25 protein-coding genes and 9 pseudogenes (1 of these 34 running past the window's edge) are annotated in these 57,671 nt (G+C 41.9%); 29 read left to right on the top strand and 5 right to left on the bottom strand.

The window, feature by feature from the left end; genetic code table 11:
- From DXA05_RS13800 to DXA05_RS13725, 15 genes and pseudogenes are all read left to right on the top strand, one after another.
- Window positions 1-1,396, top strand: a pseudogene (locus DXA05_RS13800) (carboxypeptidase-like regulatory domain-containing protein) (it extends 636 nt beyond the left edge of the window).
- A 24-nt stretch (window positions 1,397-1,420) separates the two neighbouring features.
- The gene (locus tag DXA05_RS13795; RefSeq protein ID WP_004305853.1) at window positions 1,421-3,787 is read left to right on the top strand and encodes a hypothetical protein; all 2,367 of its coding nucleotides are present in this window, start codon (window positions 1,421-1,423) and stop codon (window positions 3,785-3,787) included.
- Between the two features lie 219 nt (window positions 3,788-4,006).
- Window positions 4,007-5,376, top strand: a pseudogene (locus DXA05_RS13790) (DUF5690 family protein).
- Window positions 5,377-5,389: 13 nt separating this feature from the next.
- Window positions 5,390-6,535, top strand: coding sequence for a porin (locus DXA05_RS13785; protein WP_004305856.1), 1,146 nt, complete (start codon window positions 5,390-5,392; stop codon window positions 6,533-6,535).
- 336 nt (window positions 6,536-6,871) lie between these two features.
- Window positions 6,872-8,284 (top strand): annotated as a pseudogene (locus DXA05_RS13780) (glycosyl hydrolase family 28 protein).
- Window positions 8,285-8,732: 448 nt separating this feature from the next.
- Window positions 8,733-10,646 (top strand): alginate lyase family protein, encoded by a 1,914-nt coding sequence (locus DXA05_RS13770; RefSeq protein WP_004302341.1) that lies wholly within the window; start codon window positions 8,733-8,735, stop codon window positions 10,644-10,646.
- Between the two features lie 59 nt (window positions 10,647-10,705).
- Window positions 10,706-14,782, top strand: coding sequence for a hybrid sensor histidine kinase/response regulator transcription factor (locus DXA05_RS13765; RefSeq protein WP_115484140.1), 4,077 nt, complete (start codon window positions 10,706-10,708; stop codon window positions 14,780-14,782).
- Between the two features lie 114 nt (window positions 14,783-14,896).
- Window positions 14,897-15,271, top strand: a complete 375-nt coding sequence (locus tag DXA05_RS13760) for a hypothetical protein (RefSeq protein WP_004305864.1) — start codon at window positions 14,897-14,899, stop codon at window positions 15,269-15,271.
- Between the two features lie 237 nt (window positions 15,272-15,508).
- The gene (locus DXA05_RS13755) at window positions 15,509-16,039 is read left to right on the top strand and encodes a sigma-70 family RNA polymerase sigma factor (RefSeq protein WP_115484102.1); all 531 of its coding nucleotides are present in this window, start codon (window positions 15,509-15,511) and stop codon (window positions 16,037-16,039) included.
- A 49-nt stretch (window positions 16,040-16,088) separates the two neighbouring features.
- On the top strand, window positions 16,089-19,337 hold the full coding sequence (locus tag DXA05_RS13750) for a TonB-dependent receptor (protein ID WP_128859275.1): 3,249 nt from the start codon (window positions 16,089-16,091) through the stop codon (window positions 19,335-19,337).
- A 33-nt stretch (window positions 19,338-19,370) separates the two neighbouring features.
- A complete protein-coding gene (locus tag DXA05_RS13745) occupies window positions 19,371-21,167 on the top strand; it encodes a RagB/SusD family nutrient uptake outer membrane protein (protein WP_128859274.1) in 1,797 nt (598 codons plus the stop codon).
- Window positions 21,168-21,203: 36 nt separating this feature from the next.
- On the top strand, window positions 21,204-22,397 hold the full coding sequence (locus DXA05_RS13740; protein WP_128859273.1) for a DUF5013 domain-containing protein: 1,194 nt from the start codon (window positions 21,204-21,206) through the stop codon (window positions 22,395-22,397).
- A 49-nt stretch (window positions 22,398-22,446) separates the two neighbouring features.
- On the top strand, window positions 22,447-24,486 hold the full coding sequence (locus DXA05_RS13735; protein ID WP_128859272.1) for an IPT/TIG domain-containing protein: 2,040 nt from the start codon (window positions 22,447-22,449) through the stop codon (window positions 24,484-24,486).
- Between the two features lie 58 nt (window positions 24,487-24,544).
- A pseudogene (locus DXA05_RS13730) lies at window positions 24,545-25,842 on the top strand (alginate lyase family protein).
- 115 nt (window positions 25,843-25,957) lie between these two features.
- The gene (locus DXA05_RS13725; protein WP_128859271.1) at window positions 25,958-27,364 is read left to right on the top strand and encodes a glycosyl hydrolase family 28 protein; all 1,407 of its coding nucleotides are present in this window, start codon (window positions 25,958-25,960) and stop codon (window positions 27,362-27,364) included.
- A gap of 84 nt (window positions 27,365-27,448) precedes the next feature.
- On the opposite strand, the gene DXA05_RS13720 is transcribed toward DXA05_RS13725, so the two are convergent.
- From DXA05_RS13720 to DXA05_RS13710, 3 genes are all read right to left on the bottom strand, one after another.
- Window positions 27,449-28,294: a hypothetical protein gene (locus DXA05_RS13720; RefSeq protein ID WP_008997763.1), complete on the bottom strand. Its 846-nt coding sequence runs from the start codon at window positions 28,292-28,294 to the stop codon at window positions 27,449-27,451.
- Between the two features lie 77 nt (window positions 28,295-28,371).
- Complete coding sequence (uxuA, locus tag DXA05_RS13715) at window positions 28,372-29,559, bottom strand: mannonate dehydratase (protein ID WP_004316041.1); 1,188 nt, start codon at window positions 29,557-29,559, stop codon at window positions 28,372-28,374.
- Window positions 29,560-29,588: 29 nt separating this feature from the next.
- Window positions 29,589-30,404: an SDR family oxidoreductase gene (locus tag DXA05_RS13710; protein ID WP_128859270.1), complete on the bottom strand. Its 816-nt coding sequence runs from the start codon at window positions 30,402-30,404 to the stop codon at window positions 29,589-29,591.
- A gap of 120 nt (window positions 30,405-30,524) precedes the next feature.
- Here DXA05_RS13710 and DXA05_RS13705 point away from each other — a divergent pair, with 120 nt between their 5' ends.
- Window positions 30,525-31,406 (top strand): AraC family transcriptional regulator, encoded by an 882-nt coding sequence (locus DXA05_RS13705; RefSeq protein ID WP_115484093.1) that lies wholly within the window; start codon window positions 30,525-30,527, stop codon window positions 31,404-31,406.
- Between the two features lie 68 nt (window positions 31,407-31,474).
- A pseudogene (locus tag DXA05_RS13700) lies at window positions 31,475-33,423 on the top strand (glycoside hydrolase family 97 catalytic domain-containing protein).
- A gap of 217 nt (window positions 33,424-33,640) precedes the next feature.
- Here DXA05_RS13700 and DXA05_RS13695 read toward each other — a convergent pair.
- Both DXA05_RS13695 and DXA05_RS13690 read right to left on the bottom strand, forming a co-directional pair.
- Entirely contained in the window at window positions 33,641-34,024 is a 384-nt protein-coding gene (locus DXA05_RS13695; RefSeq protein WP_004316036.1) for a DUF3037 domain-containing protein, read from the bottom strand.
- Window positions 34,002-34,784, bottom strand: a complete 783-nt coding sequence (locus DXA05_RS13690; RefSeq protein WP_120067416.1) for a HipA family kinase — start codon at window positions 34,782-34,784, stop codon at window positions 34,002-34,004. Before DXA05_RS13690 ends, DXA05_RS13695 begins: the two co-directional genes overlap by 23 nt.
- Before the next feature lie 152 nt (window positions 34,785-34,936).
- On the opposite strand from DXA05_RS13690, the gene DXA05_RS13685 reads away from it, so the two are divergent.
- The 12 genes and pseudogenes from DXA05_RS13685 to DXA05_RS13635 all read left to right on the top strand — a co-directional run bounded on the left by DXA05_RS13685 (window position 34,937) and on the right by DXA05_RS13635 (window position 57,582).
- Complete coding sequence (locus DXA05_RS13685) at window positions 34,937-36,562, top strand: hypothetical protein (RefSeq protein WP_120067450.1); 1,626 nt, start codon at window positions 34,937-34,939, stop codon at window positions 36,560-36,562.
- 97 nt (window positions 36,563-36,659) lie between these two features.
- On the top strand, window positions 36,660-38,582 hold the full coding sequence (locus DXA05_RS13680; RefSeq protein ID WP_165861519.1) for a glycoside hydrolase family 127 protein: 1,923 nt from the start codon (window positions 36,660-36,662) through the stop codon (window positions 38,580-38,582).
- Between the two features lie 112 nt (window positions 38,583-38,694).
- A pseudogene (locus DXA05_RS13675) lies at window positions 38,695-40,616 on the top strand (alpha/beta fold hydrolase).
- 44 nt (window positions 40,617-40,660) lie between these two features.
- Window positions 40,661-42,938, top strand: a pseudogene (locus DXA05_RS13670) (heparinase II/III family protein).
- 101 nt (window positions 42,939-43,039) lie between these two features.
- Window positions 43,040-45,811 carry a two-component regulator propeller domain-containing protein gene (locus DXA05_RS13665; protein WP_128859268.1) on the top strand — a complete coding sequence of 924 codons (2,772 nt, stop codon included), beginning with the start codon at window positions 43,040-43,042 and terminating at the stop codon, window positions 45,809-45,811.
- 186 nt (window positions 45,812-45,997) lie between these two features.
- A pseudogene (locus tag DXA05_RS13660) lies at window positions 45,998-46,512 on the top strand (sigma-70 family RNA polymerase sigma factor).
- Window positions 46,513-46,556: 44 nt separating this feature from the next.
- Window positions 46,557-49,766, top strand: a complete 3,210-nt coding sequence (locus tag DXA05_RS13655) for a TonB-dependent receptor (protein WP_165861518.1) — start codon at window positions 46,557-46,559, stop codon at window positions 49,764-49,766.
- 27 nt (window positions 49,767-49,793) lie between these two features.
- A pseudogene (locus DXA05_RS13650) lies at window positions 49,794-51,514 on the top strand (RagB/SusD family nutrient uptake outer membrane protein).
- A 34-nt stretch (window positions 51,515-51,548) separates the two neighbouring features.
- Window positions 51,549-52,100 carry an Ig-like domain-containing protein gene (locus tag DXA05_RS27605; RefSeq protein WP_284515552.1) on the top strand — a complete coding sequence of 184 codons (552 nt, stop codon included), beginning with the start codon at window positions 51,549-51,551 and terminating at the stop codon, window positions 52,098-52,100.
- Between the two features lie 71 nt (window positions 52,101-52,171).
- Entirely contained in the window at window positions 52,172-53,014 is an 843-nt protein-coding gene (locus DXA05_RS27600) for a DUF4979 domain-containing protein (RefSeq protein ID WP_284515551.1), read from the top strand.
- A gap of 50 nt (window positions 53,015-53,064) precedes the next feature.
- Window positions 53,065-54,204, top strand: a complete 1,140-nt coding sequence (locus DXA05_RS13640) for an alginate lyase family protein (protein WP_284515550.1) — start codon at window positions 53,065-53,067, stop codon at window positions 54,202-54,204.
- A 222-nt stretch (window positions 54,205-54,426) separates the two neighbouring features.
- Complete coding sequence (locus DXA05_RS13635; protein WP_004316024.1) at window positions 54,427-57,582, top strand: glycoside hydrolase family 2 TIM barrel-domain containing protein; 3,156 nt, start codon at window positions 54,427-54,429, stop codon at window positions 57,580-57,582.
- Window positions 57,583-57,671 lie beyond the last annotated feature (89 nt).

Here is a 57,671-nt window from a genome sequence, read left to right as displayed (position 1 = left end):
GATATTATTGCTTACCATGATTCTATCTATATAGAATATCTGCAACATGACTACCGTGCAGATGTGCATCTGGCGATGGAAAATTACCGGAATATCATTTATCGTGACTCTTTCTCCATTGCACGCGGAACGGTCAACCCGCTTCGCTTCTTGGAGTATAAATTCTCCGCTTTCAGCCTGACGGACGAGAAATACCTTCCGAAACCCGTGATGCAGTTGCGGGATACGAAAGGTGAGGTAAACTTAACCTTCCTGGTAGGTAAAGCCGACCTGGATGATAAGAATCCACAAAATCAGGTGGAACTGAACCGGTTGAATCAGGAATTGCGTGGTATTGAGACGAACCCGGATGCCTCTTTGAAGAGTTTTCATATTACGGGGGTGGCTTCGCCGGACGGTTCTTACGCGACGAATCTTCGTCTGGCAAAATTGCGTACGGATAAGGCCCTGGAACGTATACTGGCACAACTGGACCCGGAAACACGTAAACTGTTGGAGGTGAAATCGGATGCATCGGTTGCCTCCTGGAAGGAGGTAGCTGAATTGCTGAAAAAAAACTCCAAGCCGGAACTGGCTAAAGAAGTAGAGGACTTAATCAAACAATATACAGCTACTCCTTACCGGTTGAATGGGGTCTTGAAATCGAAACCTTTCTACAAGGAACTTGCGGCTACTTATTTGCCTAAATTGAGAAAGGTGCAATATACCTATGGTTATTCAATCTTCCGTTCTTTGACGGACGACGAGATTAGAGAACTTTACAGAAAGAATCCGAAGGAACTGACCCGTTTCGAATATTACCGTATGATTACGACAGCAAAAACTCCCGACGAAAGGGAAAAGTATTGTAGGGAAGCTCTTGAACTTTATGATAACTTTACGTATGCAGCCAATGAACTGGCAGTGGCAACGATACAGAAAGATACTCCGGATTCACGTATTCTCGAACCGTTTGTCAGTAAATCGGCACCGGCGGAGTTATTGTCTAATCAGGCTATTGCCTTGCTACACGAAGGGAAATATACAAAAGCGGATTCAGTCTTGACATTGGTTCCCGAAGAAGCGGTTTCTGAAGATTTGCAGGCCATCGTTCAGGCATTGGCCGGTTATTATAATGATGCTTTCGAAAAGGTGGCGGCTACCAGCCTTTCAATGAGGTGGTGATGCTGCTGGCAATGAAGAAGAATCAGGAAGCATGGGATAAGATTTCTACCATAGATGTAGAGACCGCCCGCGAATATTATATAAAAGCGATTGCCGCCAACCGCCTGGAGAAAATAGGTGATGCGATTATGAGCATTGAGAAGGCCCTTGAACTTGATCCTCCTTATTGGAAGTAGCGAAGGTGGACGGTGATATTATTGACTTGCTGCCGGAAGAGCAGAAAATTAAATAATGATATATACAACAAGAGTAAACGATGAATATCTTCAGAATCAACAATAAATATGTAGCAGTGGCAATCTTCCTGATGCTTGCTGTTACCTTACAGGCACAGGATTATGGTGCATTGCAATATATGTTACAGAAACGGCCTGCAAATGAAAAGTTCGAGAGCAATAAATTCAATGAACATCTCTTTTTCTCTGCCGGAATAGGGCCATACAGCTTGTTAACAAGTGGAGATAGTCAGGATGGAATGGGAATGACCGCCCATCTCTTTATGGGAAAGTGGATTACTCCGGTTCATGGACTTCGGATAGGGGTGAATTTAGGTTATCTGCCGTCGAGTATCTACGATTCTAAAATAAAAATGGGTGGCGGCAGCCTGGACTATCTGTTGAATATGTCCTCCCTGGCATACGGATACAATGCAAACCGTTGTTTTGAGTTAGTAGGGATTGCAGGTATAGAAGCCGGTTATTCTAAGGTGGGCGACAATAGCGATCGTTCCGAAAAGTATCCGGATTTGAAAGGCGGCGGTCAGCTTTATTACGGCGCTCATCTCGGTTTACAGGGAAATGTACGTCTTTCTTCTACATTGGATTTGTTTGTAGAACCGCGGATCGGATGGTATAATGACGGTTTTGCGTATACGGAAAGTTGGAGAAACTATAAAATGGCTGGTTCGGTTCTGGTAGGTCTGACCTATATGCCTGCTGCTCCGATGGGAACTAAGATTCATTTCGATGATTTCGATAAAAGTTCCTTCCTGAATCATATGTTTATCTCTTTATCCGGTGGTATCAGTACACTGAAAGTTCCGGGAATCAAGAATACGATTAAAGGATTAGGTCCCCAGTTCTCTGCCGGAATCGGTAAATGGTTCAGTCCTTCTTCCGGTCTGCGTTTGTCCGGGACGGTTGGACTTTCAGACACCCCTTCGGGCAGTGCAAGCGGCTACTTTAAACATGTCGATCTGCATGCGGACTATCTGTTGAATATCAATAATGTTCTTTGGGGATATGATGAAGACAGAATATTTAGTCTGATCGGTATTGCCGGAGTTAACCTGGCAGGTACGAAAGGAGTGGATAAAACCGCCAAGTATGCTCCGGGAATAGGAGTCGGTGTGCAAGGAAGTTTCCGTATCAACCGTTCTGTGGATTTATTTATAGAACCTCGCCTCAATGTGTATAATAAGAGATATGCAGGAGGTCGCGGAGTAGGTGGCAATACGGATCAGCTCGGAGAGTTGAATTTTGGTTTGACTTATCATACGATTGACCGTGCGGCACGTCCGAAGAACGGATTCTCAAGCAATCACATCGCAGACAATCTGTTTATGACTTCGGGAATCGGTGTGCAAATGTTCCTGAATAAGACGAATCTTGAAAACCTTGGTTCTTTAGGTCCGCAGGCTTCTGTCTCTATCGGTAAGTGGTTGAGCCCTTATTCCGGTTTGCGCCTGGTGGGTACGGGTGGATTCTTTACGAACTATGTAGTTCCGGGAAGTGTTAAAGCGGGCAAACTTAGACATGCCAGCGTCAGTGGTGGTCTTGATTACTTGTGGAACATAACGTCTACCATGAGTGGATATAATTCCGATCGTATCTTTGATTTAATAGGTTCGGTAGGTGTCAACCTTGCTTATACTTCCAAATCAGACCATAAGTTCCAACTGGGTATTAATGCAGGCATACAGGGATTATGGCATGTGAATGATTTTCTCGGTTTGTACATTGAACCGCAGATTCGCTTGTATGGAGATAAATTCATTGAAGGTAATCTGGGCTTTATGCAGAAAGACGTAATGGTAGGAGTCAATGCAGGTTTCCACTATCGCTTTGTTCCTTATTCAAAAGCAGCCAATCGCAGCGTGTTTGGTCAGGATGACAAGCGTTACTTCATCTCCGGTGCACTTGGATTGGGTAGCTTGCTCGTAGCCAACAAAGATTTGGTGAAGAATGCAGGTGTAGAAGCAAAAGGAAGCATAGGTAAATGGTACACTCCGTTATCTGCATGGCGGGTAAATGGAACAATTATGTACAAGGCCAAAACGTCGTCGAAGATGAATCTTCATTATGCCGGTTTGGGTATGGATTATATGATGAGTCTGGCCACATTGGCAAAAGGATACAGCCCCGACCATGTGATAGATGTTGTTCCTTTTGTGGGAGTTACGGCCGGACTGGTACGCCGTTACGGTAAGTTCCGAGCAGTGCCGGGACTGGATGCCGGTGTGCAGGTAAAGCTGAAAGTGGCTTCTTCTTTGTATCTGTATGCCGAACCTAAAGTCGGTATCCGTACCGATACATACGATGGCTCCGAACAGGGAAGACCTGACCGCGTAGCTTCCATGGTAGGTGGATTATTGTACAGATTCAAGATGCCTACTTTCCAATAAGAAGAAAAATAAGAAATCGAATAAAAAGGGTTGCGCAATACCGGATTAGTGATTGTGCAACCCTTTTTGTATTCCATTTCCAAGAAATTACGGTTACATAAACGTTACATTAATATTACTTCCATTTCTACCTGATAATGAATAAAATGAATCTTTAGAATTCATTTTCTCCCTTGCTATTCTCCTCTACTTTTGCTCCAGAAATTAAAACGAAAACGTATGAAAACGATTACTGAAGCAATATCGAAACAAAGTTCAAACAGAAGATTAGCCGATTTCCTCTTTATTCTATGGGCAGGTGGAGCAGCCCTTCTTTCTTACTCACTGGTTTATGCATTGCGTAAACCTTTCACAGCTGCTACTTTTGACGGGATAGAAGCATTCGGTTTTGATTATAAAGTACTGGTTACTATCATTCAGATAGCAGGTTATCTGATAGCCAAGTTTATAGGTATCAAGTTGATTTCCGAATTGAAGAGAGAGAATCGCCTGAAGTTTATACTCGTTTCCATTGCCGTAGCGGAATTGTCATTGGTTGCGTTCGGAGCACTTCCCACTCCTTATAATATGTTTGCCATGTTCTTCAATGGATTGTCATTGGGCTGTATGTGGGGAGTTATTTTCAGTTTTATCGAGGTCGCCGCACTACGGATATTTTGGCCAGTCTTTTAGGAATCAGTATTGTTATCAGTTCGGGAACGGCAAAATCCATCGGATTGTTCGTTATGAATACATTGAACGTCAGCGAATTTTGGATGCCGGCACTTATCGGTGCTTTTGCACTTCCTTTATTGGCTCTTTTGGGATATAGCTTAACCCGTTTGCCACAACCTACGGCACAAGATATAGAACAAAAAAGTAGTCGTGTAACTCTGAATGGCAAGCAACGGAAAGAACTGTTCATCGACTTTATGCCATTTCTTGTATTATTGTTTGTAGCTAACCTAATGTTGGTAGTGCTTAGAGATATTAAGGAAGATTTCCTGGTGAAGATTATTGATATGAACGGACAGTCCTCATGGATGTTTGCGCAGGTAGATACAGTCGTTACATTAATAATTCTGGCGTTATTCGGAGCGATGGCCTTTGTGAAAAGTAACATAAAAGTTTTGGTTGCCCTGCTGGGATTGGTCGTACTTGGGACAGCCACCATGAGTTTTATATCTTTCAATTATGATTCTCTGCAATTGGATGCAATCACCTGGCTGTTTGTCCAAAGTCTCTGTCTGTATATTGCCTACCTCTGTTTTCAAAGCATTTTTTTCGACCGCTTCATCGCTTGTTTCAAGATAAAAGGAAATGTCGGTTTCTTCATTGTGACCATTGATTTTATCGGATATACGGGAACTGTACTTGTCTTGATGTTCAAAGAATTTGCCCATGCAGACATAAACTGGTTGGAATTTTATAATATATTATCCGGTTACGTAGGACTGATCTGTACGGTTGCTTTCACCTGCTCCATGATTTACCTGATACAGCGCTATAAAAAAGAGAAACAACTGAAGAAAGCGAAAGAAGCCGAAATGAGCAACGGGATAAAATTTACGGGAGAAGGTATGGAGCCAACTACTTTTTCACAAATTTGATAAAAGGTGGACGATGAAAATAATAGGACTATATTTGAAATTCTCCTTCCTTCTATCTCTAATACTAACGACTTCCCGGATAACGGCACAGAATCTGCCCGATGGCATACAATATAAAATCACCGGGCGTCTATTAATGGATGGAGGAGTGTATCTGAAGAATCCGAATAACTTTGGCAACGGCACGGAATTTAATGACCTTCGCATCGGTGTAAAAGCTACCTATCAGAACTGGGGAATGAAACTGGAAATGGGATATGCCGGAAACAAAGTAGCCATCAAAGATGCTTTTGCCACCTATTCCTATAAGAATAGTTCCATTCAGATAGGACAATTCTATGAGCCATTCAGTCTCGATATGATTTGTAGTACATTTGATCTTCGCTTCAACCAATCTCCGGGAGCTGTGCTGGCATTGACAAATAGCCGACGTATGGGAGTAGCCTATTCCTATCGTACCCAATATTACTATCTGTGTGGCGGATTCTTTACCGATAATGATTTGAGCAACCTGAAAAACGCATCGCAAGGATATGCCATTGACGGACGTTTGGTTTACCGTCCACTTTATGAGCAAGCGAAACTGGTACATATAGGATTAGCAGCTATCCATCGTACACCGGACGGCACGCTTCCCGAAGATGAGAACAGGAATACGTTTACTTATAAATCTCCGGGCGTGAGCACGATTGATAATCGTACATTAATACAAGCAGATGTAGATCATGCAGCATCCCAATTTAAAATAGGAACCGAACTGCTAATTTACTATCATAAATTCTTTCTTCAGGGTGAATACATCCGCGCCCATGTAAAACGGGAAAAGGGTTTTGAGAACTATACGGCACAAGGAGCTTATCTGCAATGTTCCTGGCTATTGTTGGGACAGAATTATCTGTATGACGAAGAAGTAGCCTGTCCCGGAAGACCGGAAGGAAAAGCACTCGAACTATGTGCCCGTTTCAATTATCTCTCTCTGAATGATGCCGGAATAAAAGGCGGAACACAGAAAGACCTCTCCTTCGGATTGAATTACTATATCAATAAACACATTGCTGTCAAATTGAATTATAGCTACTTCATCCCCGGCTCGCATATCAAAGAGATCGAAAGCACAAACTTTAGTGTAGTACAGGGACGTTTTCAATTCATATTCTAGTACTTGGCAGTTCCGTTCGAATAAAGCTATAATAAAGAATAGGAAGGTGTATTGTATACTAGTTTTACTAAATGTTTCAAAGACATATCGAGAGCACTGCCGACTCAATATGCAGAACCGTATGTAAAAAGTAAAAAATAAGAAGACAGAAAAAACTGGAATGTTCTAGGTAAATCTCCTTTATTGTTCGTAATAGACAATAAAGGAGATTTTTTGCATTGGTTATTTTTTCTATAGTTTCTGTTACCAGTTTGCCAACCTGGGTGGAATAGAAAGTATAGTTTTAGAAAGAACTTCAATAAACAGAATAATTAAAATATAACATAGTTTAGTGATATGAATATAGTAGGAGTTTTATCAGGTAAAAGAAAATGTTTGTTAGCAATAGCTATTGCATTTTCGACATTCGGGAATGCCCAATTAGTAACCTATCCGGAAGGATTGAACACTGGTATGCCACATAATGATGATTATACAGTCAAAGTACGTGAAGCAGGTGGTGAATGGAAAGATGTATTCGAATATGAAGTCCAAGTAGATATGGATCGGGTACAATCTGCTTCAATGGTACAGTTTGATATAGGCAGTCCCGTAGAAGTGATGGTGAAAAAGAACAATGGCACCATTCAGGATGTGAAAATCCGTCCGTTAGCAATAGGTATACAACATACGGTAAACCACAATGCTATCTTTTTTACACTCACTAGACCTCAATGCCTGTCGATTGAGTTTAACGGTGATCGTTTGCATAATCTTCATTTGTTTGCTAATCCTTTGGAAACAGAAACTTATACTGAAAGCAGTGACAAAGTAATGTATTTCGGACCGGGTGTCCATCGTCCGAAAGATTTGCCGAACACACAGATACAGATTCCTTCCAATACTACTGTTTATTTAGCTCCCGGAGCTGTTGTAAAAGCTAAATTATTGATTGACAAAGCTGAAAATGTACGCATTGTCGGGCGTGGTATTCTCGACCATCCGATCCGTGGAATAGAAGTTACCCATTCTAAAAATATATGGATTGACGGTATTACAGTTATAAATCCAGATCACTATACAGTATTTGGTGGTGAGTCTACAGGGTTGACCATCAATAATTTAAAGTCTTTTAGTTGTAAAGGATGGAGTGATGGCATAGATCTGATGTGTTGCAGTGACGTATTAATAGACAATGTTTTTATGCGGAACAGTGATGATTGTATTGCCATCTATGCCCATCGCTGGAACTATTACGGAGGAAGTCGTAACGTGACTTTACAGAATTCAATCCTTTGGGCGGATATTGCTCATCCGATCAACATTGGAGGACACGGTAACCCGGACGATAAGGTTGGAGAGATTCTTGAGAATATAACTGTCCGTAATGTCGATATTCTGGAACATGATGAAGATGATCTTCTTTATCAGGGCTGTATGGCAGTGGATTGCGGTGATAAAAACTTGGTACGCAAAGTATTATTTGAGGATATCCGTGTAGAGAATATCTAGGAGGGAAGATTGTTTCATATTAATGTTCGTTTCAATTCAAAGTATGATAAGCAACCCGGCCGGGGAATTGAAGATATTATTTTTCGGAATATCATTTATAATGGAGTAGGGGAGAATCCATCTCTATTGAAAGGGTTTGATAAAGAACGTTCCGTCAAGAATATCATCTTCGATAATGTGATTATCAACGGCATGAAGATGAAAAATATAGATGATTTTATCACGAATGAATACATAAAGAATATCACAGTCAAATAGCATAATCTGGTATATGAAGTATGAATGGAAAAATCTCTTTGTATTAGGTGCAAACTTCTTTTCTTCTAATATCAAACTTTCTTTAGGTTAAACATAAACTATAAATGCAAGTTTCATTTATATAATTAGAACTTGCAATTATATAAATGAAACTTTCGTTTTTTATAATCAAAGCTTGCAATTATAGATTTCTATTAGATAAGAGTAACTTTAGTATTAGAAGGAAAGAACTTTGCAATAGGAAGATAATAACTTATCTATTAATAGATGAGAGCAAAGCTGCACTGGAATCAGAATTAAGGAGTCTGGAAGAGAACCATGAGTATAAATACAAGAGTTTTATTCCCGGGTTTATGCTAATCAAAGTAAATGTTTCATTCACTTTGAACTCCTTTTTATTACTAAATACTATCTTTGCTTATCACTTGTATAAAAAACGAATCGCACTATGATTAACAAAATTATATGGATTATTGGGATTGTATGGATTGGGAATATTCAAAATGGAGTGCAAGCGCAACGACGTAACTTTATCCATCCCGGAATCACCTATACCCAAGGTGATTTAGACCGGATGAAAGCTATGGTCAAGGCGAAACATGAGCCTTATTATTCTACTTTTCTGAAATTAAAGGAATCTCCCTATTCTTCACTCAATACGCAAGTTATCAATCGGGGAAAACAAATCAGAGAAGGACGTTTTAATGCTACTATCGGAGTAGATGGCAGGCGGGCACATGACTTAGCATTGCTTTGGCATCTGACGGGCGATGAGGCTTATGCCCGTAAAGCGGTCGAATATCTGAATGCTAATTCTTATTATACCAATACAAGTAGTCGTGGAACAGGACCATTAGATAACGGAAAGATTTACCTTTTAATTGATGCCGCCGAATTAATGCGTGATTATTCCGGTTGGAAAGTAGAAGACCAGCAACGTTTTAAAAATATGTTGGTCTATCCTGGATATAGCAATACGGAAGATTTCTCTTCCAAATATGCAAATTACTGGGATGATTCAAAGAACGGAGTTACATTCTATTGGAATATTTTTAATTTCGATGCCGCAAGGTTTGGTAATCAAGGACTTTTCGCTGCTCGTGGAATGATGGCAATGGGGATTTACTTAGATAACGAAGTAATGTATGACCGTGCTTACCGTTATTTATTGGGAATGAAGCATCGACCGGATGATTTACCTTATCCTTCAGGACCGACGGTCACTAGCAAAGAACCGATTAAGAAATCACCAACCATGCTTGATTATAAATTGGAAGGAAGAGAAAACAAGATTTCAGATTATGGATACGATGAACAGCTACAGTATTATATCTATCCAAACGGTCAATGTCAGGAGTCGAGTCGCGACCAGGGACATGTATTGGCAGGTATCCACAATTATGTAGCTATCGCAGAAATGGCATGGAATCAGGGAGATTCTTTGTATAATTGTCTCAATAACCGTTTGCTTCTTGGTTTGGAATGGAACTATCGTTATAACCTCTCTAAAGTCCAGACCTATGAAGAGCAAAAAGAGCCTTGGGAACCGACAAGTTATAGTAAGAATTCAAATGAAGTTACCTTTGAGAACGGAAAATTTCTCCAGATAAAAAGCCGTAGTGGACGTTGGGAATCCGTAGCCGTATCTCCTCACGGACGTGGAGACGTAGCAGGTAGTGGCGGAACTCGTGAAATGGCATTGGCGCATTATGCAGTACGTGCTGGATTGCCGGAGAACAACTATACCTGGTTGAAACGTTACCGTGATTATATGATAGAACATCACGGTTGCGAAAACTGGGGGATAGCACCCAACTGGTTTTATGAATGGACTGGCTGGGGAACATTGACCAAGCGATTGACTCCCTGGATGGCAGGCGATCCCGTTTCTTTCTCTACGGGAAAGCGTGTATCAGGAATTCATTTGCTACCTTGTGAAATATCGGCTGCCGATTACGATTATTATTGTCTTGCGGAAGATCCCGAAGGGCATACCTATCACAATGTAGGAAAGAAACGTGGCAACGAATACAGACCTGACGGAGCAGTAGAGCTACGAAAAGAAGAAGATAATTACGTCGTTACCCAAATAGAAGATGGAGAATGGATGAATTATACTGTAAGTATTCCTACCGATGGAGATTATACCGTTTATCTTGTTTATCAATCAAAAGGAAATTCTTTATTGTCCGTAGCTTCTGATTCAGAAGTAAAGACAGAACCCATGCAATTACCCAGTTCTATACAATGGACGGAAAGAGAAATAGGAAAACTCACTCTTCCCGCAGGAGCTTGTGTACTTCGTTTACAGATAGAGCAAGCCGGAGATAAACTCGAAATTCAGAAAATAATAGTAAAGTAGGATAAGGGGATTTGATTCTTCGTTCGTACTTAATAATAGTACTACAAAAAAAGATGGCCATGAAAATTCGAATATGTTTGTTAATCATACTAATGGGATTATTGTATCCGGGTTATATTAGCTCGCAAGAATCCCCTTATGTATTCCGCCAGATTGGAGTTGTCGAAGGATTACCGGATAACTATGTAAAAAGCGTTTTCCCCATTCCCGACGGACGTATCGGTGTGCGAAGTACTGTGTTATTAAGCCTGTATGATGGTGCGAACTATTCAAATTTCCCTTTCAATATTCATGGCGAATATTCGATAGCATATAACCATATTATTCCCGAACAATATATTGATGCCGACAAACGTTTGTGGATGAAAGAACGCAAGAGCCTACGCGTCTTCGATTTGACTACCGAACAGTACATCTATAACGTAGATTCTTTATTTCAACAATTCGGCTTAAAGGATAAAGTGGCGGACCTGATTATTGATTCAGAGAAACATTGTTGGTTTCTGACGCCGGGTTCCTCTGTCTATATGTACGATGCAGAGACAAAGTCAATCGAACAGGTTTGCAGGAATGATGAGTTTATGGAATACTATGGAGGATTACTCGGAGTAGAAAGTCATGGAAAATACAGTTGGATGGTTCATCAGAAAGGGGCTATCCGTTGCTACGATTTGGAAAAGAAACGTTTCGTGCATCAACTTGATTTCCTGAAAGACCAACTGAAACCGGATGACCGTGTGGTTTTGAAGATACTCGATAATGGTGACTTTTGGTTGATGTGGGATCGTGGAGTAGGCTATTATGATGTCTATAATAAAAAATGGAACCAAATTTCAGGTATCCAACTCGGACACTATTCATGGTTTACTTCTATGGATGTGGATAAAGGTGGAAATGCATGGGTAGGAACCGTTATTGATGGATTCTATATCATTGATATGCACAATTTCTCTGTAACCCGGACACTGGATATTCCTTTATTATCAGGTAATACAGTACGAAACGGTATTCAAAGCATCTATTGCGACCGGGAAAATAATTCCGTTTGGATAGGACTTTATAATCAGGGAATGTGTTATTATCATCCCAGCATGAATAAAATAGTGCTGTACAATAAGAAGATGATAAATGGCGACTGGAAAGGAGAGGAAATCCGTTGTATGCTCGAAACATCTAAAGGAGAAATTCTGATGGGTACTACGCAGGGTGTCTATCGCTATGAACCGGAGACTAAAAGCATGAACAGATTCTATCATGAATTCAGTCAGAAGAATTGCCGTGTACTTTATGAGGATAGCAAGAAGCGTGTTTGGGTCGGAACATACCACGATGGGCTCTACTGCATAGATCATGGAAAGGTACAATCTTACGATTATCCCGATACGGATTATCAGAATGAATTGGATTTCAGTAATATCCGTGTCATGGTCGAAGATTCTTCCGGTCGATTGTGGGTAAGTATATATGGGGGTGTAGGATTATTTAATCCTGAAAACGGGCAAATAAACTTATTGTCCGAACAGTTTCCCGAACTCAAAAAATACAAAGTAGCGAATGCATTGGCCATAGATAATCAATCCCGGTTGGTCGTAGGCAGTGATAACGGACTCTACATTTACGATCCTGCAACGAATAAAATATGGATACCGGAGGAAGATGGCCAGGCTAATTCTATATTCAATCAGGGAAGTATCAAGTATAATCAGATACTCAAAGACCATGAGGGAACTTTATGGTTTGCTACACAATATGGCTTGAGCGTTTTGACTTACAATGGGCAAAGCTACACATTAGGGAAAGAAGAAGGTCTGTCTAAAGCTATCCTGAACGTAGTGGAAGATAAGAACCATGATATATGGATTTCGACAGTCACTTCTATTTATAAGATAAAAGTAGACAGAAGAGCAGATAAATACAGCTTTCATGTAATCAGCTGTCTGTCGGAAGATGAAATCCGTCAGGATGATTTATATAGTTTCCCTTCGTTAATGACCAGGGACAATCAGCTTTTCCTGGGGCTGATGAACGGCTTTATCGCTTTCTCACCAGAAAACATGATAGATAATCAGTGCCTCAATCGTCCTCTGTTTACCTCATTCCGCTTGTTTAATGTTCCGGTTGTTTCGGGCGAAACATATAACGGACGTGTCTTATTTGATAAAGCATTAAGTTATTCGGGCGAAGTACAATTAAAATATGATGAGAACTATATTACACTTGAGTTCTCCGGTCTGAACTTCCCTAATCCTTCTCAAACCTCTTTCCGTTACCAACTGGAAGGATTTGACAAAGAATGGACGGAAACCCTTTTTGAGAATGGACAAGGACGTGTGGTCTATAATAATCTCCCTTCGGGCGAATACATTTTCCGTGTGTCCGCTGCCGGAAACGACCGGATATGGGGACCGGAGTCTGCATTCAAAATTGTAATTCATCCCCCGTTCTGGGATACACTGGCCGCTCGTTTTTTCTATGCAATTTTAGTTATTCTCTTAATCTTCGGGTTGATCTACGTAATAAACCGCCGCAACCGGCAGAAGATGATTCGTATGCAAGAAGAGGAAGCGTTGAAGCAGAAAGAAGAACTGGATCAGATGAAATTCCGCTTCTTCACAAATATAAGCCATGAACTCCGCACTCCGCTGACATTGATTATCACGCCATTAGACATGGTGATACGTCGATTGACAGACGATGCGATGAAAAAACAACTGAATACCATCTATAAGAATGCTCAAAACCTATTGTCATTGGTGAATCAGCTACTCGATTTCCGCAAACTGGAAATGAAAGGAGAGAGGTTGCATCTGATGAACGGCGATATGGAGGAATTTATTGTTTCTGCCTATAACAACTTCATGCCAATGGCAGTAGAGAAGCACCTTAACTTTGTGAACCAATCGGAACATAGAGCGCTTTATATGTTCTTCGACCGGGATAAGGTACATAAGATTGTGAATAATCTTTTGTCCAATGCCTTCAAATATACGCCGGAAGGCGGGACGGTCGACTTACTGCTTGCAACAGAAGAAATAGAAGGAAGAAACTACGTGAGAATATCCGTATCCGACACTGGAATCGGAATATCCGAATCAGACCTTCCTTATATCTTCGACCGTTTCTATCAGGTAGGAAATGAAGGAGACGAAAAAATAGGTAGTGGCATCGGACTTCATTTGGTAAGGGAATATGTAAATATACATGGTGGCCGTATTAAAGTGGACAGCCGGATAGATCGTGGATCAGTATTCACCGTTTGGTTGCCGATGGACCTGAAACCGGAACCGGACGAACTGCCGGAAGAAATCATCGGAACGGAAGCATCAGATGTTAAAGAGAAAGAAACCACTACATCTACAGTCGATGATAACCTGAAGAAACTGTTGTTAGTGGAGGACAATCAGGAATTCCGTACTTTCCTGAAAGAACAGCTGGAAGATTTCTATCAGATTATTGAAGCGGCAGACGGCGAGGAAGGAGAGCGGAAAGCGATAGAGGAAAACCCGAACTTGATTATCAGTGACATCATGATGCCAAAAGTAGACGGTATCGAGCTTTGCCGTCGGATCAAGACGAACGTGCAGACATCCCATATACCTGTGATATTATTGACAGCCCGTACTGCCGATGACATCAAGATTAACAGCTATGAAGTAGGAGCAGACTCTTATATGTCGAAACCTTTCAACTTTGATATGCTGATGGTACGCATTGAAAAGCTGATAGAGCAGCAGGAAAAGAGAAAACAAGAATTCCGTAAGAACATAGAAGTAAATCCGAGTGCTATCACCATTACTTCAGTAGACGAGCAGCTCATACAGAAGTGTCTGGAATACATAGAAAAGAACATGGATAATCCGGAATATGGCGTAGAAGAATTGAGTGGCGATCTGGGGATGGTGCGTATGAGCCTTTACCGTAAGTTACAATCCATCACCGGACACACACCGACAGACTTTATTCGCAGCATCCGTTTGAAACGGGCGGCACAATTATTACAAGGAAGTCAGTTGCCGATTGTTGAAATAGCGAACCGGGTAGGATTCAGTTCACCCAGCTATTTCTCGAAGTGTTTTAGAGAAATGTTCGGTATGCTTCCCAAGCAATATGCCGAGGAATCGGGAAGAAAAGAATGACATTGTGCCTGTGTTTGTAGTTTAATTATTACATTTGCGCTGAATAAGTGAGATAATTGTAAGTTCTTGTTCACATTGGGGCAGAAGAAGTTTTATTTTATAATATATGTTGATATGAAAGTATTAGTTTTAATTTCATTGGTAGGAGGTTTGATGTTATCCTCTTGCGGAGGTAGCAGTTCAAAAAATAATGCAAATGTTAAGGAGGTAAATCCTGCAGATACCATCTATTTGGGAGACTTACGTGAAAAATTTGCAAATGATAGTGTTTTCTTTAAAATAGTGGCACCGGATTTGATGTTGATGGATTATCAGTATCTTTGGGCCGTAACAGAATCGGAAGCAGTAGAGAAAGGACTGACAAAAGAATACTATAAACGTGTGAAGAAAGAAATCACCGATACGAATGAAGCGATCAAAAGAGGTGTGATGAAAGGTGCGAACGTAAAACGTATACCGGATTTCCAGGCATCACAGGAAAATAAATAATGAATCCTTCCGGATGAAAGCTTTCATCCATGCAAATATAAGAACAGGGGAGTCGTCAAATGTAACGACCTCCCCTTTTTTATTGGTGTGACGGTTAGATTTATCCCGATGAAATGGGAAGTTTTTGCAAAAATACACGCTTGTTACGATAGTTTTGTTATCTGTTACTTTTGTGATATTTGAATTTGAAACTTGTTCCTACTTTTGTATCATCGTTAAACGGATAAATTTAATGCCATGAATAAACAGCAGACTACATTTGACGACTTCTTCTCCGAATGCTACCTTAAATATAGGGAGTATATCAAAAATTATATCGCTATCCGCATTTGCCATCCGCACGAAGCGGAAGATCTGGCACAGGATGTCTTTGTCCGCTTATGGGAACACAGGGCATTCGTGAATAAAGACACTGTCTGGTCTTTGCTCTTCACCATCGCCCGCAATATCGTAACGGACAAGATACGTCGTTATTATAAGCAGGAAGATTTCGTCGCCTACGTATATAATAGGATGGAAGACACCAGTCGGAATACCACAGAAGATACCATTCATTTTCGTGAACTAAAGAAGATGCACGACCAGGTAATGGAAACTCTTCCTGTCAAACGCCGTCAGATTTATGAACTTAGTTTCAATCATGAACTCTCTTGTCCTGCCATTGCAGGAAAGCTGTCCTTATCTCCCCGTACAGTAGAATGTCAATTATTACTGGCTCGTAAAACGGTTCGTACTTATTTGAAAAATGAATTCTCCAAAGTCGGTTAGATACCAGATTCGGAAAAACACATATTAACTTTAACAATTTAATAGTATTATGGAAATTAAATCCAAATTCTTATGTTCAAAAGGAGTCGCATTGGCTTTCGCCATGCTGCTGGGTGGTTCGCCCGGTGTATTGCTCTATGCAAATGATTCTGTAGAAGAGAGTTTGATGGTAGCCCAGGCAGGGCGTACCATCAAAGGACTTGTTACGGACGCGAATGGTGAACCGCTGATTGGTTGTAATGTGGTGGTCGTAGGAAGCAATGCAGGGGTAATTACCGATATTGACGGTCGGTTCGCGCTGAATGTTCCTGCGGATGCAAAACAAATTAGAATTACTTATATCGGGTATGCAGATCAGATTGTCAATTTGAATGGGCGGTCAGATTTCAAGGTTGTGTTGAAAGAAGATAATAATGCATTGGACGAAGTGGTGGTAGTAGGTTATGGTACGCAGAAAAAAGCGACGTTGACAGGGGCGGTAGAACAAATTGGTAGCCAGGTATTGGAAAGTCGTGCCATTACCAATGTCGGTGCTGCTTTGCAAGGAGCTACTCCGGGATTGGTGGTCACTCGTTCTTCTTCACGTCCGGGTAATGAAGGATTAAATTTTCAGATTCGTGGTTTGACATCTGTCAATGGCGGTAGTCCGTTGATTATTGTGGATGGAGTACCCGTATTGAATTCAGAGTCATTTCAAAATCTAAATTCGGATGATATTGAGAATATTAGTGTATTGAAAGACGGTTCAGCTTCCATTTACGGTGCAAAAGCAGCTAATGGTGTTATATTGGTAACTACCAAAAAAGGTAAAGGCAAGACAACGGTAGATTATGGCTTCAATATGCGTTTCACTACCAATGGTATTATGGCTTTTTCTCCCAGTATGCAGGAATATGCCACCATGTGGTTGGAAGCCAATAAAGAAATGCCGGAACATGACTGGTGGGGCTGGGGAGAAGAAAACCTGAAAAAGATGGCTCAAGGCATTGAAGGAATTTACGAGTCGACTGTAGCCGATTGGGGTACAATGTTTGTGGGCAATGCCAATCGCTTGGATGAATTGTTTGCCCGTCGTTATTCTTATCAGCATAATTTGAGTGTAGCAGGTTCTACGGATAAATCTGATTACCGTATTTCTTTGGCTTATGCTGATAATCAAGCCAATTTGGCCACTGCCTATGACGGGCAGAAACAGTTGAACTTGCGTTTGAATTATGGAATCAAATTGACTGATTGGTTCAAATTGGAAACTTCGGCAAGTATGATTAAAACAAATACTGAAACACCGACACATGGTATCGACCGTACACTTTACGGAAATGATGCTCCGTTTTTTCCGGCTAAGAATCCCTATGGACAATGGTATGCCAACTTTGGTAATGTGGGCGACCGCAATGCGGCGGCAGCTACAACAGATGGAGGACGTGACGAGAGGGAAAAACTGACTACCCGTGTCGATTTCAAAGCATTGGTGGATATTTGGAAAGGAATCACTTTCGAGGGTACTGCTTCCTTTCAAAATGAGGAATACCGTAGAGAACGCTATTCGCTTCCGGTACAGTGTTACAATTGGTTCGGCGAGCAGACGGCGAAGTTAGTATATGAAACAACACAAACCCTTAGTACTCCGCAAGATGTGATGAACTTTAAAGATTCTCATCAGCCGGGATATTTGGTACAGGCAAATAATGCCCGGTATCAGTACTATTCAGGGTTATTGAAATATAAGCGTACATTTGCCGAAGTACATAATATAGATGCTATGTTCGGTATCAGTGCCGAGAAGTGGGTAAATAAAAAAGTCGTTACCGCCCGTGAGAAGTTTGAGGATGCCGGAATTTACGATTTGAATTTGGCTACGGGTACACAGGGTAACGGTGGAGGAAAGACTCATAATGGTACCTATTCATATATTGCCCGTTTGAATTATAACTATGCGGAAAAATATATGGTTGAATTGATGGGGCGTCGTGACGGAAATTCCAAGTTTGCTCCCGGTTATCGTTTTAAGAGCTTCGGTTCCGTTTCTTTGGGCTGGGCGTTCTCGGAAGAACAATTTGTAGAATTTTTAAAACCTGTTCTTTCTTTTGGTAAGTTGCGTTTAAGTTACGGTAGTTCGGGTAATGATGTCGGGCTGGGTGATTACGATTATGTGTCTACTGTCTCTCTTGGAACAGCCGGTTTTGGAACTATACCTGCTAATCAAGTATCTTCAGGTTTTGGCGGTTTAATTTCTTATGACCGTACTTGGGAGAAAGTTTCACAGAAAAACTTTGGTATCGATCTTAACTTTTTCGATAATCGTTTGAAAGCTACATTCGATTATTTTATAAAAGATAATACCGGTATGTTGGTAAATGTCACATATCCGGGTGTTTTAGGAGGTAAAGCTCCTAAAACGAATAGTGGTCATTTGAATGTAAAAGGTTGGGAGTTCACTATTGGATGGCGCGATCAGATTAAAGACTTTTCTTACTATGCCAACTTTAATATTGGTGATACAAAGAGTCTGTTGAAAGAGATGGAAGGAGCAGATTCTTATGGGGCTGGTTGGAATGCAGCCGTGAATGGGTATCCTTTGAATTCGTACTTCCTTTATCGTACAGATGGTTACTTTAAAGATCAGGCAGAAGTAGACCGCTATTATGCACTCTATGGAGAGGGTAAAGAAGATCTGACTGGTGTAGGAGCAGGAAGTGCAAGCCGGTTGCGTCCGGGTGATACCAAACGTTTGGATTTGAATGGTGATTATAAGATTTCCGGTGCAGGGAATGAAAATAGCGATTTGCAATATCTCGGTGACTCCAATCCACATTTTGTTTTCGGTTTCACACTGGGAGGATCATGGAAAGGTATTGATGTGAACGCAATGTTCCAAGGTGTCGGCAAGCAGTATGTTATCCGTAATGACTGGATGGCTTATCCTTTTCAAACACGTACTGCCAATCAGAACCCGACATATTTGGGAAAGACATGGACAGAGAGCAATCCGAATGCTGAATTCCCTCGCTTGACTACCAATGCGAATCTCGCACGCTGGAATTATCAGAATAACGACTTTATGATGCAGAATAACCGCTATATCCGTTTGAAAACATTAATAGTCGGCTACACATTGCCGCAGATATGGACGCGCAAGGTGAAACTGGAAAAAGTGCGTGTTTACTTCTCTGGTAATGATTTATGGGAAGCTACCAGTATTCGAGACGGTTTCGACCCGGAAATGGGAGCAGCCTCCAACAACAGTGGATACCCGTTTGCACGTACTTGGTCGTTCGGTCTGAACATCACTTTATAGTAGCTATGGAAAATTAAATACAGAATAGAAGATATGAAAAAGATAACGAACTATATATTAATTTGCACCTGCGCATTGGGATTTTCTTCATGCGTGAATACGTTCCTTGACTTGGAACCACTGGATGCCAAGACAGATGTGATTTATTTCAAAACTCCGGAGCATTTCCGTGAATATGCTAACGGGCTTTACGGGCAATTATTGGGATGGCAGTCTTCCTATGGAAGTATATTCGATCACATGGATGCGGCATCCGATCTTTCTACTTGTTTCAGATATTCGTATGGTGTGGGGACCGGTGTGATGGGAGTTCCTAATGACGATAGCCGTTGGGGTAATTGCTATGGTAATATTCGTGCCACTAATCACATGTTTGAAAGAGCAGTTTCTTCCTATACAGGTAATTTAGCGGATATTAAAAAAGAATTAGCCGAAGGTCATTTTTTCCGTGCCTATAACTATTTTTACTTATTGAAGTTTTTTGGTGGAGTGCCTGTCGTTACGAAAGTTCTCGACGTGACTTCACCGGAGTTATATGGAAAACGTAACAGCCGTTATGAGGTTGTCAACTTGATTCTTTCCGATTTGGATGAGGCTATTGCAGGGTTGCCGTTGGAACAGAATATAACCTCTGCCGACAAAGGTAAAATCAGCAAACAGGCTGCACAGGCATTTAAGGCTCGCGTGTTACTTTATGAAGCTACCTGGCGTAAGTACAATGGCACTTCTACTGATTTTGAAGGTTCTGCCGGTCCGGCTTCCGATCAGGTAAATGCTTTTCTGGAAGAATCCGTTCAATTATCCGAAACAGTGATGGGAGATGCTGCTTATTCCCTTTGGAATTATAACAATGTTGCAGCTATGAGAAATATGAGCAATCGTTACCTGTTTAATATTGAAGAAGAAGCCAGTAATCCTGCCGGTGCCGGAAGAGCGACGAACAAGGAATTTATCATCGCTTCTGTATATAGTCAGGAAACGCGTAAAGGACAGGTAGATTTGAATCAGGTGATTTATACGGATATGCGTCCCAGCCGGAAATTGATTGATATGTTTTTATGCACTGACGGGCTTCCGATCAGCATGTCTGATAAGTTCCAGGGATATAAAAATCCGGGGGACGAATTTCAGAATCGGGATTTCCGTTTGACTTCTTATATAGGTTCATATGCTACGAGCCTGACAGTTGAGAACTGTGGGTATGGTGTTTCCAAGTTTGCTATTACCGATATTCAACGCCAAAGTAAAGATGAATCGGCCAATTATCCGGTACTTCGGTTGGCAGAAGTATACTTGAACTATGCCGAAGCTGTGATGGAACGCTATGGTGAAATATCAGATGACCAGTTGAATAAGTCGATAAATAAAATCCGTGCCCGTGCGGGAATTGCTAACCTAACAAATGCATTGGCAAAGCGAATTCAGGAAGGAGTGCCGGCAAATGCGAGTAAGACAGTCAATCAGGTAATGTTGGATGAGATCCGCCGTGAACGTGCTTTGGAACTCTATATGGAAGGTTTCCGTTGTGACGATCTGAAACGTTGGGGTATTGCGGAGAAGAATTTGAATGAGTCTCGTTGCGGTGCGGTAGTAGGTAATGCCAGCTATCCGACGGCATTTATAGACGAAAACGGGAATGCTACCAGTGCTTTCAATCCGGCTATCTTTACGAAGGGGACGGAAGAAGTGGAAACAGGTAAAGGCAAATTACCTTGTGTAGTACTCCTCAAATCATCCGACTGCGCATTTACTAAGGGAGATTATTTGTGGGCGATTCCAAGAAATCAAATCAACCTGAATTCAAATCTGGTACAAAATCCAGGATATTAATCATTCAATCGTTTAACGTATAATACCATAGGTTATATGAAGTTTTTATTCAAATATACATTTCACTTGGCAATACTTGCTTGTGTTTCCGCACTTTTCTCCGGTTGTGAGCAAGACCCCAAGTATAGAGTTTATGATTATCCTGTACCAGTAGTGGAGAGCATTTATCCTACGGACGGATATGTCACTACACAGGTAGTTATTATGGGAACCAATTTTGGTGACCGTGCTGAAGCAGTGAAAGTTTTCTTCGGTGAAGCCCAATCCAATAAAGTACTCGATTGCAAAAATAACCGTTTGGTAGTGGAAGTGCCGGAAACTGCAGTAACAGGCAATCTGTCTTTACAGATTTATAATAAAAAGGTGGAGAATATCGGTCATTATACAGTACTGCCTACGCCACGTGTCATTACAGTGACTTCTGATAGTGAAGACGGTGAAGGGGTAGCCGATACGGGAGACAAGGTCACTATAACAGGTGAAAACTTTGGTACGGATCCATCCGATATTTCTGTTAGTTTCAATGGAACGCCGGCCGAATTTGAGCTGGTGGATGAGTCTACTATTGTTGCGACAACTCCTGCTGATTATCAGACAGGTAGTGTGACTGTGACTATTCACGGATATACAATGACAGGTGGTGCAATGTTCAATCCTAACTCGAAGGGTGATGTGACAGTGCTTTATCTTCAAAACTATAAGCAGCCGTTTGCCAAGGCAAATGATGAAAGTTGGAAGAACGGTGAATGGTGGACTCCGGCAGTGTGGAATCAAAATGCAGCATCGTTCAATGCAAAAGGCAATACGACTGTTTCCGGAATGCAATATAAATCAGAAGAAGGCTTAACGTTAGCATTCCAGAATGGATGGGATAAAGAAGCTTATACGAATGGGAAAATGTGGCAGGTTGCTACGCTCCGTCCTGGTAAATACAGACTGGAAGTCACTTATGCATATACATTGGTAGTTACTGATGCGGGGAACTTTATTTCCGTATTGATAGCCAAAGGAGATAGTGAAAGTGATATACCGAATGTCGCTGATCTTGAGCAATTAAATGGAGTTTATGTGGCCTATGATAAAATGGGAACAGCGAATGATTCGGGTACGTTGGTTACACCTTCATTTGAAGTAACGGAGACAACGGACGTTGTTATTGGATTCCTGACTTCACTGGCAAAGGGTAATTCATACTTTAAGGTGACAGAATTGAAATTGATTCTTGAATAATGTGGAAAAAGAAAAAAGAGTAATTCATCGTGATAATATAATTAAGATTATGAAGAAAATATATAGCTATCTGTTTCCCGTTTTTCTCTCGTTTTTCGCATTAGCTGCTTGTGACGAGGACAATGAAGAAATTGTTCCAATGAGTTACACTGATCCTGTGGCGACCGTAACAAAGATAGAACCCGTCGAAGGATATGTTGGGAATGAATTTACCATTAATGGTGATGATTTTGGAATCAGAACTGAAGATGTAAAAGTGTTTATCGGTTCCCAGGAGGCAGTAGTAGTCTCCTGTGCCGATGATGCTATCCTTGCGAAAGTGCCGGAATCGGCAACAAACGGAAAGATAACCGTTGAGGTTTTCGGGCAACGTGTGGAGACTGATCTAGTTTATCGTGTACTTGGTAAGCCGGGTGTCAGCGTAGTGAAACCTTCTTATGGTTTTCCGGGTGCCAGTATTGTTTTCGAAGGACAAGAATTTGTTTCTTCTAAAACACTGTATACTTTGACTTTCGGGACTTCTACAGACAAGGCAGAGATTGTGGGTACACCTACTGATACCGAATTTACGGCCAAAATTCCCGAGACAGCTGTCAGTGGAGTTATGACACTTATTATGGCAGAACAAACGATTGATTTGACTTCTTATCCTTTCACTGTGTTGAAGCATGCAACGCTTGATATTCCTAAGGAAGACGAACCGGTTCCATCAGGTTTTGCTGGCAGTAAATTTGCAATAACAGGAACCAATCTTGTGCAAGAATTGCTGGATAAGTCTGTTGAAGGGTTGGAGCCTTTGAAAGTAATTTTCTCTAAAGCTGGCGGAGAACCTGTAGAAGCTGTAATAGATACAGATAATTTGATGGATAAGAGTATTCCACTCACTGTACCTGCTTCGTTGGAAGCCGGAGATTATACAATTACTGTCATTACTCCGTTTGAAACTATCGGGACACAGTTGAAATATACGGTATTACCGATGCCGACAGTAACAAGCATTTCAACGAAAGCCGGATATATTAATGCGGAAGTAACGATCATTGGTCAGAACTTTGGTACGAAAGCTGAAAATATTCAGGTCTTTTTCGGAGAAACAGTTTGTGATAAAGTGACACTGAATGATAAAGGTAATATCGTAGTGAATGTTCCCAAAGGAGTTTCATCTGAAGCTCCGGTGAAGATTAAACTGATAATTCAGGGTAAGGAAATAGAGATGGGCGAATCGGGCACATTTGAGGTTTGGGAAACTCCAGAAATCACTTCTGTTGAAACACCGTATATTTATCCTTATGGTACATTAGTAAAAGCCGGACAGGAAATAACATTTACAGGAAAGGGTTTTGGAACGGATAAGAATTCTGTTACAGTTACTTTTGAGGGAATATCCGTACCCGTTACGGTTAAAGAGATTACTACGACTTCTATTACTGTAACGGTTCCGCAGGGTTTCAATGGTGGAAAAGTAACAATGGTGTTTGAAGGTATTGCACAACCCGTAGAGAGTGATATGTTACAACCTCTGCCGGTGGATGGAGATATTTCTCAATATGTACTCATGAACTATAAACAGCCTTTTGAATATGTAAAAGAAGGTGGGGATAAAGGATTCCATAAAAAAGGAGAGTGGGCAAAAGCTGCTTATTGGATAGTTCAGAACTCTAACTTGACTGCTGGTGAAGGAGGTGCTGCTGTTGATTTGGCATTTAAAACGAAATATGGTGATGGAAGTGATGCAGGTTTGGCTTTACAAACAGATTGGGGATTTGACAATCCTAAAAATGATGGTAAGGTATATCAGACTTCTCATCTTCAAAAAGGAAAATATAAGTTGACGGCACACGTTTATGAATATGACGGCAGAGGTTTTACCGGTTATGTTGCGGTTTGTAAAGGTAACGAGATGGCAAATACGAGTGATATACCAAGTAAGAGTCTGGCAAACGCTTCTATTTCACGTACGGGTGATGTAGTAGTTGATATTTCTGTTGAAGAGCCTACCGATGTTGTCATTGGTTTTGTATGTACGATTACAGTAAAACAAGGACGGGCTAAGATAGATAATTTCAAATTAGAGTTAGTAGAGCAATAAACTATAATTGGGTGCACCGTAATCAATGGTAGATACGGTGTACCATTAAACCAAAAATATGATGAAAAAGATATATTATATAACCGCAGTATTTGCTACCCTGTTTTTAGTAGGATGTGGGGACGGCATTGACCTTCCGGGTGTCAATGTGGAAACTGATTTGAATAAAATTCCTCTTCCTGATAATAACGTAAATTTGGAACAGGTTGAACTTAAGCCGTCAACGGAACCCATGCTGCATGAAGGGTTGCATACAGAGGAAGACTTTCAGCGTATCCGGGATAAAAAAGCTGCCGGAGAAGAGCCTTGGGTTAGCGCTTATCAATTATTAGTAGAAAGTCAGTTTTCGCAGAAGACGGCAGATACTTATCCTACGGAATGGATTAAACGTGGAGTTTCCGGTGATGAAAATTATATGAATGCAGCCAGAGGGGCCACTATTGCATATCAGCAGGCGCTTCGTTGGAAGATTGAACAAGATGATGAATATGCAGCAAAAGCGGTGGAGAATCTGAATAAGTGGGTACAGACTTGTGTAGGTGTAACAGGTAATACGAATTTATCGCTTGCTGCAGGACTTTATGGTTATGAATTTGCTATTGCCGGTGAATTATTAAGGGATTATGAAGGATGGGATCGTGCGGACTTCGCAGCATTCCAGAATTGGTTGCTTAAAGTGTTCTATCCTGCTAATGATGATTTTTTGAAACGTCATCACGATACCAATCCGTTACACTATTGGGCTAACTGGTGTCTTTGTAATATTGCAGCTAAAATGGCTATCGGCATTGTAACCGATCGTCGTGATATTTATAATGAAGGTATCGGCCATTTGCAGACAGGTGATACAAACGGACGTTTACGTCGTGCTATCTATCACGATTATGCACCGGACTATAACTTTGCTCAATGGCAGGAAAGTGGACGTGACCAAGGACACACGTTGATGTGTGTCGGATTGATGGGAATTATTTGTCAGTTGGCATGGAGTCAGGGAGACGATTTCTTTGCTTATGATGACAATCTGTTCATGCGGGCTTGTGAATATGCTGCTTGTTGTAATTACACTAATGAGACTGTACCATATACTACTTATATATGGCAAAAACAGAGTCAATGGGGATATCCGATTCCGGAAGAGCAAACAACACTTGGTGGCGGTAAATGGATCAAACGTGCAATATGGCGTTGCCTTACTATCATTACAAAGGGGTAAAAGACATCTCGGATGATAATCTCAAATATACTAAGATAGCTACGGAATATGTAGGAATAGAAGGAGGAGGTGGGTATTATGACGCTAACTCCGGTGGCTATGACGTACTTGGGCTCGGTACGCTGATGTATGCAAGATAAAATGAATAAAATGTGTTAGACTTCGCCACAGATTCGGATATGCCAGTGTGGATGGATTATTTGTTTCAATCTGTGGTGAATTCCAGGACATTAACGGTATTAGTAAAAACTTGAAATGAATAAACTAATAAGAATAGCGCTCACATTTTTACTTGTAATGACCACAGGAGTCATACAAGCAGAAATAGTCATCTATCCGGTACCTCAAGGCATCTATTATGCCCGTCACAATGATGACTATACGGTAAAAGTACGGCAAGTGGGAGAAAAAGACTGGGTAGACCTTTATGAGTATAACGTAAAGGTGGATATGGATACGAAGTCCGATGCCACGATGGTTCAGTTCGACTTTTCAGGGAAAGTGGAAGTATTGGTACAAAAGAACAATGGGGAGATCCGTTCGGCAGTGGTGCGTCCTTTATCCAAAGGTATCCAACCGGAGATTGATGGTAACTTTTTATTGTTTACGATAGATAAACCACAAAAGTTGTCGGTCGAGTTTAATGGAGATCGCCTGAATAATTTGCATGTATTTGCCAATCCTATCATCAAAAATGTGCCGGATAAGAATGATCCGAACGTGATTTATTTTGAAGCTGGAATACATGAACCGACTGATACGGCTGGAAAATGCTTCCGTATTCCCAGTAATACGACGGTTTATTTAGAAGGTGGTGCCGTTTTGAAAGGTTGTCTCACTTGCGACAGTGTAGAGAATGTGAAAATATTGGGACATGGCATGTTGCTTGAACCGCAACAGGGAATTTCGGTTACCTACTCCCGGAATGTACTGATTGATGGAGTTACGGTGGTAAATCCACGGCATTATACTGTCTCTGGGGGACAATCTACCGGAATTACTATCAAAAATCTGAAATCATTCAGCTATCAGGGTTGGAGTGATGGGCTGGATTTTATGTCCTGCTCGGATGTGATGATTGATGATGTGTTTCTTCGTAATTCGGATGATTGTATAGCTCTTTATACGCATCGTTGGAATTATTATGGCGACTGTCGCAATATTCATGTACTTAATTCTACTCTATGGGCAGATATTGCGCATCCTATCAATATCGGTACACATGGAAATACGGAAACGGGAGATGAAGTTTTGGAAGATATAGTATTCAGGAATATTGATATATTGGAGCATGATGAGGATGATCGTGATTACCAAGGCTGTATGACTATCAATGTAGGGGATCACAACCTAGCACAAAACATTACTTTTGAGGACATTCGTGTGGAACATATTCAGGAAGGACAGTTATTTCATCTTCGGGTGATGTATAACCAAAAATACAATACAGCTCCCGGCAGAGGTGTCAAGAACATAACATTCCGTAATATTTCATGTACCGGGAAATATATCAATTCTTCTTTAATAGAAGGTTATGATAAAAATAGGAAGATTGAGAATATTTTGTTCGAAAACATTGTGTTGAACGGTAGGCGGATCACTTCTTTGGAAGAATTGAATATAGATAAAAAAGATTTTGTAGAGAAGATACGGATAAAGTAGCTAATAACTAAAAGATGAAAGATGCGACAAAAAACAGTTTTTCGTGCTTTTTGCCGCATCTATTTTATAGAAAGAGGAATAAACTTATCGTAAAGGAGTGAATGAACCTATATAAATGCGTTCTATTTTCAGGGAGGTGGCATTTATTCCGAATAGGTCGGTCACATCTGATTTATAATCTTCAGTCACATCTTCCACTAACCAATAAGGAATCGGGCCAAGGTCTCGTGTGGTGATACTCTTTGAAGTATCGGGACGTTCGGGAAGTTTAAATTTGCAGTCATACTCTTTACCATTGATTGTAATTTGGAATGTAGTGCCTGACTCTGATGTGGAGCGGGAGAAGCTTCCTTCTATTTTCGGAGCATTATCTTTACTAGTAACAATTGTCACTTTACCACTACTTTTTTGGTCATAAGAGAAAGCTATTCCTCCTGTAGCTTGTATACCCGCTTCATCCTTTATCTTTTTTATGACCGCTTCTAGTTTTTCTTTTTGTTGTTCATCCAACAGACTTTCATCTATTCCTGTGATTCTTGCTTCCACAGAATTCACTGAAAAAGATTGTTTGCCGTTGACGACCTTTAGCCCTATTTTTATGATTCTCCCATCAGCGTCTTTTACCATCAATGACGTGCTGCCCAGTTTTATAGAGCTGATTTGAATATCATTGTTTTCGTCTATATAAGCTGTTGCTATTTGCCCATCGGCTATTTCAGCAGTATAGGGAGCTATGCCACCCTTAATTCCCAACTTTGTACCTCCTGTAATTGGTAAACTGGTTTCACTAATGGGAGGTTCCGGGTCGAGCATCACTTCCCAATATTCATATAGGTAAAAAACGTCAGCTTCGTCGCTGCATGAATAAAATACGGGAAGGGAGCATAATAGAATAAATAGTAGACAGAGCTTCGTCATTTTTGCTTTCATAATATTCTTCTTTTTTATTTCTTCACAAAAGTAAAGCTCCTTTCCTGTATTTCAAAGTATATTGATGAAAAATAAGATTAAAACTCTATCTTATGTTGTTTCTCATCATCCACCACAGTCATCATTCCTTCTACTTGTGCTAAAGCCAGCATACGTCCGTGGAAAGAATAACCGGCATTGTAGCCTTTATCCTCATCTCCGAGCATCATTCGTCCATGATCTACGCGCATGGGAAGTCCCGGATTCTCATTTTCAAAAATACGAATGAGATCAATCAGATGTCCTCTTCCTGATAGATGAGAACTTTCGATGAAGTTTCCACCCGGCATGGCCTCTGTACTGCGTAGATGAACGAAATGGGTTCTTCCTGCAAACTTCTTTGCCAATTCACGAGTATCATTATGTGCGCCTGCGCTAAGAGAACCTGCACAGAAAGTCAGCCCATTATGCGGATTGTCTACGGCATTCAGAAACCAGGCTATATCTTCTTCATTGGTGACAATACGGGGTAGGCCGAGAACCTGGAATGGAGGATCATCCGGGTGTACGCACATATTGATACCATATTCATCGCATACAGGCATAATTGCTGAAAGGAAGTAACACATATTCTCTCGTAAAGCATCCCGGTCTATGTCTTTATATAAACCTAACAGACGTTTGAATATAGCAACCGGGTTTTTATCTCCTTCTTTGATATTACCGTTCACAAATCCTTGTGTCTTGACGATAATAGTATCAATCAAATTGTCCTTTTCGGTATCTGTAATCACTTTGTCCAGTTCGGCAACTTTATGCAGTTCTTCTTCTGTATAGTCTTTTTCAGCTCCTTCACGTTCCAGTATTTTGATGTCGAAGTAAGCGAAACGAATACGGTCGTAGTAAAGCGAACTGGTACCGTCCGGCCAAGGGTACTGTAAATCCGTACGTATCCAGTCGATTACCGGCATGAAGTTGTAACAGACTGTTTTCACTCCGCATTTACCCAGGTTGGCAAGACTTACTTTATAATTTTCGATCAACTGTTCACGTTCCGTACCCGCATACTTGATTGCCTCACAAACCGGAAGGCTTTCCACGACCGACCAGCGCAACCCATACGATTCAATATACGATTTTAAATCGTTGATGGCTTCTACTGTCCAAATCTCTCCGTTTGGTACCTCGTGTAATGCAGTGACGATTCCTTCAACACCTATCTGACGGAGCATTGGCAAGGTGATTTTATCTTTCTTGCCGAACCATCTCCATGTTTTTTCCATCATAACGTTTGAATAAATTAAAAGATTAAATATTAAACGCCGCTGAATGCACTGAAACCACCATCGATAGGCAACATAGCTCCCGTTACGAAACTAGCGGCTTCACTGCACAGGAATTGTACAGCACCGTTCAATTCTTTGATATCGCCGAAACGATTCATCGGAGTTTTGGCTAATACCTTTTTACTTCTGTCGGTCAATGAACCATCCGGGTTGATAAGTACACGACGGTTTTGGTCACCGATAAAGAATCCCGGAGCGATAGCATTTACACGGATACCATCACCGTATTTCAGTGCCATTTCGCTTGCCAGCCATTGGGTGAAGTTGGCTACTGCCGTTTTAGCGGCCGAGTAACCCGGTACACGGGTGATAGCACTATAAGCAGCCATAGAAGATACATTGATGATGCATCCTTTCTTCTGTTTTGCCATTACCTTACCGAATATCATAGACGGATAAACTGTACCGTTCATATTCAGGTTAGTCACTTTTTCCCAGCAAGAGATGTCCATATCATAGAAGTGCTGAGCCGGTTCGAGAGTGGCTCCCGGCATATTTCCACCGGCGATGTTCAATAGAATATCGATCTGTCCCCATTTGGCAACGACTTCTTCGGCTACTTTCTCCAGGCTGGCGATGTCAAGTACATTACCGATGATGCCGATTACATCGTTACCGTATTGCTTAAGTTCAGCCACACGGTTGTCCAGTTGCTCCTGACGAATGTCAATAGCTACAACTTTTGCTCCCTGCTGTACAAAGTGTTGGGCAATATTTCCGCCCAGTACACCACCTGCTCCAGTAATAACAGCAACTTTACCGGCAATACTAAATAATTCGTTCATGGTTTCTATCAAATGTTTTTATGAATGGATGCAAAAATAGCGGTTTTTTATACATGCTATGATGCGTATTTTTGCAAGATATTTACCTATCTTTGCAAAAGCAGTTTAGAAAGGAGATTTATGAAGAAGATAATGAATGAGAAGTTGACTATTACGACTTCCAATCCCGTCCGTGCCCGCTTTTATGAATATCCACGTTTCACGTATCCGTGGCATTTTCATAGTGAGTATGAAATTATTTATGTGGAGAAGGGAGAGGGGGATTGTCTGGTGGGTGACAGCATTATCTCCTATTCAAAAGGTGATTTGATTCTTTTCGGTTCCGAACTGCCTCATAGTATGCAAAGTCCACCGGACGGCGGGGAAGAATCTGATAACGAAGAAAAATCCGAACCGAAAGTAAGAGGAGTCAATATTCAGTTTGAGAAAGATTTTATGCATTATTCAATTTCTCAATACTCCCAGTTTATTCCTATCAGGAATTTATTGGAGGATGCTTGCAGAGGAATTAAATTCACAATTACCCGTTCGGGGAAAATCATTAAGTTATTGGAACAAATTCCTTCTGCCAAAGGAGCAGATCAAATCATCCTGTTGCTTTCACTTCTACAGATGATGGCTACCAGTAATCATAAGAAATATCTGACTACTTCTCATTATACTCCGTCCCCTTCTATTATGCGTAATGAAAGAATGGAAAAGGTGATTGCCTATTTGAATAAACATTATACCGAGTCTATCGGTCTGGATGAAATTGCTTCTTATACAGCGATGAACCCTGCTGCTTTCTGCCGATACTTTAAAGAAAACACAGGAAAGACATTTAAAGAGTATGTACTTGATATGCGTATCGGATATGCTTGTAAACTATTGAATAGTAGTATGATGAATATATCTCAAATCAGTGCTACTTGCGGATTTGAATCACCTGTACATTTTAACCGTATCTTTAAAAGGGTGACAGGAATGACACCGACTTTATATAGGGAACAGATGGAATAAGCTTTTCAGGCAATAAACATTTGAGTATAATTTCTTTCTCGTTCGTATATAATAGAAAAGGAATAAACATGAACGTAAATAGAATGAAGAAAAGAATTTTGCTTTTGTTGTTGGTGATACCGGCATTGGTAAAAGCGCAAGATGTGATGACAGAAACCCGTCAGGAACTGACGTCTCCTGATGGAGCTTATCGTTTTACCTTTTATCAACGTGCGGTGGGAGAGGATAATGCACAAATGTATTATACCTTGACTTATAAGAATCGTCCGGTGATTGAAGAAAGTAAACTGGGTGTTCTGATTGAAAATCAGTTATTTGAATTGGCGTTGGGTATACCGAATGATACTTGTCATTTTTGGTGTGAGAATCTGAAGTTGACAGAGACTGAACATCAAAAGACGGACGAGAGATGGAAGCCTGTATATGGCGAACGTGCGGAAGTACGTGATTGCTACAATGAGATGACTTTGAAACTCAAGAAGGGAGAAGGAAATGGCAATCAGGACGGTGGTTATGATAAGCGTAAGAATTACTTTATGAATATCATAGTTCGCGCCTATAATGAAGGAGTTGCTTTCCGCTATCATTTCCGGAAATGACAAACGGGCTTTTCTTGCATATCGTCGGTGAGCAGACTAGCTTCACAATGCCTAAAGGAACGATGGCGTATTATGAACGTTGGGCGCAAGGACCTTATGAACTTCGTCCGTTGGAAGGATGGGGCAAAGAGGAGAGTGAGCGTCCTTTGACTTTGAAACTGCCTGATGGATTATCTGTAGCTTTGTTGGAAGCGGAAATGGTGGATTATGTTCGTGGTAAATTCCGTTTATCGGCAGAGAAACCTTCCACTTTGGAGACAAGCCTGTATAGTAGTGCCGATATTATTTCTCCTTACAGTACTCCGTGGCGTGTAATCATGGTTGGCGAACGTCCGGTCGATTTAATTAATAACAATGATATTGTCTTGAATCTGAATCCGGCTTGCAAACTGGCTGATACTTCTTGGATTAAACCCGGGAAAGTATTCCGTTCGGGCGACTTGAAACAAGATAGAGTAAAAGCAGCCATTGACTTTGCGGCAGAACGTGGTATTCAGTATGTGCATATGGATGCAGGCTGGTACGGACCAGAGATGAAAATGAGTTCGGACGCTACTACTGTTTCTCCTGATAAAGACCTTGATATACCCGCTTTGTGTAAATATGCCGAATCGAAAGGAATCGGACTTATGGTGTATGTCAATCAGCGTGCATTAGTGCAGCAGTTGGATACTCTGTTGCCTTTGTATAAAAAATGGGGATTGAAAGGTATCAAGTTCGGTTTTGTACAGATAGGTAATCAGCGTTGGAGTACTTGGCTGCATGATGCAGTTCGTAAATGTGGAGAATATGGTCTGATGGTAGATATTCATGACGAATATCGTCCGACAGGTTTCAGCCGTACTTATCCTAACCTGATGACGCAGGAAGGTATTCGTGGAAATGAAGAAATGCCGGATGCCACACACAATACGACTCTCCCTTTTACCCGCTATCTGGCAGGTGCAGGAGACTATACGCTTTGTTATTTCAATAACCGGGTGAAGAATACGAAAGCACATCAGTTGGCGATGGCAGCTGTGTATTACAGTCCTTTGCAATTTATGTTTTGGTATGACAGACCGGAATTCTACCAGGGAGAAGAAGAACTGGAATTTTGGAAAGCAATTCCGAGTGTATGGGATGACAGCCGCGCGTTAGATGGGGAGATTGGTGAATATATCGTTCAGGCACGTCGTTCGGGGAATGACTGGTTTGTAGGAGCAATGACGAATACGGAAGCCCGCACAATTACATTGACTACGGATTTTCTGGAATCAGGTAAGAAGTATATGCTTCACCTGTACGAAGATGATGACAAGCTGAATACACGAACGAAAGTACGCAGTACTCATAAGAAGATAGAAGCCGGAGATAAGCTTGTTTTGAAGCTAAAAGCAAGTGGCGGAGCCGCATTGCATTTCACTCCGCTTAAGTAGGCAAGTTTATGTTTCTTTTTAGGCACGGATAACGCAGATTACACTGTTGCTTTATGCAACCATCATTTCTAAAACCGTGAAATCCGTGTAATCCGTGCCTGAAAAATATAGTGAGGTATTATTTGCTATAATTAATCAACCACTTCACCATTTCCGGGTCGTAATGAGAGAAGAGGAGAGTTTTCTCATTCATTGAGTGGAAAGGTTATTCAAGGAATTAAAGAACTAATTCCTTGAACAACCTTTCTAAAGTATTATCTAAATCTGTAGAGAATCCCGGATGAGGACGGGATACTTGAATACAGGAGCTTTTTACCGCAGTCAGCCACCGGAAGCGGTCCGGAATGTCCATATTGGCAATAACTCCTCCTTCTTTATTTCCCTGACAAATCTTGTCGAAGACTTTCAGCCCTTCTATCAGACAGTTGATGTCCAATTCGGAAGAAAACAGTTTCAGTTTGTTTTCATCTATTGTATAAAGAGACTTTAGATATTTGCACCGTTTGGAAAACAGTACAATACCTACATTAATAAATTCCTCACGTTCTACTTTAGGAACGAAACGGATAACTGCGTATTCATATAAGTGCCTTTCTTGCATTTTGCGCTTCATTTACAAATATTTCGGAATGCTTGATCCTTTCTTCTAAAAATTGAATATAAACATCTCTCAAGTCTTGCGGAGTTTTCTGTCCTTCCGTCCAGTTCAGCCAGTCGTCAGGGACGGCATTGACTATCTCTCGTATCTTGTCATCGGTAAGTAGTTGTTTGAATGTTGCGTCTACTTCTTCCAGCTGATCGGCAAACGGCAATAGTACATGATCTTTTATTTGTACGAACGGACTAAGTGCGTGTTTCTGCCAATTCGTCCACGAATGATGGAAATAAAGGGAAGCTCCATGATCGATTAACCACAATTCTTTATGCCACATCAGCATATTCGTATTCTTGATTGTACGGTCTACATTGGTCAATAACGCATCCAGCCATACAATTTGCGAAGCAGTTTTACCGTCCACCTTATGCACAACAGGGTCGAACGTCAATGAACCGGACAGGAAATGCAGACCCATGTTCAACCCACGGCTCCATTGCAGTAAATCCTGTATTTCTTCATCCGCTTCTGTCCGCCCGAAAGCCTCATCCAGATTCAAAAATATAATCTCCGGAACTCTGAATCCCAGTGTACGGGCTATTTCTCCCCCTATCAATTCGGCAATAAGGGCTTTAGTCCCATGTCCTGCTCCTCTGAATTTTACGACATATTTAAATTCATCATCCGCTTCAGCCAAAGCCGGCAATGACCCTCCTTCCCGCAAGGGAAGAATATATCTTGTTACATTTGCTGTACGTAAATCCATATCACTCCTTTCTTAAATTGAGAATAAAGATACAACGTTTTTATGGAATAGTCAGTGAAAGGCTTCCTATAATAATAGTTTTTTGTATTTTTCGGTTGAGTATACTTTCTTCCTGCTACGTATTATATAAAACAATGATAAATGAATTAAACATGAAACTACTTCGATTTTTGGTGTTTGGAATAATGTCCGTTATTCTGTTACCCAGCAATATGGCAGCCGAATGGCAGTGGTCTGTACAGCTGCCAGGTATTATTTCCAACGAAACGAACGATCATCCGCAAGCATTCTTGTGGATACCTTCCGATTGTACTCAAGTGAAAGCTGTGATAATAGGCAATCATAATATGACAGAGGAGACTTTGTTTGAAAATTCTCTATTTCGTGAAAGATTATCAGAAACGGGTATAGCACTGATATGGATTACCCCTGGATGGGATCAAAGATGGGATATAACTACCGGATGTCAGGAAGCCTTTGAAAAGATGATGGAGGATTTTGCGAATGTCAGCGGCTATAGTGAATTGAAATATGCGCCTATTGTCCCTTTAGGACATTCGGCAATGGCTACCTATCCGTGGAACTTCGCAGCATGGAATCCCGACCGCACATTAGCCATTATCTCTTTACATGGAGATGCGCCGCGCACTAACCTTACCGGATATGGTCGTGACAATATGGAGTGGGGGAAACGTACGATTGACGGCATCCCTGGATTGATGATTGAAGGCGAATACGAATGGTGGGAAGACCGTGTAAATCCGGCTTTGGCATTCCGTATGATGTATCCTAAAAGTTGCGTCTCTTTCCTTTGCGACACAGGACGAGGACATTTCGATATAGCCGACCGCACCGCTGGTTATATTGCGTTGTTCTTAAAGAAAGCACTGGAATATCGTATGCCCGCAACGTATGATTTGGATAAGCCTGTGGAATTGAAGAAGCTGAATCCGCAGAATGGCTGGCTTGCCGAAAGGTGGCATCCGAATCAGAAGAAACGTGCAAAAGCTGCTCCTTATAAAGAGTATAAAGGAGACTCGCACGATGCATTCTGGTATTTCGATAAGGAAATGGCTGAAATGACGGAAGAACGCTATCGCCGGGAAAGAGGGAAGAAACCACAATACTTAGGTTTCGTACAAAAGGGGCAATTACTCACATATAATCCCAAATCCCATGTGAAAGTTGCCGCCCGTTTCCTGCCGGAAAAAGACGGATTGACTTTTCATCTGAAAGCTGTATATACGGATAGCTTGCATACTGCAATTTCTGACGAACATTCGCTCACTTCTCCTGAAATAACCCGTATCTGTGGCCCGGTTCAGAAAGTGAACGACACAACCTTTACTGTCCGTTTCTACCGTATGGGGATGTACAATAAGCGTCGTACGGGAGATATTTGCCTTCTAGCCGGTAATGACGGTGACAAGCACTATAAAAGCACAGTTCAGGAACTTAGTTTCCGGATTCCCTATCGCAATACGGAAGGTAAACGCCAGCATATTCTTTTTCCGGGCCTTGACGATGTGAAGAAAGGCACGGAAACTATCTCTTTACATGCAACTTCCGATTGCGGGCTACCCGTATATTACTACGTGAAAGAAGGACCGGCAGAAATAGAGGGAAACAAGTTGGTATTTACTCGAATTCCCCCACGCAGTAAGTTCCCGTTGAAAGTGACTGTGGTGGCATGGCAATATGGATTGGCAGGAGAAGTACAGACTGCCGAACCGGTAGAACGGAGTTTTTTCATTTATCAATCGGCAATTGATAAATGAAAGATTATGGAACTATAAGTTGGAATTCGTATTTTTGCATTGAGTGTTAGGCTGAACTTATTCGTATCCTATAAATATAAGGATATTAAAAATGATTATGAATAAGAAATCTTTAGTTGTAATCGCATTATTGGCAGTATCGGCTATATCGTCGGCTCAATCTGTATACCCCGGACAGCACCAGGGGAAAATAAAAAAAGAGACAGTGGCTCCTGTTCGGGTAGAAAGTTTTGATTTGAAGGACGTCCGTTTATTACCGAGTCGTTTTCGTGACAATATGTTGCGGGATTCCGCATGGATGACCTCTATCGACGTAAGTCGCCTGTTACATAGTTTCCGGACAAATGCCGGAGTCTTTGCTGGTCGTGAAGGCGGTTATATGACAGTGAAAAAACTTGGTGGCTGGGAATCTTTGGACTGTGAACTTCGCGGACATACTACCGGACATCTGCTTTCGGCTTACGCTTTGATGTATGCCGCTACCGGAAGTGAGATTTTCAAGCTGAAAGGGGATAGCCTTGTCAACGGGCTGACCGAAGTTCAGAACGCTTTGAAAGGCGGATATTTAAGTGCTTTTCCCGAAGAACTGATAAACCGTAATATCCGGGGAAAGAGTGTTTGGGCACCTTGGTACACCTTGCATAAGCTTTATTCCGGTCTGATAGACCAATATCTGTATGCGGATAATCAGCAGGCTTTGAAAACAGTGACCAAAATGGGCGACTGGGCTTATAACAAACTGAAACCACTTAGTGAAGAAACCCGCAAACTCATGATACGCAATGAGTTTGGAGGTGTCAACGAATCATTCTACAATTTGTATGCTATCACAGGAGATGAACGTTACCGTTGGTTGGCCGAATATTTCTACCATAATGATGTAATTGACCCGTTGAAAGAACTTCGGGACGATTTGGGAACCAAACATACGAATACGTTTATCCCGAAAGTCATAGCCGAAGCACGTAACTATGAACTGACAGAGAATGAGACCAGCAAAAAGCTCTCGGAATTCTTCTGGCATACCATGGTTGACCACCATACTTTTGCTCCGGGATGTAGTAGTGATAAGGAGCATTTTTTCGACCCGAAGAAATTTTCTAAACACTTGACCGGCTATACCGGAGAAACCTGCTGTACTTATAATATGTTGAAGCTTAGTCGTCATCTTTTCTGTTGGACGGGCGATTCATCTATTGCCGATTATTATGAAAGGGCACTATATAATCATATCCTGGGACAGCAAGACCCGGAAACGGGAATGGTCACTTATTTCTTACCCTTACTTTCGGGTTCACATAAACTGTATAGTACCAAAGAGAACTCTTTCTGGTGTTGTGTCGGCAGCGGATTCGAAAATCATGCTAAATACGGAGAAGCTATCTACTACCACAACAACGAGGGAATCTATGTAAATCTGTTTATTCCTTCCCAAGTCACCTGGAAAGAAAAAGGATTAACCCTTCTCCAGGAAACGGAATTTCCGAAAGAGGAAACGACCCGGTTTACTATTCGTGTCGAGAAACCGGTTCGCACTACTGTTTATCTAAGATATCCTTCATGGAGTAAAAAAGCGGAAGTTCTTGTGAACGGTAAAAAAGTAGCAGTAAAACAAAAGCCGGGTTCTTACATCGCTATCACTCGTGACTGGAAAGATAATGACCGTATCTCGGCTACTTACCCGATGCAGATTGAATTGGAAGCCACTCCCGATAATCCGAATAAAGTGGCTTTATTGTATGGCCCGTTAGTGCTTGCCGGAGAACGGGGTACGGAAGGTATGCAGGCTCCCGCACCTTTCTCTAATCCAGCTCTTTATAATGATTATTATACTTATAATTTCCATGTGCCTGCCGATTTGCGTACCTCATTGAAAGTAGATATGAAACATCCGGAACGTACTTTGCAGCGTACAGGAAAAGAACTGAAATTTATAACAGAACAAGGAGATGTGATTCGTCCGCTTTATGATTTGCATCATCAGCGTTATGTGGTATATTGGGATTTGCAGTCGAAATAGAAAAATTTAAGAACGAATTACACGAATTACGCGGTTTTATAATTATAATTGCATCAAACAATAGCGTAGTTCGTGTAATTTGTGTTTAATACGAATTTAATAGATAACGAAAATGAAGGGAAGATTATTAATCGTAATTTTTATAAGTATCTGTTTTATTGCAGGTTCCTGCAATGTATCATCCGTACAAGGGAGTCGTTATAACTTCTCTTCATTAGATTCTGTTATTCAAGGCTGGGTGAGTAAAGAGTACTATCCAGGTGCTTCTATCTGTGTAGTAAAGAATGATTCTGTCATTTTTCAGAAGAACTATGGTAGCTATACTCCTGATACAAAAGTATACGTAGCCTCTGCCGGAAAATGGGTGGCGGCTGCTGTTATCGGAGCGGTAGTGGACAGTACCAGTTTGGACTGGGATGACCCTGTGGAAAAGTGGTTGCCGGAATTTAAGGGAGATGCCAAAGGAAAAATCCTTTTACGACAACTGTTATCTCATACTTCCGGAGTGCGTCCCTATCTTCCTGAACCGCGTGTAGATAATTACAATCATTTGGATTCTGCCATTATTGAAATATTGCCGTTAGATACGGTTTTTACTTCGGGAAGCCGGTTCCAGTATGGAGGGCTTGCCATGCAGATTGCCGGAAGAATGGCGGAAGTGGCAATGGGGAAGGAGTTTGAAACTCTCTTTCAAGAACTATTGGCGCAACCATTGGAAATGAAAAATTCTCATTTTACTCCGATAAATACAGATGGCGGACATGCCCCGATGTTAGGTGGTGGTCTGTGTACCACCTTGAACGATTATATTCATTTCCTATCTATGATTTATCATGATGGAATGTATAACGATAAGCGGATTATATCAGCAAAAACTGTAAAGGAAATGCAGGCCGACCAAGTGAAAGACGCAATAATCCCTTCGAATAACTCGGATAATTATGTAGCGAAAGGGCTAGGACAATCCCACAATGGAATCTACGGATTGGGAGAATGGCGTGAATTAATCGATAAGAAGACAGGTGAAGCTTATCAGATTAGTTCACCAGGATGGGCTGGCGCTTACCCGTGGATCAATAAACGGGAGAATGTTTATGGCTTCTTTATTGCTCATGTAGTCGGTGCTTCCAGTAAAGAAGATGGTTTCTCGTCTTTTTATGGTAGTCCTGTAATTTCGAGAACTGTTTCAGAGATTGTAAAGGGACATCCGTTGGTTGTGAAACAAGGCCGCGTTGAAGTGGGCAACGGTTCTCTTTACTATGAGGAAGCCGGCACAGGTGCTCCCGTCATCTTTGTTCATGGTCATTCTTTGGATCATCGTATGTGGGATGAACAATTTTCCGTACTGGCAAAAAAATATCGTGTGATCCGCTATGATTTGAGAGGATATGGCATTTCGTCTTCACAAACGGAAGACTATCAATTCACACACGCTGGAGATTTAGTTACTTTGATGGATTCTTTGCACATCAAGAAAGCGCATATCGTCGGACTTTCTTTAGGTGGGTTTATTACTGCTGATATGTTGGCGTATTTCCCTGACCGAATGTTATCTGCTTTTTTAGCCAGTGGAAACATTCGGAAATCGAAAGGTCCCAGTGAACCGATGACTCCGGAAGAAGCAAGAGTACGTGATAAGGAGATTGCTGCTTTGAAAGAGAAAGGGGTAGATGTGATGAAGAAAGAGTGGTTTGAAGGATTGATGAAGTCAGGAGGAAGTCAGCGGGAACGAATGCGTGAGTCTCTATGGCAAATGATCGATGAGTGGGATGCGTGGCAACCTTTACACAAAGAAGTACGGGTGGTAGCTGGTTTGGATGCCATCGAGAAATTGAAAAAGAATCATCCCGATGTACCTGCTTTAATTGTTGAGGTCATTCTTCCGGCAACCGATTCTCAAAAGAACCTCCCATTTTACAATATCTTCCCAATGGAAAACTGAAAGTAATTGACGATTGCGGACACATGCTGAATATGGAACGCCCGGAAGAATTTAATGCAGCATTGGAAGAATTTTTGAAAAACGTTCAATAAAGAATAATATTGTAACTGATTATATATAGAATAGACTAAGTACCATGAAACAAACTATTATTGCTGTTATCTGTTTTTTTTGTGTTTCTTCATTATATATACAAGCACAAAAAATAAATCATCCTTCATTACTGTATACTCCACAACGCATACAGCAAGTGAAACAGCGTATGCAGCATGAACCTAAATTGCAGGAAGCATGGGGAGATATTAAGAAAACAGCCGATGAAGCTTTGCAAAAGAAAGATTTTAATCGATTAGACTATTTGTCGTTAGCTTATTTGATGACTGATAATAAGGAGTATGCAGACGCAATCAAAGAAATCCTCCTGAAAGCTGTGGAAGCCGAATCATGGGGAGATGTGGAAATGATGGCACGTATTCCTGCATGGCGTTCACAACTGGGTATGCTCATAAGAGTTTTCTTTCCGCAGTGGGGTATGATGCTGCATACAATGTCATGTCTTCTTCAGAAAGAAAAAAGATAGCCGAAGGATTGAAACGGTTAGCCGTGGAACCGGCATTGGGAGACTGGTTGTTGGAGCCGACCCGTATTCACTCATTGAATTCGATGGGACATAACTGGTGGACCTCCTGTGTTTGTCAGGGTGGAATATTGGCTTTGAGTCTTCAAAATGAACTTCCCGAAGTAAAAGAATGGGTGGAGCAACTTCACGAATCACTTCCTGAATGGTTTGATTTTGCCGGTGATGTATTGCAACAGAAAGCAAAGAGTTTTGATGAGGCTGGTGGAATGTATGAAAGTCTGAATTACGCCAACTTTGGTATTCAGGAAGCTTTGTTGTTTAGGATCGCTTGGATAAATACTCATCCCGGACAGAATCCGGGTGATATTCCTCAATTGGCAAAATTGCCGAGTTACTTCTCACAAGTCTGCTATCCGCGTACAGGTATGCTGCATAGTTTGAATTTTGGAGATAGCCATAAAAATGTATCGGCAGAATCCAGCATGATGTTATTGTATGCATTGGGGGTGAAAGATCCAACTATTTTGTGGTATATAGCCAGGTGGAACAAGGACAACATCGTGATGGCTTTTTCCTGAATCGTCCCATGGGCTTCCTTTACACTCCTGATTTGAGTAAGGCGCCCGCTGTCCCTCAACTGCCGACTTCTCAATTATTTGCCGATTTTGGTTGGGCTACGATGCGTGATTCGTGGGAAAAGGATGCTACGATGCTGGCTGTAAAAAGCGGTCATACATGGAATCATTCTCACGCAGATGCCAATTCATTTATTGTCTTTCATAAAGGGGTAGATATTATTAAAGACGGGGGAAACTGTTGGTATCCTAATCCTGCTTATCGGAATTATTTCTTTCAAAGCCAGGCGCATAATGTAGTACTGTTCAATGGCGAGGGACAACCCCGTGAGCAGCAGTACAGCGGTTCTACTTTGAGAGGATATTTACATCATCTTTTGGATGCGGGAAATGTGAAATATGTCCTGGCTAATGGAACAGGTCCTGTATCTAATAATTTCAGTCGTAATTTCCGCCATTTCCTTTGGATGGATAATGTGATTTATATGATTGATGATTTAAAGACGCATAAGGTCGGCCGTTTTGAATGGCTGTGGCATACCAACGGGACTTATAAGAAGTCGGGAGTTGACGTGAATGTGACGAATGGTAATTCTTCCGTTGTGATTCGTCCTCTTTATCCCCGTTTGCTTGCTAAGTCTGATTTTGTACACGACTATCCGGAGGATTTGTATTGGGAAGAAATACAGGCTCCAACTGAAGATTTGAAAGGTACTGAAACCTATTATTCATTCCATTTGCCGGCAGAAGTCAATCGTGTAAAAGGGCTGACAGCTATTATATTAAAGGAGACTCCCAATGAAAAAGACTTGCCACAAATGGAACGGCGGGAAGGACAAGATTGGATTGGACTTCGTATCCGTCACAAAGGTAAAGTGACTGACTTGTATATTAACCAGTTGGCAGATGGCAGACTGATGCACAGCAACTCATGGATTATGCCGGACGGCTGGATGACAGATGCCTATATGTTTGCAGTTTCTTATCCCGAAGGAACGGAAGCCAAAGACGCCAAAGATTTCTTTATCTGTCATGGCAGTGCATTAAGGCGCGATAAGGAAACCTATTTTTCTTCTTTGGCTAAGTTGTTTGTCATTCAAAAGGAAGAAGATAAGAAACTCAATCTTTGGATAGACGGACAGCCGAAGATAAATGCCAGTTTCAGGAGTAAGAAGAAGCCTGTAAGAGTAGAGGTTAATAATAAGAGAATTCCTGTTGTGTATAAACAATCCCAATTGAGTATAAAGCTGGTAGATTAACACTCATTTTTATTGAGGAGTGTGTTTTGTTTTTGTATAAACCTACATAAAATTCGGGATATTTTATGTAGGTTTGCATTGTTTCATCAAATATAAATCCTATGAATAATCTGATACGACATATAACAAGCCTTATATTTATTTCTCTTTCTCTGTCTGCCTATCCGATTTCTTATTCCTTTCGTGGTCTGTCAGAAACAAATGGATTATCTGATTTAACGGTCAGTGCCTTGTATAAAGACTCCGTAGGTTATCTTTGGATTGGAACAGCTACGTCAGTTGAATGTTTTGATGGCTTCCGTTTCAAGCATTATCCGATATTCGGAGATGATGAGAAACTGAAATGGGTGAATGTGATTGCAGAAACGCAAGGCAACCGGATTTGGGTGGGAAACGATATGGGCCTTTGGCGGATAAATAAAGAATCCGGTAAATTAGAACCGTTTGTTGCTGAAGTGATAAAATTCGGAGTTCGTTCTTTATTGACCGATGCGCAGGGAACCTTATATATTGGCAGCGAAAAAGGATTGTTTGTCTGCAAAAATAATGAATTGGAGCAGATTACTATCAATGCGGATATGTGGTCATCGGATAATTTCATAGTCGATTTGAATATGGGAGAAAAAGATACATTATGGATTCTGACCCGCTCCAAACTATATTCAATGAATCTGTCTACCCGAAAAATAACTTTATGTCCATGCGGTGACAATGATAGACAGGATTATACTTATCGAAAAATGGCACGAATTGGTTCCAGGCTCTATTTAGGGACAATGGAACATGGAGTGGTTGTTTACGATATACCGACAGGGAAGTTCAGGGATAATTGGATTGATTTGGGATGCAATGTAATTTCTTCTTTGTCGGGTGACGGAAAAGATATACTTTATGTTGGAACAGACGGAAATGGAGTACATTTTGTATCTGTCAAGGAAAATAAGGTTATGAAATCTTTCCGCTATGAACCCGGTACTAATGGCGGAATCCGCTCTAACTCTGTCTATTCATTGCTGGTGGACAGGGAAGGATTGATATGGGTTGGATTCTATCAGTTGGGACTTGATTATACACTGTATCAGAGCGGGCTTTTCTCTACCTATTCTTATTCTCCTTATTTTGATTCAAAAGACATACCGGTACGGGCTATAGCTATCAATGAGAATGAAAGATTGATAGGTTCCCGCAATGGCCTCTTCTATGTTGATGAGACGAAACGGCGTTTTAGGAGTTTCAAGTCACCCCAATTACGCTCTAATATGATAATGTGCATTTACCCGTTTCAAGGAAAGTATTATATCGGTACGTATGGTGGTGGCATGTATATACTGGATTCTTCTACATTAACTATCCATGATTTTGAACCTTCGGAGACTCCTTTTGTGAAAGGGCATGTTTTCTGCATCAAGTCGGACAATGACGGTTGTCTGTGGATTGCCACTTCAATGGGCTTGTATCAGTATAAAGATGGCGAACAACTCATTCACTATACCAGTTCGAACTCCAAACTTCCGGAAGGGAATGTGCTTGATATATGCTTTGATTCTACAGGAAAGGGCTGGATTTGTACGGCTACCGGTTTATGTATTTGGGATCCTTCCACTCGTAGTATCAAATCAGATATATTCCCCGAAGGCTTTATACATAAAGAGAAAATCAGGACAGTATATGAAGATTCTTCCCACGAGCTCTATTTCCTTCCGGATAAAGGCCCTATTTTTATTTCCGATTTGTCAATGACTCATTTCCGAAGATTCCAGCCGGGCACTCTTTTGGAAGGGAAAGATGCCATGTTTATGATCGAAGACCGTGAAGGGTGGCTGTGGATTGGTACGAATCTGGGCCTGTACCGTTATGATAAAAAATGTACAATTGTTCCTTATACTTTTGTAGATGGATTACCGAGTTCTGTTTTTATTACCTGTTGCCCTGTTATAGATGCTTCGGGAACAATCTGGTTTGGCAATTCCAAAGGATTGATTTATTTGACCAGGGATTTACGTGATATAAATGAAGAAAACAGTTATCCCCTGGCTATTACAGATGTATATGTGAATGGTAAAGAACCTTATCATCCTGCTATACAGAGAGAACAGCATCTCTATAAAGTCTCTTTGGAATCGTCGCACAAGAATCTGACTATCTGTTTCTCCGGATTTACCTATTCCGACCCTGCATATATGTCTTATGAATATAAAATGGAAGGGATGGATGATGATTGGCAGTTGTTGGGTGGTAAATCCGAACTGACCTACTATGACTTGTCTTCCGGGAAATATCAATTCAAAATCCGTCGGATTGGTGAGCCCGGTTCGGAAATCTGTTTATCAGTGACTATTGCTTCCTCTTTTAACGCGACCTTATGGGGAACAATTCTATTATTGATTGCAATAATATGCTTAAGCTATGCTTATTACCGGAGAAAAAAGAACTCTCCGGCTCTTGCGGCGGACGCCATAGAAACCGGGAAACCGGTAGTTGAAGAAAAATACAGAAAGAGCAATGTGAGTATGGAAGAATGTCATCGGCTGGCAGACGAACTGGACATGCTGATGCAGGAAAAAAGACTGTATGTTAACCCTGATTTAAAGATTGCGGATTTGGCGTCAGTATTGAACGTCTCTCCATATACATTGTCCTACGTGTTTAATCAGTTCTTGAACAAGAATTATTATGATTATCTGAATGATTACCGCATAGCTGAGTTTAAACGATTGCTTAATGAGGATGAATATTCAAAATATACCTTAAGTGCTTTAGCTGAACTGTGTGGTTTTAGTTCTCGTACTTCCTTTTTCCGTTATTTTAAAAAGACGACCGGAATAACCCCGAACGAATACGTCCAAAGTATAGGACGAACTAATGAAGATTGATTGCCGGAGTCTCATATAATAATTTGAGACTCTAGCTTGCTATTGTCTAATTAGTTGATTATCAGTAGGTGTTGTGACTTCTGTTTCCCTTCCAATAGGATGAAATCTATCCGCCCTTTTTTATTGTTTCTTTTCCGTATTTACCATTTATATTTGCCAGCGTAATGATAAACAAAAATCTAAGCAATGGAAAATATAAACATGAAATCTACTCAACTGGTTGCTGACTCTTATAAGAGTTATCATCATTCCGTTTATCTTTATATCTATTATAAAATAGGTAAGGACGAAGAAGCAAAAGACCTGTCACAAGATGTCTTTTTGCGTTTGATGGACTATAAGCAGATATTGCGTCCGGAAACAGTGAAACATTTTATATTCGCGATTTGCCGGAATCTGGTAACGGACTATTTGCGTCGTTTTTACAAAGCTCAAGAAGTAACTTCCTATCTTTTCGACCGGATTCCTACTTGTACCAATGAAGTGGAGAGCCAGATTATTGCCAATATCTATTGACATGCGAATGGGAGAGAGCCAATCAGCTTCCTGAACAACGTCGGAAGATTTATATCATGAGTCGTTTCGAAAATAAATCCTCGGCTGATATTGCCGCTCAATTGGGAATTTCTTCCCGTACGGTGGAAAACCACTTATTTATCAGTCGGAAAGAAATCCGTGAGTATATCCAACAGTGTATCTAATATTAGAATAAATAGTATAAATGTTAGTTTTAAATTTTATGTATATGAAAAAAAATCTCTTCAGATTCTCATCGAGAAGATTTCTATTCTCTACGGTGATGGCCTCTGCCCTTGTAACAGGTGCTCCACAGGCGGTATTTGCCTATGTGGGAGAAGTGCAGGCTGTTTCGCAGACTGGGGCAATCAAAGGTAAAATCGTGGATTCCTATGGCGAACCTGTTATTGGTGCCAATGTCAAAGTGAAAGGCACTACCAATGGTACGATAACGGATATGGATGGAAACTTTACTTTGAATAATGTATCAGGTGGTACGTTGGTGATTTCTTTTATCGGTTATAAGACGTTGGAAGTTTCTGTAAAAGGGACGAATCTGGCTAAAATTATCCTGCACGAAGATACAGAGGTGCTGGATGAGGTTGTCGTGGTAGGTTATGGTACTCAGAAAAAAGAATCGTTGACAGGCTCGGTAACAGTGGTCGACCAAAAACTTTTTAAGGATAAAGGTACAGTGGCCAATCCGCTTTCGGCTATGCAAGGTCAGGTTCCGGGCTTACGCATCACCCGCTCGTCGGCTGCTCCCGGCGAAGAGGGATGGGGTGTCTCAATCCGTGGCTCTGTATCGAAGAACAAGGTAGAACCTCTCTTGATTATTGACGGTGTACCAGCCAGTGGTGTGAGCGAGATGGCTCAACTCAATGCCGACGACATCGAAACCATTAACTTCCTGAAAGATGCTTCGGCTGCTATTTATGGCGCAAAAGCAGCGGGTGGTGTGATTTTGGTAACTACCAAACGTCCCGATGCCGGCAAAGCCAAAGTGGAATATAGCGGTTCGGTTACACGTAAAATTGTGGGTTTGCAGCCCCGCATGATGAGCATGGACGAATGGACGGACGGTGTGCTTCAAGCCCGTTTGAATGACGGCTATGGCGAAGACGACAACTGGGTGCGCTATGCCCGTTTGGCTAAAGCCATGAAGGGGAGTTGGATTAATCTGCATGGTGGAAACAATCCCGATGAAGATCCCATTCCGGGAGGATTCCGTGGTGTGGCCGACTTTGTGTTTCACGATATGAACTGGACTGATGTGCTGTGGGGAAACGCCACTTCTACCCAGCATAACCTCAGCGTAAGCGGAGGTTCGGAAAAATCGACCTACCGACTTTCGTTGGGGTATTTGAACGACCAAGGGACGCTGCAATGGGGGAACAACTCGAACGAACGCTATAATGTACGTTTATTCAACAGTTTCAAGATAAACAACCGTATCAGCTTGGAAACCAACATGTCAGCTAGTCGTCAGCATCAAGTGGCTCCTACACAGATTGGTAGTATATTGGGTAGTAGCATACCGCAGCCAGGGCTACCGGTTTCGACCATTGATGGCAAACCATATGCGTGGGGAGGCATTCATACCCCCAACTGGTCGGCCGAATTGGGTGGTGACAACAAACTTGTGGTGACCACTATGAATGTGAACGAGATTTTGAAAGTGAACATTTTGGATGGTCTTGATTTTCAAGGCACTTTGGGTTACTCAACGAACAATGCGGCCCGTGACGAACAATATCTTTCGGTTGATTGGTATCAATACGACGGCACTCCGATTCTGAATGAGAACTCTCCCTATCCCGCAAAAGAAAAATCATCGTATACTAAAAGTTCTGCGCGTACTGACAATTATACGGCATCAGCTTTCCTCACTTATAAGAAATTATTTGATGAGGTTCACGACATATCGCTTATGGGAGGTGTGCAATACGACTATGCCGCTTACGATTATAGCGGCACCAAAGCAATGGACGTGGAAGCGGCAATCGAATCGCTTAACGGTAAAGGACAAATCTACATAGACAAGGTAGACCGTTGGGAGGAAGCCATTCTTTCTTATTTCGGTCGCATGAATTATAACTACAAGTCGAGATATATGGTCGAAGTGAATGCTCGTTACGACGGCTCTTCGAAATTTTTGCCCAAGAATCGCTGGAACTTCTTCTGGGGCGCATCAGCCGGATGGCGTATCACTGAAGAAAAATTCATGGAGAACTTGCGTGACTATGTGAATGAACTGAAACTACGTGCCTCATATGGTGAGGTAGGTAACCAAAATGGTATCGGACGCTATGACGGCATCCAACTTTACAACTACAAATCGAACAGCGGCGCTTTGTTGGGCAACTCGAAAGGAACCTATGTGGAATCTGCCGGACTGGTGAGCACCGTGCGTACTTGGGAACGTATCTACAACTATAACTTGGGTATTGACTTTGGATTCCTCAACAATCGCCTTACGGGTACGTTCGAGGTCTTTAAAAAGAAAAACGACAATATGCTGGTTTCGCGTCTGCACCCCGGTGTATTGGGTGGAACTGCTCCCAGCACTAATAGCGGTAAGTTTGAAGCCAATGGTTACGATGCCAGCTTGACTTGGCGTGACAAGATAGGCGGTTTCAACTACCACGTTGGCGGTACGTTAACCTATATGACCAACAAACTCGTCGATGGAGGTAACATCGTGGTAAGCGCAGGTTATAACGAAGCTGTGAATGGCTATCCACTCAACTCGGTATTTGGCTACCGCTATGTGGGCAAAGTACAAAACCAAGACCAACTGGATTATTACGTGGACAAATATGTGGGCAGCAACTCTATCGCCCTGCCTGCTAACTTGCGTTTGGGCGACCACATGTATGAAGATGTGAACAAAGACGGCAAACTGACACAAGATGACCTTGTATTTCTCGGTTCCGACGACCCCAAATATTCGTTCTCGTTTAATTTCGGATGCGAGTGGAAAGGATTCGATTTCAATACCGTGTTCCAAGGTGTGGGCAAGCGTACCATCTATCGTGAAATTGACTCTTGGAAAGTGCCTTTCAAAGCTATTTGGCTGAACACTACCAACCAGTCGGTAGGTAATGTATGGAGTCCTGAAACTCCTAACAACCATTTTCCTACTTATTCAAACAGTAATGACATCAATAACTACAATTACATTCCCTCTACCTGGTCGGCCGATAATGGTGCTTACCTGCGTCTCAAAGAGATTGTACTAGGTTACACATTGCCAAAGGCATGGATGAATAAGAGCGGTTTCATCAGCAACCTGCGTATTTATGTATCGGGTGCCGACTTGTGGGAAAAATCGTATATCACCGATGGTTGGGATCCCGAAGCCACCCGCAAGGTAGAAAACAAGCAACGCTATCCGTTTAACCGCACCGTGACTTTCGGTGTGAATGCCACATTCTAATTTTTATTCTTAATATTGAAGATAACAATGAAAAAAATAGCATATATTTTAGGAATCATTTGCGCCATGATCATGCAGTCGTGTTTAGACCTTGAGCCCAAGACGCAATTGGCGGATACCAACTATTGGAAGTCGCCCGAACACTTCAAACTCTTTGCTACCCAGTTCTACGGCTGGTCGGCCGATTTCAAGTGGCTTGACGATAGCCAGCACGCTGATATTCGCTCGGACTTGTTTGCCGGTAGCACGGTGAATATCTATAGTAATGGAACGAACAGTATTCCGTCATCCGACAAGCATTATACCGACAATTACAATCGTATTCGCCAAGCCAACACCTTGTTGCAACAGGCTGATGCGTATGACCAACAAGCCGACATCGCCATTTCGGTGGGGGAAGCCCGTTTCTTCCGTGCTTATTGTTACTTCGAGTTGTTGCAGGCCTACGGTGACCTTATCATTACCCGCACGCCGCTCGACATCGACTCGCCTGAGATGCAGAAGGCCCGCAATCCGCGTACCGAGGTGGCTGACTTCATCATTGACGACTTGAAAGAAGCCGCTAAACTATTACCCGTCGATAAGGCTATCAGCAGCAGCGACGAAGGTCGCCTCTCCAGCGAAGCTGCTTTGGCATTTCTTTCACGTGTAGCCCTCTATGAAGGTACATGGGAGAAATTCCATAATGGCGGTCAAAATACCGAACGTATAAAAGATTTGCTCAATACCGCAGCACAGGCGGCTCATGATGTAATGGCGGGCGGAGCATTCGAGCTTTTTGCTCCTCAAGAATTGGGTACGGAAGCCTACAAATATCTCTTTATCTTGGAGAATGAAAAGTCGAATCCTGCCAGTATCAATAAAACAGGTAATAAAGAGTATATCTTTACCCGCCGCCACGACCCTGTTATCAATTCTATCGGGTTCAACATAACCCAAGGGCGTTTGGGCAATGCCTTGTACGTTACTCGCAAAATGGCTAATATGTATCTGCAAAGCAATGGGTTGCCCATCAATCCCCAAACGTGGAATTACACGAAAGTGGATGATGAATATAAAAATCGCGACAACCGCATGAACAATCAGCTTATGGTGCCCGGACAAACTTACTGGGGTACAAACGGCGGACGCATCGATTGGAGCGGCAATGCTGCCGAAATAGCCAATGCCTCGCATAGGAACTTCATGCCTCAAACGGGTACAGGCTACTTTCCCCACAAGTGGTGTAGCGAACGCGACGGAGTGCCTACCGGTATGGAAGCCTATGACTTCCCCATCATCCGCTATGCTGAGGTATTGCTGAACTATGCCGAAGCCGTGTTTGAACGCGATGGACAAATATCGGATGAAGACTTAGCCATCAGTTTGAACCTGACACGCAAACGCATCAACCCGAAATGCCTGACTTGACTAACGACTTTGTTACGGCAAATAATTTGGATATGCGCACAGAGATTCGTCGTGAGCGTACCATCGAATTTTTCGATGAGAATTTCCGCATTGATGATCTGAAGCGTTGGAAAACGGCCGAAGACGAAATGCCGATGAACCTCACCGGTGTGAAGTGGAAAGGTACCGATTTTGAAAACAGATGGCCTGATGCTTCCTTTAAGGAGAAAGATGGTGAAGGTTGCATTATCCACGAGAAAGGACGCAACTGGCACGAAAAGCATTACTTATTGCCGCTGCCCACCGACCAGCTCAAACTGAACTCCAACTTGAAACAAAATCCGGGTTGGAACCAATAATCCATTCATTATTCATTTATAAAGTAATCGAATTATGACATACAAAAATATACTTCAAAAGGGTGCGTTTGCAGCACTGATGACGGCTGGCTTAATGATGACCGTTTCGTGCAACGATGACGATGTATCCCCTGTTTTAGAAGAGAGAGTGCTCGTTAAGGAAATCAACCTTGAAGTGACCCCCGAACTGCCTCTGCTGATAGGCACTGACACTTTGATAAAATATACCGTAGGTCCTGATGAGGCTTTCAACAAAGAGGTGGTATGGAAATCGACTGTGCCCGATGTGGCTACCGTAGATGCCGAAGGACGCATCACGGCAGTGAAGGCCGGTAGTACGGTAATTTCGGCCAAGCCGGCTGTGGGCTATTCTGCCACTTCGACCATCAATGTGAAGGTGGTAAACGAAATTATTCACATCACTGATATCAATCTCACTAACGAAGACCTCGAAGTGTTTGTAACCTCAACTTTGCCCCTTACTTGGCAGACTACTCCGGCCGACCCCACTTACCCCGGGTTGATTTGGAAAAGCCTTACTCCCGATAAAGCCACCGTCAATGAAAAAGGCGAGGTGAAGGCATAGCCGAAGGAAAGGCACGCATCCAAGTTACCGCTACCGACGACAAACATTTCACGAAAGAGTTTGAAATTAAGGTGAAGCCCATTATCTATATCGAAAGTATGGAATTTGTGAAAGAAGCAGACAAACTAGCTTTGGGCGAAACCTACACTCCGCAGATGAATGTAACGCCGATAGATGCTACGCTTTCGTACATCGCATGGGAAAGCAGTAAGCCGGATGTTGTAGAGATTGATGAAAAAGGCCGGTTCGTGGCGAAGGCTTATGGCAATGCAGTAATTACCGCTTTGGCCGACTATGGTGACGGTAAACCTGTCAAAGCTACGATGAGTGTCAACGTGAGCGAAGGTTTAATGAACGACCAGTTTACTGTCGAGAACATCTGGCAGCCATTCGGAAACTTTACTCACCGGGAATTTGAATGGATGGAGAATGACGGAGTACTTCGTATTTTCCCCGGTGAAGATAAGACTTACAAAGCTGTCCGCATTTGTCGCAACGGCGGTTTTGGGTTCAACGTAACCAACTATCCCATCTTGGCCTTTAAAATGAAATTCCCCGAAAATGTGTTCGAAGCATCGACAAGTATAGAGTGGTATCTAGACATTTGGGGCGGAAGCGGCATTACCGTAGCCGGTAAATATGGCGAAGATACCGATAAAGGAAAAAATGCCATGACTGTGGTAGATTGCGGTGAATACAAAGTATTCTACGCCGACTTCACGAAGAAATTCCTTGGCAAAAATCAACAGTATATGCCTACCTCATTGACGAAGTACGACACGGTGGAACTTCAATTTTGGAAAATCTGGTATGAAGCCAATGAAACAGGCAGCATCTATGTGGATTGGATAAAGACTTTCGAATCGGAACAAGAACTGAAAGATTTGATAAAGAACGAAAGTGGTAAACAATAGCATCTACTTTCTCTGGAAACTGATTGAATAACAAAATGAAAATTGAATGTATGAAAAATCTTATTTATACCTTCGTGGGCAGCGTAACGCTTGTGTTGCTGACCAGCTGTAGTGCTGAGTTCGAGAACGGAACTCCCGAACCATGGCAACGCGAAATCAACCCCAATGAAAATTATGAGTACACCATCAAGCATCCTTGTCTGGTGAACACCGAAGCCGACTTTGAACGCGCACGCCGCAAAGTGAACGAACGTGCCGAACCTTGGATTAGCGGTTGGGAAAAATTGTGCGAAAGCCGATTTGCCCAACTGAGCTACAACGCAAACCCGCAAGAAGAAATTGTACGTCACTCGCAAGGCGGCAACTTCAATACGGCCGCTTTCGATGCCGGTGCCGCTTATCAGTTGGCTGTACGCTGGAAAATTTCGGGAGATGAAGATTATGCCAAGGCAGCTGTTAGAATTCTGAACGGATGGGCTAAGACTTGTAAGGGGGTGAATTATAAAACATGGCCCGACGACAGCCATCGTCTGCTTGCCGCCGGATTTATCGGATACCAGTTTGCTGCTCCCGCTGAATTGATGCGGGATTACGAAGGTTGGAAAACCGAAGATTTTGAAGTCTTCAAGAAATGGATAGATAAAACTTTCTATCCCATCTGTGATGATTTCTTGGATAACCACTTTAATTCTTCAGCCATTTCGGGCTGGATGAGTTGGGATTTGCCTGCCATGCTTACCATTCTTTCTATTGGCGTGCTGAACGATGACGATGCCAAGATTAAACAAGCCTTGGAATTTTTCTATCACGGAAAAGGTATGGGCTGTATCGAATGGTCGGTGAAAGGTATGCACGAGGATCCTGCGGGAAAAGTGAAAGGCAGACATTTGGCACAGAGCCAGGAGATGGGACGCGACCAGGGGCACGCTACTCTCAACGTAGGCTTGCACGCTTACTTCTGCCGTACAGCCTATAACATGGGCATCGACCTTTTTGCCTACAACGACAACATCATTCTTGACCTCTGCGAATATACGGCTAAGTATAACTTAACTTCGGCCGAAGATGTGGAAATGCCTTTCGAACCTTACTATCACCCCAAATACGGTTGGCATGAGAAGGTGTCGGCTGACGGTAAGGGGCGTGCCGTCCGGGATGGGAACTCCTTTACAACCATTATGCCAAGGTGAAAGGTATGAATGCTCCATATTCGCAAGCTTTTGCCGAAAAAGAACGCCCCGAAGGATATGGCGAGCGTGGTACTGCCGAAGCCGGTGATTTGGGGTTTGGAACATTATTGTATACTGAAGAATAACTTTTTGAGATTTTCCTACTGATTTCAAGGAGTTAAGAGGTTAGGCTTCTTAACTCCTTGACGTTACTCAATGGAAACCCTTACAACCCTTTATCTTATGATAAATAGATTATTTTCTACCTTATTATTCCTTTCCTGTCTTTTTTGTGGTTTGTCCCCAACGGCAAAGGCGCAAAACAACGAGTGGGAAAATCCCACCCAATATGAGTGGAACAAAGAGAAACCACACGCTGACTTTCGCCTCTACGAGCGCGCAGATGATGCAGTGAACGATAATCCCCAAAAATCGCCTTGGCAATACTCGTTGAATGGTACGTGGAAATTTGTTTATGCTCCCTCTATCGCAGAAAGCATAAAAGATTTTTATCGTACAGATTTATCCGACAATGATTGGGATACAATTATTGTCCCTTCCAACTGGGAAATCCAAGGATTCGGTGAGCCGATAATCCGCAACATTCAGTATGTGTTTTCACCCAATCCACCTTATATCGACGTTGATAATCCTGTGGGGACTTACCGGCGCACATTTACGGTTCCTCAAAACTGGCAGGGGCGTGAAGTGTTGTTGCACTTCGGTTCCATCAGCGGCTACGCCCGTATCTATGTGAACGGGCAGCAGGTGGGGATGACTAAAGCATCCAAGACTCCGGCAGAATTTAATGTGACAAACTATTTGAAAAAAGGAGAGAACTTGCTTGCTGTACAGGTGTATCGCTGGCACGATGGCAGCTATATGGAAGACCAGGATTTTTGGCGTCTAAGCGGTATCGAACGCGATGTTTTCCTGACCGCTTATCCCCAAACGACCATTTGGGATTTCTTTCTGCATGCAGGACTGGACGATACCTACCGACACGGGCAATTCCGGGCTACTGTAGACTTGCGTTCGTTCAATACCAATGCAACCCTGCAAAAGGGGACACTTACACTTGATTTGAAGGACGCAGGGGGGAAGACTGTCCTATCTGCGCAGAAAGTATATTGTATCTCAGACATAAGTACTACACTTACTTTCGAAGGCACTGTGCGCAATGTGCGGAAATGGAGCGCCGAACACCCTTCGCTCTACGACTGTATCCTGACACTTCGATCCGATGGCGACAAGCAACAGACGGTAGTGGCTCATAAAGTCGGATTCCGCCGCATTGAGATTAAGAATGCACGGCTACTGGTAAATGGTGTACCCACCTATATAAAAGGTGTCAACCGTCACGAACACAATGATACGTTGGGACATGTGCAGACCCGCGAAATCATAATGAATGATTTGCGACTGATTAAACAACTGAACATGAACGCTGTTCGTACCAGTCATTATCCAAATCATCCGTTATTCTATCAATTGTGTGACCAATATGGTATCTATGTAGTGGATGAAGCCAATATTGAAACTCATGGAATGGGTTCGGTTCCTTATTTCAAAGATACCATCCCGCATCCTGCTTATCGTCCCGAATGGTATGCAGCCCACGTCGACCGTATCACCCGAATGGTGGAAAGGGATAAAAATCATCCATGTATCATCGGATGGTCATTAGGAAACGAATGTGGTAATGGAATCGTGTTCCACGATGAGTATAAGCGCTTGAAGAAATATGATCCCGGTCGTTTTGTACAGTTCGAGCAGGCTTGGGAGGATTGGAATACAGATGTTGTCTGTCCGATGTATCCCAATATGTGGAAAATAACAGAATATCGGAAGTCCGGCAAACAGCGACCGTTTATCATGTGTGAGTATGCTCACGCCCAAGGAAACAGCAATGGCAATTTTAAAGACCTTTGGGATATTATTTATGACAGCCCTAACTTGCAGGGCGGTTTTATCTGGGATTTTATGGATCAGGGATTTAAGGTAAAGACCGAACCAAGAGACGGACGTACTTATTGGACGTATAATGGTAAGATGGGGAGCTATAAATGGCTGGAAGATAAAAAAGGGGAACTAAACACGGGAACTGACGGTTTGATTTCTGCCAATGGTATTCCCAAACCACAAGCGTATGAAGTGAAGAAAGTGTATCAGTACATTCAGTTTAGCGCAAAAGACTTGGGGAAAGGAATTATTTCCATTAAAAACCGTTATGACTTTACCAATCTGGATGAGTATGCTTTTATATGGGAAATATACAAAAACGGAGAAAAAATATCTACAGGGGATTTCAACGTTGATTTAATACCTCACGAAGAGAAAGAGATACGTTTATCTCTTCCTGTTATTCCAGAAGACGGGAATGAGTATTTCCTTAATCTCTATGCGCACACCCGGGTTGCTACCGATTTAGTACCTGCCGGTTATGAAGTAGCTAGAGAGCAGATGCAATTAAATAAAAGTAGTTTCTTCACATCGCTTCCGCCTTGTTCGGGAAAACTATCTTATGAAACAAAAGATAATATTTTGTCTTTTCAATCGGGGGGCGTTTCTGGTAAGATTGATTTGAAAAAGGGAATCTTATTTGATTATATGATAAATGGCGAGCAACCTATCAAGCAATATCCCGAACCAGCCTTTTGGCGTGCTCCGATTGATAATGATTTTGGAAATAAAATGCCCACTTTGGCAGGTGTTTGGCGGACAGCTCATGTCAACCGTTATGTGAAGAAAGTGACAATAGACGAACAGAATGAAAAAGGATTATCCATCAGGATTGATTGGATATTAAATGATATTCAGGTTCCTTATATGATGGAATATTTGATCTGTAATAATGGTGCTATTGTTGTGACAGGCAGTATCGACCTGACAGGAACGAAACTTCCCGAACTTCCCCGTTTTGGTATGCGTATGGAATTGCATCAACCTTATGAAAACTTGGTCTATTACGGTAGAGGGCCTTTTGAGAACTATATCGACCGTTATTCGAGTTCCTTCATCGGACGATATGAGGATAAGGTTGAAAATCAGTTCTATTGGTATACACGTCCGCAGGAAACAGGAAATAAAACAGATGTTCGTTGGCTGTCCTTATTGGATAGCGAAGGGCAAGGAGTGAGAATTACAGGCTTGCAACCTATCGCATTTTCCGCTTTGCATTTCTCACCGGAAGACCTTGATCCCGGCCTGACCCGTAAATTGCAGCATACTATCGACATTGTTCCGCAAAAGAATATCTTTCTGCACGTTGACTTGAAGCAACGTGGATTAGGCGGCGATAATAGTTGGGGAATGTATCCGCACAATGAATATCGCTTGCTTGACAAGAAATATACTTATAGCTATATGATTGAATTGGTAAAAAAGAATTCAGATTAAGGCTATTATTTGAATCAGTGGCAGATAAAATCTTCAATAGCATTGAGTAAATAAATTCTCCCCTTCGTATTTGTTTTCCATATATAACA

This window comes from Bacteroides sp. AM54-2NS (genome assembly GCF_003602935.1).
Taxonomy (GTDB): domain Bacteria; phylum Bacteroidota; class Bacteroidia; order Bacteroidales; family Bacteroidaceae; genus Bacteroides; species Bacteroides xylanisolvens.
Note: the sequence above shows the minus strand (reverse complement) of the source record. Positions and strands in the feature narration are given on the sequence as shown.

Coding starts and splice junctions, on each gene's coding strand:
- DXA05_RS13795 (WP_004305853.1), top strand. CDS start 1,421: ATGAATATCTTCAGAATCAACAATAAATATGTAGCAGTGGCAATCTTC.
- DXA05_RS13785 (WP_004305856.1), top strand. CDS start 5,390: ATGAAAATAATAGGACTATATTTGAAATTCTCCTTCCTTCTATCTCTA.
- DXA05_RS13770 (WP_004302341.1), top strand. CDS start 8,733: ATGATTAACAAAATTATATGGATTATTGGGATTGTATGGATTGGGAAT.
- DXA05_RS13765 (WP_115484140.1), top strand. CDS start 10,706: ATGAAAATTCGAATATGTTTGTTAATCATACTAATGGGATTATTGTAT.
- DXA05_RS13760 (WP_004305864.1), top strand. CDS start 14,897: ATGAAAGTATTAGTTTTAATTTCATTGGTAGGAGGTTTGATGTTATCC.
- DXA05_RS13755 (WP_115484102.1), top strand. CDS start 15,509: ATGAATAAACAGCAGACTACATTTGACGACTTCTTCTCCGAATGCTAC.
- DXA05_RS13750 (WP_128859275.1), top strand. CDS start 16,089: ATGGAAATTAAATCCAAATTCTTATGTTCAAAAGGAGTCGCATTGGCT.
- DXA05_RS13745 (WP_128859274.1), top strand. CDS start 19,371: ATGAAAAAGATAACGAACTATATATTAATTTGCACCTGCGCATTGGGA.
- DXA05_RS13740 (WP_128859273.1), top strand. CDS start 21,204: ATGAAGTTTTTATTCAAATATACATTTCACTTGGCAATACTTGCTTGT.
- DXA05_RS13735 (WP_128859272.1), top strand. CDS start 22,447: ATGAAGAAAATATATAGCTATCTGTTTCCCGTTTTTCTCTCGTTTTTC.
- DXA05_RS13725 (WP_128859271.1), top strand. CDS start 25,958: ATGAATAAACTAATAAGAATAGCGCTCACATTTTTACTTGTAATGACC.
- DXA05_RS13720 (WP_008997763.1), bottom strand. CDS start 28,294: ATGAAAGCAAAAATGACGAAGCTCTGTCTACTATTTATTCTATTATGC.
- uxuA (WP_004316041.1), bottom strand. CDS start 29,559: ATGATGGAAAAAACATGGAGATGGTTCGGCAAGAAAGATAAAATCACC.
- DXA05_RS13710 (WP_128859270.1), bottom strand. CDS start 30,404: ATGAACGAATTATTTAGTATTGCCGGTAAAGTTGCTGTTATTACTGGA.
- DXA05_RS13705 (WP_115484093.1), top strand. CDS start 30,525: ATGAAGAAGATAATGAATGAGAAGTTGACTATTACGACTTCCAATCCC.
- DXA05_RS13695 (WP_004316036.1), bottom strand. CDS start 34,024: ATGCAAGAAAGGCACTTATATGAATACGCAGTTATCCGTTTCGTTCCT.
- DXA05_RS13690 (WP_120067416.1), bottom strand. CDS start 34,784: ATGGATTTACGTACAGCAAATGTAACAAGATATATTCTTCCCTTGCGG.
- DXA05_RS13685 (WP_120067450.1), top strand. CDS start 34,937: ATGAAACTACTTCGATTTTTGGTGTTTGGAATAATGTCCGTTATTCTG.
- DXA05_RS13680 (WP_165861519.1), top strand. CDS start 36,660: ATGAATAAGAAATCTTTAGTTGTAATCGCATTATTGGCAGTATCGGCT.
- DXA05_RS13665 (WP_128859268.1), top strand. CDS start 43,040: ATGAATAATCTGATACGACATATAACAAGCCTTATATTTATTTCTCTT.
- DXA05_RS13655 (WP_165861518.1), top strand. CDS start 46,557: ATGAAAAAAAATCTCTTCAGATTCTCATCGAGAAGATTTCTATTCTCT.
- DXA05_RS27605 (WP_284515552.1), top strand. CDS start 51,549: ATGACATACAAAAATATACTTCAAAAGGGTGCGTTTGCAGCACTGATG.
- DXA05_RS13640 (WP_284515550.1), top strand. CDS start 53,065: ATGAAAAATCTTATTTATACCTTCGTGGGCAGCGTAACGCTTGTGTTG.
- DXA05_RS13635 (WP_004316024.1), top strand. CDS start 54,427: ATGATAAATAGATTATTTTCTACCTTATTATTCCTTTCCTGTCTTTTT.